We start from the raw sequence: 57,671 nt of genomic DNA on the forward strand, positions 1-57,671 counted from the left end.
CTCTCCTCATTACTCGCGAAAATTAATTTTAATCCAGTTCAAAATCAACATACTAGCTAATCTATCCCTTTTACTGTTTTATAAGGTCAGTTCCTTGAATGCATGCTTCCGGAAAACAAAGTTTTCTGGAAGATACTCGTCTTTTTTAGAATCTTTCAAGGTTGTTTCACTGTTCAATTATCAAGGTTCTTTACTGTTTCGAACTTCTGTATGTTATCATAAGTTCGGATTTTTGTCAACTACTTTTTTCATTGACTAACGGAGAAGGAGGGATTTGAACCCTCGCGCCGCTATTAACGACCTGCACCCTTTCCAGGGGTGTCCCTTCAGCCTCTTGGGTACTTCTCCAGACTGATCTTCAACTTCTATTCAGTTGACGGAGAGAGTGGGATTCGAACCCACGCGCCCTTGCGGACAAACGGTTTTCAAGACCGCCTCGTTATGACCACTTCGATATCTCTCCATTTGCCTTTTTGCTTTTCTGCACTTCAAAAGGCAAGAATTATTCTATCATCGACTTTTTCATTTGTCAACAACTTTTTTTATTTTTTTCGACTTTTTATCTTTCGCCTAATTTCAGGTTTGGGATAGCGTTCAGGTCTAGTCCATGGCGTGTTCCGGCCAGATATTCATAATAAGCAGCAGCACCAATCATCGCCGCATTATCGGTGCACAGTATCGGGGATGGATGATAAAATTTCACATTATTTTTCTCACAGGCAAGTTCCATTTCTCTTCGAAGCGTAGAATTAGATGCTACTCCTCCTGCAATTGCCAGTTTATCGAATCCGTATTCTTTCACTGCCATCATAGCATGTTCTACCAGCACATCAGTAACTGCTTTTTGGAAAGACGCTGCCACATCAGCTGCTACAATCTCCTCGCCTTTCATTTTTGCACCATTCAGGTAATTTAACACTGCCGATTTCAGTCCACTGAAGCTAAAGTCATAGACTGATTCCGCAATATGTGCTCTTGGGAAGGTAATTGCCTCTGGATTTCCTTCTTTTGAAAGCTTATCAATCTTCGGTCCGCCTGGATATCCCAGTCCAATTGCTCTTGCAACTTTATCAAACGCTTCTCCTGCCGCATCATCTCTTGTACGACCAAGGATTTTATATTTTCCATAATCTTCTACTACCACCAGATGTGTATGTCCGCCTGATACTACCAGACATGCAAACGGTGGCTCCAGATCTTTATTTTCTATATAGTTGGCTGATATATGGCCTTCAATATGATGTACACCTATCAACGGTTTCTTCGCAGCATAAGCAATCGCTTTTGCCTCAGCCACACCGACAAGAAGTGCACCTACCAGTCCTGGTCCATAGGTCACACCAATAGCATCGATCTCATCCAATGTCATATTCGCCTGTTTTAACGCTTCTTCAATTACCTGATTAATCTTTTCGATATGTTTTCTGGATGCAATTTCAGGCACAACACCCCCATACAACGTATGAAGTGCAATCTGGGAAGAAATAATGTTGGATAATACCTCTCTTCCGTTTTTTACAACTGCCGCTGCTGTTTCATCGCAGGAACTTTCTATTGCAAGTATTACTATATCCTTTTCGTTTTTCATGATGCTTCTTTTGCTTCCCCTTCAAACATTAATTCTGTTGTTTTTCCGTCTTTTCCCGGATATGCGTTCGGGAAAATATCTGTTACTGTCTTCATATACTCTTCCGGACGATTCAGAGACGGACTATAATGAGTCAGCCACATTTCACTGACCTGTGCTTTCCTCGCCACTTCCGCTGCTTCCGTAAATGTCATATGCTTATGTTCCACTGCTTTTTCTTCTTTCCCCGGTTCTCCATACATTCCCTCGCATATAAGAAGATCTGCATGCATGGCATTTTCCACCAGTGACTGTGTCGGTCTGGTATCCGTACAATACGTCAGTTTAATTCCTTTTCGTGGCGCCCCTAACACCATATCCGGAGTATAGCATATTCCATTTTCCTCAATTTGCTCGCCTTTTTGCAAACGACTCCAATATTTTAAAGGGATCTCCTGCTCCTTTGCTCTCACTGCATCAAACTTTCCAGCCCGGTCTATTTCAATAGAATATCCATAGCAAAGCACATTGTGATTTACCCTATATGCGATCAGACGATACCCGTCCATTTCAAATACCTGCTGTGCCCCCTGAATTTCCTGAAAATGAATCTCAAAAGGCAGTTCCGGTGCAATCACACGGAGTGCATTTACCACACGTTCCAGCCCCTTGGGTCCAATAAGGGTCAGTGGTTCTGTTCGCATAGCATTCCCCATAGTCAGCAGAAGCCCTGGGAGCCCGCTGATATGGTCTCCATGATAGTGAGTAAAGCAAATCACATCAATTGGTTTAAAACTCCATCCCTTTTCTTTGATTGCGATCTGTGTTCCCTCCCCACAGTCAATTAAAATACTGCTGCCATTATAACGCATCATCAGCGAAGTCAGCCAGCGATAGGGCAGCGGCATCATACCTCCGCACCCCAGCAAACATACATCTAACATATTTCACCATTACTTTCTTTATTTCATTGCAACTCTTTTATAACATTTCTGTCTGTTCCCAGCATTCTGCCGGAATTCTGAATTCACTGAGCATTTTTGCAAAACATTCCTCGCAGATATGAAACCGGTAAACTTTCTGATCCACACCAGAAAAATACCCCCACTGCTTCTTTATCGTCAGATATTCTTCCTGATTCTGTAAAAGTTCTCTTCCACATTTGTTGCAGCAAATCTTCTTTTCCATATCTTATCCTCCTGTTCATCAATTCAGCTCGATTATACAGGATTTTTTTTATTTATCCCAGTGGAAATGATTAGAGATATTTCCACATGATGACTGCATTTTCTTTCGGTGCATCATAGAAATTTTTACGAATTCCCGCTGAGACAAACCCCAGCTTCTGATAAAGAGAAATAGCAGCCAGATTACTTTCCCTTACTTCCAGTGTAAAGGCTTTTATCCCTTTTTGTTCTCCCCGTCTCATCAGTTCCTGAAGCATACTTTCACCAACTCCGTATCTTCTGCTGGATGCATCCACCGACACATTCGTAATATCCGCTTCATCCAATACCTGCAAATAGCCACAATACCCTACTATGGATCCATTTTTGTATGCCGAAAGAAAGCAGGTGTTCTCCTGCTCCATAGAATCTGCAAATCCCTGCTCCGACCATGGAAGACTGAAATTTTCTTTTTCGATTCTTGCCACTTCCGGCAAATCCGCTTTTTTCATTTCGCAGATCTCCAGCCTGCCATTTTGTTCAGACATTTTCTTTTCGCGCCTGTTTCTGGGCGCGTTCTCTTTCAGCCTGAGACAGTCTGAGATAATCTGGCTGATGTTCCATAGCACTTTCCAGCTTTCCTTCTTTTGCATACTGTATGCCCAACACTGCAACTGCACCTGCCCGCTGCCGATTCAGGTGTGCAGGTGCAAGCAAATATGGCACTTTTAGATTTTTTTTAATCAATTCCAGATAAACTGGCACTCCATCCCCTGCCAAAATTACTTCACGACCTGTTTGATTCAATTTTTCCAGGACTTCCTCTACCGGCACTGCCATCTGATCTTCCATTACTTTTAAAGTGTTTTCCTGAAATTCATAAATTCCGGTATATACCTGACTGCGTCTCGCATCCATCATCGGACAGATTACCTTCTCAGAGCCACAGAAATTATATGCTATTCCTTCCAGCGTCGGTACCGAAACCAATGGTTTTTTCAATGCCAGTCCCAGGCCTTTTGCTGTTGCTGATCCAATACGCAGTCCGGTAAATGATCCCGGCCCTGCTGCCACTGCGATCGCATCTATGGTATTCAGATCCAGTTCAATCATTTTTGCAACTTCATCCAGCATCGGAAGCAGTGTCTGTGAATGTGTTTTTTTGTAATTAATGGTATATTCTGCCAACATCTGTGTATCTTCCACAACAGCAACTGTGGCCACCATACCTGAGCTGTCAATTCCCAGAACTTTCATCTTATTTCACCTCTATTCTGCGATAGTCAAAGCCTTTTTCCAGATCTTTTTCTATCGTAATCCAAATTGTATTCTCCGGCATGATCTCCTCAATCAGATTCGCCCATTCTACCAGACAGACCCCTTCTCCATAGAAGCAATCTTCATACCCAATCTCATCCATTTCTTCTATATCTCCGATCCGGTATACATCAAAATGATAAAACGGCATTCTGCCCTCTTCATAAACCTGAACAATGGTAAAAGTCGGACTGCTGACTGGCTCTGTAACACCAATCCCCTCTGCAAATCCTTTGGTCAATATGGTTTTTCCCACACCCAGATCTCCCAAAAGTGCATAGACCTGCCCCGGTTTTGCTTCTGCTCCCAGCTTTTTTCCTAATTCAAATGTCTCTTTTTCACTAAATGTCTCTATCTTCATCACATTTTAAAAAATAAAACGGATCTTCACTTGCTATAAAATGCATCAGCATATAGGCGCACATCATTGCAACTTTTTCTTCTTTTAAAATCCGTTTTGCTTCCTTCCTGTCCACTAAGACCACTTCTATTTCTTCGCTATCTTCTTCTCCATCTGTACAGATGGTTCCTGATGCATATCCATAAACCATGGCACAACATTCATCCGTCATTCCAATCGTGGTGTATAACGGTTTTTCCATGTATCCCGGTACGTTCAAAAGTTCCAGCTTCAGTCCAGTCTCTTCTCTCAGTTCCCTGACCGCTGCATCGTGATAGTCTTCCTTTTTTTCTACCAGGCCTGCCGGGAATTCATAAATGTAATCATCAATGGCATAGCGGTACTGATGCACTAGTACAATCCGATCTCTTTTTTCTCCATACAGACTGTAAATCGCTACTCCATCTGGTGTATCATCCTTTTTCACCAGCTTCATCTGTGCAGCTTCAGACGCCCGGGATGCCACATAATAATTTACATCGCCTCCCAGACGATTTTCTGCATCCAGATGATACATATTCAGGAAACGATTATCTGTCATTTTTGTGACACTTCTGATTTTTCCCATTATTTGATACCTTTCATCGTCAACTGGATTCTCTTTTTATTCAGATCCACACTCATGACTTTTACTTCCACAATATCGCCTACGCTTACTACTTCCAACGGATGCTTTACAAACTTCTTATCTGTCAGCTGTGAAATGTGCACCAGTCCGTCCTGATGTACACCGATATCAACAAACACCCCAAAATCAATTACATTACGTACCGTACCTTTTAATATCATGCCTGGGGTCAGATCTTTCATTTCCAGTACATCCGTACGAAGAATCGGTTTTGGCATCTCGTCACGTGGATCTCGGGCCGGTTTTTCCAGTTCTTTCACAATATCACGTAACGTAATCTCTCCTACCTCCAGTTCCCCGGCAAGCTTTTTATAGTCTCTGATTTTTTCTGATAAACCATCCAGTTTCTTATCTGTGATATCTGCGGTAGAATATCCCAGCTTTTTCAAAAGAAGTTCTGCCGCATGATAACTCTCCGGATGTACACTGGTCTGATCCAGAGGATTGGCACCACCCTGGATCCGCATAAATCCTGCGCACTGTTCATAAGCCTTCGGTCCCAGCTTTGCTACTTTCAGCAGCTGTTTTCGATCTGAAAATCTGCCATTTTCTTCCCGGTACGCAACAATGTTTTTAGCAATTGTTTTGCTTACCCCGGAAATGTATTCCAGGAGAGATGCAGATGCTGTATTCAAATCTACGCCTACCTTATTTACACAATCTTCCACTACACCACTTAAAGTTTCTCCCAGCTTTTTCTGATTCATATCATGCTGATACTGTCCTACTCCGATGGATTTCGGATCAATCTTAACCAGTTCCGCAAGAGGATCCTGTACTCTTCTGGCTATCGAAGCTGCACTTCTCTGACCCACATCGAAATTCGGAAACTCTTCTGTCGCCAGTTTACTTGCCGAATAAACAGATGCTCCAGCTTCATTTGTGATGACATACTGTATCGGTGTGGATATCTCTTTCAGCATTTCTACGATCACCTGCTCCGACTCCCTTGAAGCGGTTCCATTTCCTACTGAAATCAGAGTAATATGATACTTATCAATAAATTCTTTTACTTTATCCTTTGCTGCACGGATTTTCTTCTCATTGGTCGGTGCTGTCGGATAGACAACTGCGGTATCCAGTACTTTTCCAGTCGGATCTACTACTGCCAGCTTGCATCCGGTACGAAATGCAGGATCCCATCCCAGCACCACCTTACCGGAGATTGGCGGCTGCATCAGCAGCTGCTGAAGGTTTTTGCCAAATACATTCATGGCTCCTTCTTCTGCCTTTTCTGTCTGTGCATTGCGAATCTCTCTCTCTATAGCAGGCGCAATGAGACGCTTATAACTGTCCTCGATCACTTCTTTTAATGCATCTGTTGTATTCGGATTTTCTTTCTTAATGATCTGTTTTTCCAGATACCGTAAAATCCGATCTTCCGGTGCTTCCACCCTCACAGTCAGGAACTTTTCCTTTTCTCCACGATTTAATGCCAATACACGATGTCCCGCCAGCTTTGTAACCGGCTCCTGGAAATGATAATACATTTCATAGACAGATTCTGCTTTTTCATCCTTAGCCTCTGCAGTCAGAACTCCTTCTTTTTCTGTCATCTCGCGAATTCTGGTACGATACGCAGCCTCATCTGAGATGCTTTCTGCTATGATGTCTTTTGCACCATTAATCGCATCTGCCACAGTCAGGACTTCTTTTTCTTCACTCAGAAAATCTTTTGCTTCTTCTTCCAGAGACTTTTTGGTCATCTGAAGAAGAATGATATTTGCCAGACCTTCCAGACCTTTTTCCTTTGCAATCGTTGCACGGGTACGGCGTTTCGGCCGATACGGACGATACAGATCTTCTACCAGTACCTGCGTCTGTGCCTCCAGAATCTGCTTCTTTAATTCTTCTGTCAGCTTTCCCTGTTCTTCAATACTGGACAGGACCTGCTGTTTTTTTTCTTCCAGATTGCGCAGATAAACCAGTCTCTCATGCAGCTTTCTCAGCTGTTCATCGTTCAATGTTCCAGTTGCCTCTTTCCGGTATCTGGCAATAAATGGTATGGTATTGCCCTCATCTATTAATTTTACAGCAGCTTCTACCTGCCATGCCTGCACTTCCAGTTCAGAAGCAATTTTTTTTATCATGTCCATTCTTTTCCACCTATTCGTTATCGTTCCTTTATTCGCTCGCTAATATCTTCATATAATGCACCCCTTCAAGATTCTCAATATCCGTAAACAGCGACATAGAATTTCCCGTTGTTGGAAGGATATCGATGCAGAGGGTCAGCGATGCGACTCCATTGACCGGTATGGTCTGATGAATGGTCAGAATATTGGCCTGATATTCTGCAATCACTTTCAAAACATCTGACAGCAATCCTGGCTGATCATTCATCTGTATCACAAATGTGATCTTTTTTCCCTTTGTATTTTCATGAAAAAGGGAAATATCGTCCTTATATTTGTAAAAAGAGCTTCGACTAATACCAGTCAGATCCGCTGCTTCCTGCACGGTCGCTGCTTTTCCGGTCTCTAGCAGTTTTTTTGCCTCTACTACTTTCAAAAGGACCTCTGGCACCGCCTTTTCTTTTACTACATAGAACTGCTCTTTTCCTTTCATATGCTCTCCTTTATACAGCAGTACTGTCAGAATCCCCGTCCTTTACCGCCGCCATATGTATGACCTCCAGAAGAATGATGCGTGGATGTTCTTCCACTGTCACCGCCACCGGATGGAGGATCTTTCTCAATTCTCCGATGTGTTACAAACTGATTCACCAGTATATCTCTCTGCGCTGTAATCTTAAGTCTTGCATTCTTTTCCGTAGAATACCGATATTTTTTTACCACAGTGTAGCTTCTGTAAAGAATGGCCGAAACGATTGCAGCTACCATAAGTCCTGCGAAAAAAGCAAGCAAAATATCTCCTGAAGCAAGACTGTGATAACGCACAATCCGCCCGGTCTCCGTATCATACGTATATTGATTATTCGGGATTCCTTCGTTCAGATATTGCTGTACCTTTTTCAACATGGCTATCATTGCATTTCCATATTCCCCATCTGAAGCATAGGACTGTGCAGCATCATAGATCTTTTCTTCCCGGTAATCGGTAATATAATAGATCATATCTCGTTCTGTGACAAGATTCAGTTCCCGGTTGTCCATATCGATCAGCAATGCGATTCCACCTTTGGCCTCATTACTCTCCAGTCCGTATTCCTCATAGGTATCTTCCAAAACTTCGTGGGATTCTTTTCCGCCGGCATCTTCGCAGGTCATGACCAGCACATTCATCTGATACTGATCCTGAATCTCTTCCGATAAATTTTCTATCTTCTTTGTTTCTTCGGTTGTAAAGAGCCGCGCATCATCCTGGATCTGACACTGTGCAAATACCGTCGCTCCTGACAGCCAAAGGCAGATAGTTATCCATAATACTATCATACCCGCTGCCTTTCTTTTTGGCATTTTTTTCTCTACCATACCAAGTATCCTCCCAGCAGCATAAACAGAAAAACAGCCACAAACACACCCAAAAACAGTTGCAGAACCTTCTTTTTATCAACAGGGAGTTCCCCGCTGATTTTTCTGGTCTGTCCATTCATTGCATAATAATAGATCTTGTCATTTTTTCCACGATAAGTAAGCACCCAGACAGGAACCAGCAGATATTTCCAGTTTTCACCCAGTAAATGGAACTGATCAGATACTGATGTTACAGTATCATATCCCTGTATACTGGATCTTACCATATCGGATGAGTGCTTCTTCACTTCCTGATGTAGTTCTTCTACCAGATCTTTTTTTTCAATATCTCTTTTTTCTGCCTGAAAACCAGAAAGATATTCCATGGAAAAATCCTTCGTCTCCTCCAATCGGAATGGCTGCACAGCTTCTACCAGCTGTCTGTTTTCTTTGTTCAGTGCATTCCTGGTCAGTTCTTCAAACCCTACTTCTGCCGATCTTTCCAGACGATAAATCTTTGTCTCTGTATGCTCCATATCACCAGTTCGATAGATACGGATCCTTTTGGCTTCTCCCTGCCAGTCCCCTTCTGTTTTGCAGTCATATTCCCAGAACGGGAAATAAACTCCACTTATCTTTTCTATCTGCTCCTTGCAGAAGAAATCCCTGGGAATGAATCTCTTTTTCTTTACAAACTTCAGGAATTCATCTACAGCTTCTTTTTTACTAACCGCAAAGGGAATGATTTTTTCCGGTCGATATTCTCCTGACAGCTTTCCCTGAAGAATCACTGGATTATGACAATAAAAGCAAAATGTCGCAGCTGTTGTGGCATCTGTTACAATCTCCGCTCCGCAGCTTGGGCACTGATACAGGGACGCTTCGCTCCCTGCATCAGTCTCTGCTTTGTACTGTGCTGTCTCCCCTGAGCCATCTTCTCCTTCTTTTTCTGGATTTGCTGCCTCTACCTCTTCCCTTGAAAATACGGAAGAACAGTATTCGCACTTAAACTTCTGAGTGCCTGGATCAAACTGCAGATCTCCGCCACAATTCGGGCACTTATAACTGACTGCTGCCATTTTTCACCTCTTATGCCCGTGGCTTTCCGCAATTGCAGCAGAAATTGCCTTTATTGACCGTTCCGCAGGAACAGGTCCAGTCTGAGGATGGTTTTGGTTTACCGCAATTCGAACAGAAATTACCAGTATTAGAAGCTCCGCAGGAACAGGTCCATCCTGACGGCTGTGCCTGATTCATCTGCTGTTGCATATTCGCCTGCTGCTGCGCCATCTGATTCATCTGCATCTGCTGCATATTGGTCTGAGATGCCTGATTCATAAATCCTCCGGTTGCTCCCATGCCCATTCCCATGCCCATAAAGCCAGTTGCTGCTCCATTGGCATTCGAACCTGCTGCTTCCATTCCCCGTGCAATAGAAGACTGTACAAATCCTTCTCTTACTGATGGATCCGACATCATAGCCCCCTGATTTCTCATATTAATCAGTTTCTGCGATTCTTCATCGTAGGAAATGCTGGCAATTCCCACTGCCTGAATCTCCATGCCACGCTGTTGTGTCCACTGTGTATCCAGCACATCCGCCATGTAACGTCCCAGTTCCATAGCCTTGGATGTCACAAAAGAAATACGCATACCTTCAGCAGACATCCGATTGATCGCTGACTGAAGAGCTTCCAGGAACTCACTGCGGTACTGATCATTGATCTCTTCTATCTCCACACGCTGCGCATTTTTTGGTACCACTTCAGCATAAAACTTCAGCGGATCTGTTATCTTGATAGAATAGGTACCATGTGCACGCAGAAACAGTTCTGCATTATAGAAACTATCGAAATAGTTCACCGCATTGCGAGTTCCAAACTTAATTCCCTTAATCTCCTGCAGATTGATATAAAATACCTTCTGGGACATTGGTGTCGTTCCGCCAAATTTAAATCTGGAAAAAGTCTCCTTCAGTGCTTCATCAAACTGCCCATTGAACATAGACGGGGCTGAAGAATTGCTGACTGTGTAGTATCCCGGTTCTGCTGTATAATCGATGATCTTTCCACCATCTACCAGTATCATAAACTGATTGTCATATACATGGATCACAGAACCGTCGGAAATCACATCTGTGGTCGGTCTGTTTGATCCTTTTCTGACCATCACTCCTCTGGTGAATACGGTCTGGGCATCCATTTCTTCTGGCTCAATTGCTTCCAAAAACTGATCCTGAAATCCTGATTTTACGGTTCCTGCTGCCGCTCCAATCGCTGTTCTGATAATTCCCATCTTTATCCTCCTTTACTGCTGCTCCTCTTCTTCATTTCCGAGGGCAATCCATTTTAAATATGCATTGATAAAAAGATCAATGTTTCCATCCATAACACTGTCCACATTACCGGTTTCTGCATTCGTTCTGTGATCTTTTACCATGGTGTACGGCTGCATCACATAAGAACGAATCTGATTTCCCCAGCCCATTTCTTTCTTTTCACCTCGAATACCGGATACCTTCTCTGCATTTTCCTGCTGCTTCAACAGGTACAGTTTTGCTTTCAGCATCTGCATTGCTTTGTCTTTATTCTGAAACTGTGAACGTTCATTCTGACACTGTACCACAATCCCGGTTGGTATATGCGTAATACGGATTGCGGAAGAAGTCTTGTTGATATGCTGTCCACCAGCTCCACTGGAGCGGTAAGTATCAATACGAATATCATCGTCCCTGATCTCCACATCCAGATCTTCCTCAATATCTGGCATCACATCACACTGTACGAAAGAAGTCTGACGTTTTCCTGCCGCATTAAACGGAGAAATACGCACCAGACGATGCACGCCTTTTTCGGACTTCAGATATCCGTAAGCATTTTCCCCACGTACTTCAAAAGTCACAGACTTGATTCCGGCCTCATCTCCATCCAGATAATCAATCACTTCTACTTCATAGCCCTTTTTATCCGCCCATCTGGTATACATACGATACAACATACCTGCCCAGTCGCAGGATTCGGTACCACCAGCTCCCGCATGGAGAGATACAATCGCATTCGCATTATCGTATTCACCAGAAAGTAATGTCTTGATTCTAATGTTGTCAAACGAAGCCATAAACTCATCCAGTGTTGTCTGAATCTCCTCAATCAGAGAGGCATCATTTTCCTCTTCTGCCATCTCAATGAGCGTCTCAATCTCCTCATACTGTTCCTGAAGAGTATGATAAGTTGCAATATCATCCTTCATGGATTTTAGTTTTTTCATCATCTCCTGGGACTGTTCAGGATCATCCCAAAAGCCAGGCTCTTCCATTTTTCGTTCTAATTCTTCGATTCGCTTTTCCTTATTAGCCAGGTCAAAGTGAATCCCTCACTTCCAGTAATGGTTTTTCATATGTGCCAAGCGTATACTTGAACTGATCTAATTCGACCACTCTGTCACCTTCTTTCCTTAAACTGAAAGCAGACTGCAACAGGCAGTTTCTGTCTGCGGCAGTCTGCATCACTTTTATTTTTTTCGTCCGCAGCACTGTTTGTATTTCTTTCCGCTGCCGCATGGGCACGGATCATTCGGATAAATCTTTTCCTCCGCACGCTTCTTTGGTGCGTTGGCAACTGTATCATCCTTGTTGGTTCCGGTTACTTTCGCTACTTCCTCACGTTCTACCTTTTCTTCCACACGTACATGGAAGATCAGTCTTAAGGTATCCTCCTGAATACCGGACAGCATCTCATCAAACATCTCAAATCCACTCATCTTGTATTCTACCAGTGGATCCTTCTGGCCATATGCCTGGAGTCCGATTCCCTGACGGAGCTGATCCATATCATCAATGTGATCCATCCATTTACGGTCAATGACTTTCAGAATAACCACACGTTCGAATTCACGCATTTCATCCAATGTCGGGAAGATCTTCTCTTTTTCTTCGTAAAGTGCAACTGCTTCTTTTTCCAGCTTAGCTTTCAAATCAGATACGCTCATCTTCGCATCTTCTTCCGTCAAAGGCTGAACCGGGATAATCGGAAGCAGGATACGGTTCAGTTCGTTGATGTTCATGCCATTCTCTACTTCATTGCACATATCCACGTACTTCTCTGATACATCGCGGATCATCTTCAGCACGGAATCTCTCATGCTTTCACCGTCCAGTACACGGCGTCTCTCTTTGTAAATGATCTCACGCTGTTCGTTGTTCACCTGGTCGTATTCCAGCAGATTCTTACGAATTCCGTAGTTATTGGTCTCAATCTTCTCCTGTGCCTTCTCAATAGCAGAAGAAAGCATCTTATGTTCGATCTGTTCATTCTCTGCTACGCCAAGAGAACGGAACATATTCATCAGACGTTCAGAACCAAACAGTCTCATCAGATCATCTTCCAGCGAAATGTAGAATCTGGATTCTCCAGGATCTCCCTGTCGGCCGGAACGTCCACGCAGCTGATTATCAATACGTCTGGATTCATGACGTTCCGTACCAATGATCTTCAATCCACCCAGTTCCTTTGAAATATCATCCAGCTTGATATCGGTACCACGGCCGGCCATGTTAGTTGCAATGGTAACAGCTCCATGTACACCGGCATCTGCTACGATCTCTGCTTCCAGTTCATGGAACTTGGCATTCAGAACTTTATGTGGAATGCCCCTCTTTTTCAGCATACCACTCAGAAGCTCAGAAATATCAATGGTAATCGTACCAACCAGAACCGGCTGTCCCTTTGCATGGGCCTTTTCAATCTCATCTACAACAGCACGGTATTTCTCTTTCTTGGTCATGTAAACCGCATCATCCAGGTCGATTCGGGCTACTGGTCTGTTCGTCGGAATCACAACAACGTCCATACCGTAAATATCACGGAACTCTTTTTCCTCGGTAAGTGCGGTACCTGTCATACCAGACTTCTTATCGTATTTATTGAAAAAGTTCTGGAAAGTGATGGTAGCCAGGGTCTTACTTTCCCGTTTTACCTTAACATGCTCTTTTGCCTCAATCGCCTGATGCAGGCCATCCGAATAACGTCTTCCCGGCATGATACGTCCGGTAAACTCATCAACGATCATAACCTGATCGTCTTTTACCACGTAATCCTGATCACGGAACATCAGATAATTGGCACGCAGAGCCAGATCCACGTTGTGCTGAATCTCCAGATTCTCTGCATCTGCCAGGTTCTCGATATTGAAAAACTTCTCTACTTTTTCTACACCCTGCTGTGTCAGGGTTACGACTTTATCCTTCTCATTGACAATAAAGTCACCGGTCTCTGTGATCTCTTCACCCATGATGGCTGTCATCTTGGTCACTTCTCCACTGGCTTCACCCTTCTGGAGCTGGCGGGCCAGGATATCTGCCACTTCATACAGTCTGGTAGACTTGCCACTCTGACCGGAAATAATCAGAGGTGTTCTGGCTTCATCGATCAATACCGAGTCCACCTCATCAATGATGGCATAATGAAGATCTCTCTGTACCAGCTGCTCTTTATAAATTACCATGTTGTCACGAAGGTAATCAAATCCCAGTTCGTTGTTGGTGATATAGGTAATATCACAGGCGTACTGCTTCCGACGCTCATCGTTGTCCATATCATTCAATACCACACCTACGGTCAGGCCGAGGAATTCATGGACTTTTCCCATCCATTCTGCATCTCGCTTTGCCAGATAGTCATTGACGGTAACGATGTGAACTCCCTTTCCTTCCAGTGCATTCAGATAAGCCGGAAGTGTAGAAACAAGGGTCTTACCTTCACCGGTTCTCATCTCTGCGATACGTCCCTGGTGAAGAATGATACCACCGATGATCTGTACACGGTAGTGCTCCAGTCCAATGGCACGCTTTGCACCCTCACGGACAGTGGCATATGCTTCCGGAAGCAGATCATCCAGTGTCTCTCCATTTGCCAGTCTGTCCTTATATTCCTGCGTCTTTGCGCGAAGCTGTTCGTCAGTCAGAGCCTGCATGGTCGGACGAAGTGCTTCTACTTTATCAACCAGCGGCATGATTCTCTTAAGCTCACGATCGCTGTGTGTACCAAACACTTTTTCAATAAAATTCATTCTTACTCTCCTAAGTCATTTTGCATTAATTGCAGGGTCGATAATCTCCTGCACATACTACCCATTATCTTAACACTATTCCTGTTTTTACACAATAAATATTTTATAAAGTGTTCTTTTTTTGACACTCCCATGAAAGTATGTTAAAATAGAGTTACCAAAAAACTATCGTTTTAAAGGGGGCTGAACATATGAAGTTTATCATCAGCGGAAGAAATCTGGAGGTTTCAGAGGGACTAAAAAACAGCGTAATTGACAAGCTGGGAAGACTGGAACGGTATTTTACACCGGACACAGAAGTGAATGTGACCATGAGCATAGAAAAGGAGCGTCAGAAGATTGAAGTTACCATCCCGGTAAAGGGGCATATCATCCGTTCTGAACAGGTCAGCAATGATATGTATGTTTCCATTGATCTGGTAGAAGAAGTCATTGAACGTCAGCTTCGCAAATATAAAAATAAACTGGTAGCCAAACAGCAGGATGGCGGCAATTTCCGCAGAGAGTTCCTGGAAAAAGAAGATACCATCGAACCGGAAGAGATCAGGATCATCCGTACCAAGGAGATCGAGATGAAGCCGATGTATCCAGAAGACGCCTGCATCCAGATGGAACTTTTAGGTCACAATTTTTACATGTTCCATAATGCAGAAACCGACGAAGTAAATGTGGTGTACAAGCGTAAAGGCGGCACCTATGGAATGATTGTTCCGGAGAATTAATTATGCAAAAGCAATCCCGTGGGATTCGTCCCACGGGATTTTTGTTCATGACAATCGTATGTTCGCACAGCGTGTATTCTATTGTTTATTTCTACATAGTTCCAGTACTTTCCGGTATGCCATTTGCCCCCCAAAAAGATCCAGCGCACTTCCAACAGTCACATTGACATGATTCTGCCCCAGTTCTTTCAGTATATGAATATCTTCATAGGAGCCCACGCCTCCTGCATAAGTAACAGGAATCTGCTTCCACTCTCCCAACATCCTGACCAATGGTTTTTCTATGCCAGATGCCTTTCCTTCCACATCTACTGCATGGATCAGGAATTCACTGCAGCTGTCTGCCAGTTCATCCAGCACTTCTTTTGTCAGCACCACATTCGTAAACTTCTGCCAACGATCAGTTACAATATAATACGCATCCATCTTTTTTCTGCAGCTCAGATCCAGAACCAGATGTTCTTTTCCAACTGTGTGTTTTAATTTTTCCAGATTCTCATAATTGATCTGTCCATCTTTGAATACATAGCTGGTGACGATTACATGAGATGCTCCTGCTTTTAAAAACTCTGCCGCATTTTCTGCGCAGATTCCGCCACCGATCTGAAGCCCGCCCGGATATGCTTTCAACGCCTGCATAGCCTGTTCTTTCGTCTTTTCATAATATTCAGAATCTCTGGAATTTAACAAAATCACATGGCCTCCCTGAATACAGTCTTTTTTATAGAACTCTGCATAAAAAGACGCATCCTGTTCTGCCACGAAGTTCTCTTTTGCCCGATCTCCCTGATCCTGCAGCGAGCCTCCTACGATCTGTTTAACTTTTCCATTATGTATATCAATGCATGGTCTGAATTCCATCCTGCTCACCTCATATCTTTCCATAGCCACTCTTATTTTCTTTTATCTTATCATAGCCCATTTTAATTCTCCATGTTCTTTTTATATTATGGTAAAATTTTGTGATCTCATCTGTGAATATCTCAAAGAAATATTCTGTTTTACATAATAAGACAGGATGCAAAGAGTTCTCAGATTTTGCTCCGCTTCCGCATCCTGTCTCATTATTTCCTGCTACTGTACACCGGTATTGGTATTTTCCGTATTCTCACTATCGATGCCGTCATCTGCCAGTCGGTCTACCGCATCTGCTGCCCCATCGATGATATCATCTCCAGCTTCCCCGATGCCTGCCCCCACATCTTCCAGCACACCACCATCGGCATTGTTATTTCCCTCATTCGAAGCATCATTATTTATTCGGTTGTTTTCTGCTCCATCATTTCGTATGGTATTATTTTCTGTTGTTTCATTCTTGATGGTATTATTATCCTTGACGCCTGTCGTGGTTTCTGTTCCGGCTGTATTATTATCATTATTTCCGCAGCCCACCATCAGTGTACTGACTGCTATAGCCAGCAAACATCCTGTCAGAATCTTTTTTCCGTTTCTCATAGCATTTCTCCTTTTCTTTTTAAGACTTGCCTGTCCTTCTTAATATCTCACTTTTTCCTGATTTTATACCTGTTTCTCTCTACTTTGTTCTCCGTTTCTTTCGTCTGTTCTTTCAATATTCTGCGCTTTAACTGTTTCCCGGAAAATGGAAGAAGTGGGTATAAATAACTTTTTCCAGATACTGTCTTATTCGTCCCGATAAAAAGACATACCAAAATGCTGCCCACCAAAAAACCTGGCAAAGCAAAAAATTCTGTCAAAATCAGCAACATCAACCGCATGAATTTTAATGCATAACCCAATTCAAAATTGGACTGGGTATAGTTGGCTATCGCTACAAATGCCATATACAACATAGCTTCTGAATTAAACCATCCAGACTGTACAGCAAATTCTCCCACCACAATACCTGCAATGACACTTAACGGTGTAGATAAGGTATTTGGTGTGTTGATTGCTGCCAGCTTTAATCCATCAATCGCAAATTCCAGGAATAATAACTGCCAGATCACCGGGATGTGTATCGTTCCTTCTACCTGAATAAACTCCATTCCCGGCGGAATCCACTGGGGATGTTCCAGCAGCAGCAGCCACAACGGTGTCAGGAACAGCGTAAGTATGGCAATCACAAGACGGCTGATCCGCAGATAACTGCCGGTTACCGGTGGAAAATAATAATCATCTGCTTCCTCCATAATATCCAGCAACGTCGCCGGAAGGATCATGGCAGTTGGAGCATTATCTATCAGTATCAGAACTTTTCCATCCAGCAGCGATGCTGCCGCTGCATCAGGTCGTTCTGTATATTTGAACTTCGGAAACGGGTTTATCCATTTTCCTTTATAGAGTACCTCAGCCAGACTTTCCTGGTTCATAGGCAGGGCATCTATCTTCATATTCTGAATTCTTTCTTTTAATTGATCTACCAGATCAGGATCTGCCCTGCCTGCCATATAACAAATGGCTATATCTGTCTTAGAAGCTTCCCCTGCCTGGAGCAGTTCCATTACCAGATCTTTACTGCGGATTCGCCTTCGAATCAGCGCTGTATTATACACCAATGTTTCTACAAACCCATCCCTGGAACCTCGCAGTGCCTTATCTTTATCTGGTTCACTGATACTTCGCATAGGATAGCTGCGACAGTCTATGGTAAAACAGGCATCATACCCGTCAATCAGGAGGCAGGCCATGCCTGCCAGCACGGACTGCATCACCTCCGACAAGTCTGTCAGGAGCCGGACGTCTGCGTAAGGGATCTGATTCTTTGTCAAATCTTCGCTGTCCTGAGGCAGATCCTCCGGTGTCAGAGAATAGAAAAATTCCAGCAGCTTTTCCAACACTTCATCTTTCACAAATCCATTGATAAAATACAGACACGCCTGTTGATCTCCCACTCGAATCGGACGGAAAATCATATCATAGTTCTGATCTGCCCGTAGCAATTCGTACAATAATCTGGTATTTTCATATAAATCTGTAGAAATTTTTGTTTCCATTAAAAAACTCCTTTGGGTTATTCACTTTCTTAAGTGTTCCCCCAAAGGAGCTGTTTTATTCTGCATAAATAGTGCATAAGATATAAAAACAAGATTTCTGTTTTCAAAGGAGATCCGTTATGAGTTCCAAAACCAAAATCCTGCTGCTAAAAAAACGCGAACTGATCTATACCCTGCTTTTTGCTGCACTTGCTGTTATCCTGATTGTCCTGATGATATGGATGTTTCTCCCTGCTGTCAGAAAAAGTTCTCAAGCCTCCGCTTCTTTTTCTCCAGGCATCTACACCTCACAGGTAACTCTGCAGAACAATACCATGGATGTGGAAGTCCGGGCTGATCATTCCGGCATACGAAGTATCGAATTGCGCAATCTCAGCGACGCTGTATCTGCCATGTATCCTGCCATACAGCCTTCTCTGGATAAGCTGGCCCGCCAGATCTGTGACAGCCAGTCTCTGGAAAATATCTATTATGAAAAAAGCAGTCAGTATACTTCCCAGATGCTGCTGGATGCCATCCGTTCAGCACTGGAACTGGCCAGAGAAATTTAATCCGTTATCCCAGGCGATCCAGCTGTTCTTTCCAGATCTGTATGCTGGCATCACTCGGCATACGTAAATCGCCTCTTGGAGAGACTGCAACACTTCCTACCTTCGGGCCGTCCGGGAGACAGGATCGTTTAAACTGCTGGGAGAAAAATCTCCAGTAAAAGGTACGCAGCCATTTCAGAATGACCTCATCTGTGTAGGTTCCCTGAAACGCATATTTTGCCAGGCGGTATACTTTTTCCGGTTCTTCTCCATAACGCATCATATGATATAAGAAGAAATCATGGAGCTCATAAGGGCCCACCAGATCTTCTGTTTTCTGGGAAATCGTTCCATTTTCCGGAGGCAGAAGTTCCGGGCTCACCGGTGTATCCAGCACATCCAGCAGAACTTTCTCCAGCTGTTTATCTCCGCAGGTATCCGCATAATATTTTACCAGGTGACGTACCAGAGTCTTCGGAATCGATGTATTTACCGCATACATAGACATATGGTCTCCATTATAAGTTGCCCATCCAAGTGCCAGCTCTGACAGATCTCCGGTACCGATTACCATGCCACCTGACTGGTTGGCCAGATCCATCAACACCTGGGTCCGTTCTCTTGCCTGACAGTTCTCGTAAGTTACATCATGTTTTGCCGGATCCTGACCGATATCCACAAAATGCTTTCTTACTGCCTCCTGAATGTTGACTTCTTTTAAGGTTGCGCCTAATTTTCTGGTCAGCTCGCAGGCATTATTGTAAGTACGATCGGTCGTTCCAAAACAAGGCATGGTCACAGAAAGGATACTGGTTCTCGGAAGCCCCAGCATATCCACTGCTTTTGCCATCACCAGGAGAGCCAGTGTGGAATCCAGTCCTCCTGAAATTCCTACTACTACCGACTTACATCCCGTATGTGACATTCTCTTTTTCAGTCCCAATGCCTGAATCGTGAGAATCTCCTCACATCTGCACTCTCTGTCTGACTTATCGGAAGGCACAAATGGATTTGGATCCACATACCGTGTCAGGTTCGTATCACTCTTCTTCAGATGAAATTCTATATCACAGTAATCTCCGGCGCCTTCTACCTGATAAGTTGTCATACGGCGACGCTCACTGCGCAACTTATGGATATCCAGTTCACTGTATATGATTTCGTTTTGAAAGCGCTGCGACTGTTTTAAAATCGTTCCATTTTCGGCAATCAGATTATGTCCGGAAAATACAAGATCGGTTGTGGATTCTCCCTCTCCTGCACTTGCATAGAGATAGCCACAGATCAGTCTGGCTGACTGGTTCTGTACCAGAGCCGTACGATACAGACTCTTTCCGGTATTCTCATTGCTTGCGGACAAATTCACAATCACAGTGGCACCTGCCATAGCTGCCGCCACACTTGGCGGGTTCGGTACCCAGAGGTCTTCACAGATCTCTGCTGCCACAGTCAGCCCCGGCATATCAGCACAGTGAAACAGCTGATTCATTCCAAACGGAACTTCATGCCCGTCAAAAGTCACCCACTCTACATCCTTCCGGCCGGGTGTAAAATGGCGGGCCTCATAAAATTCTGCATAATTTGGAAGGTATCTCTTGGGAACGAGTCCCAGAAGTTCTCCCTGGCTAACTGCCGCAGCCACATTATAAAGCTTCTGATCCACTTCCCATGGCAGCCCCACAAAGAACAATCCGTCCATCGCCAGAGATGTTTTTATGATCTTCTTCAGCCCTTCTTTTGCCGCATCCAAAAGATGCTCCTGCCAGAACAGATCACTGCAGGTATATCCAGTCAGACACAGTTCTGGAAATACTACAATCTTTGCTCCCTGTCCGGCAGCTTTTTTCATATCTCTGCAGACAGATTCTGCATTATATGTACAGTCTGCCACCTTAATGTCTGGCGTCGCTGCCGCCACTTTTACAAACCCGTGTTTCATATCAGTCTCCTATCTGCCTATCTTGTTGCTTCTTTTTTCAATGCTTCCAGTTCTTCTACCGAGAACTTATAATTGGTATTACAAAAATGACAGTTTACTTCAATCTCTTCTCCGTCATCAATCATGTTCTGTAATTCTTTTTTCCCAATGCTGATGATTGCCCTGGAAACCCGTTTTTTAGAACAGTTACAGTGAAATCTTGTCTCCATTGTATCTGTAAATTCCACACCAAGATCTCCCAGCAGATTTTCCAGAATCTGTTCCGGCGTATTACCGGCATCCAGCATGGCGGTTACTGATGTTACATTCTGAATTTTCTGTTCCAGCGCAGCGATGACTTTCTCTTCTGCAAACGGCATCAGCTGAATAATAAATCCACCAGCCTGACGTACTGTATTTTCTTTGTTCATCAGCACGCCCAGTCCCACTGCGGAAGGTACCTGCTCCGATGTGGCAAAATAGTAAGTCAGATCCTCTGCAATCTCACAGGTCTGCAGCATGGTCTGACTGGAATACGGTTTTTTCATTCCCATATCTTTGATCACATTTAAGAATCCAGGGCCTACTGCACATGCCACATCCAGCTTACCTTTTGCATTAGCCGGAATCACAACATTTGGATTTCCCACATATCCTTTTACATTTCCATGAGAATCTGCTGTTACTGTAATGCCCTTTAACGGACCTCCTGCTTTGATCTGAAGGGTAAGTACATCTTCGTCCCCCTTCATCATACTGCCCATCATGGCTCCGGCTGTCAAAAGACGTCCAAGAGCTGCTGTTGCCACCGGACTGGTATTGTGCGCATTTCTGGCATACTCTACCAGGTCTCTTGTTGTTGCAGCAAACGCTCTGATCTGGCTGTCTGCTGCCGTTGCTCTTACAATATAATCAGACATTTCTGTCATCCTTTCTGTTTTCTATTTTATTTTTCTTACCTTTTTCTCTGGCCATGATATAGATTCGTTCACTGCTCTCTGTCGCTTCTTTCATCGTATCCGCATCCAAAGCGGATACCCATTCCATTCCGGCCTGCATCAATATCTGACGAACGGTATCGATTTTATATCCTCTCTGATCATGGAGTTCCTGTTCTCTTCGATAGAGTCCGGATTTCTCTCTGATGAACAATGTCAGATCATATTCGTTGATCTGTTCTTCTTCAAACCAGCTGTTCTCCCAGATAAAGCTGCCCTCTTCTCTGCTGTCTGCCAGAACGCAGTCTCCACAGACATCACGAAAATAATGTATGGTCTTCAAATCAAAAAGAAAGAGTCCACCAGGATCCAGATAATTGTTCACACAGGCAAATACCTGTTCCAGATCCTTTTCAGTCAGAATATAATTCATAGAATCACAGACACTGACTACGGCTTTTACTGTGCCGTACAATTCAAACTCCCGCATATCCTGCTGCAGGTATAGAATATCATAGCCTGACTCTGCCTTTTTCTCTAACGCCTGCTCCAGCATTTCCATGCTGGAATCCACTCCAATCATATCATACCCGGATCCTGCCATCAGTTCTGTAAAGGTGCCTGTTCCACATCCCAGTTCCAGTACCAGACCGTTGTGGACTCCTTCTTTTTGTAGTATCTGTGTAATATTGGCAAGCCACTTTTTATATGGAATTTCTTCCATGAACATATCGTATACAGAAGCAAACTCTTCGTATGCTGCACGTTCTTCTTTCATTTTGTGTGGTATCCTCTCCTGTGCATATATTCCGGTATCTTACAGATACTGTTCCAGGAATGCGATCAGCTTTTTCATCTGCTCCTCTGTTCCAATCGTAATACGTAAGTAATTATCAATACCTGGCTTATTGAAGTAACGCACAAAAATATGCTGCTTCTTCAGTGCTTCAAATAATTCTTTTGCCGGCACATGCTCATGTGTGGCAAAAATAAAATTTGTCTTTGAATCCGGGAAAGAAAATCCCAGTCTCTTCAGTTCTTTCTTTGTCCACTCCCTGACAGTCACAATCTTTGCAGTGGTCTCCCGAAAATATGCTTCATCCTGAATTGCTGCGCTTCCCAGGATCAGACTTGGCCGGTTCATGGTATAGGAATTAAAGGAATATTTGGCGTCATTCAGATAATGTATCATTTTCTCACTTCCGAATGCAAACCCAATACGCATACCAGCCATGGATCTGGACTTGGATGTGGTCTGGACCACCAGAAGATTCTCATATTTTTCTATTAACGGCAACACAGATGCTGCTCCAAAATCCACATAGGCCTCATCGATGATCACAACAGACTCTGGATTGTGTGCTATAATTCTTTCCACCTCTTCAAAAGGCATTTCCACACCGGTCGGTGCATTGGGGTTTGGAAAAATAATGCCACCATTTTCTTTCATATAATCTTCCGGCACAATGGCAAATTCTTCGTTTAAAGGAATCTGCTCATACGGAATTCGAAAGAGATCTGCCCACACATCATAAAACGAATACGTAATATTCGGGAATAAAATCGGTTTATCCGAATTAAAAAATGTCAGGAAAGCCATAGCCAGTACATCATCTGATCCCACTCCCACAAATACCTGTTCCTTTTTCACATGATAGACTGCTGCCAGCCCTTCTACCAGAGCATCGGCTGCCGGCGCCGGATACAGGCGCAGAGCATCTGCATCCATTTCCTTCAGTGCCTTTTCTACCAATGGAGATGGCGGATATGGATTTTCATTAGTGTTTAACTTTATCATGTCCGGAAAATCCGGCTGTTCTCCCGGTGTATACGGAACTACTTTTCTTACGTTTTCTTCCCAGATACTCATTGCTCTTCTCCTCATTTTTGCATATTTTTCTATTTCAGTCCATATTCTTCTGCCAGTTTTTCAAACTGTCCAAGAGAATTGCAGATAGTTTCATAAGATACACAATAGGCCAGCCGTACATACCCCGGTCCTGCAAAAGAAGAACCTGGTACAATCAGCAAATGATATTTTTTAGCCGCTTCGCAAAATACCTTATCATCTTCAACCGGCGATTTCATCCAGAGATAAAAGGCTCCTTCTGGTTTGACACAGGTAAATCCCATTTTTGTCAATCCTTCATACAGTTCCTTTCGATTGCGGTCATAATATTCCAGATCAACTTTTGCATCCAGACATCTGGCAATCACCCGTTGAAACAGGGATGGTGCATTCACGTAGCCCAATATACGATTTGCCACATTGGCAGCCCCAATGATGGTCTCGCTGTCGTCCGCTTCATCAGGAATTACCAGATAACCAATACGCTCTCCCGGAAGGGACAGAGATTTGCTGTAGGAATAACCTACAATCGTATTGTGATAATACCTGGTCAGATAAGGTACTTCCACTCCATCATAGGCCAGTTCCCGGTATGGTTCATCTGAAACCAGATAAATACTGATACCGTATTCGGCTTCTTTCTTTCTAAGAATCTCTGCCATCTTCTGGATAGTTTCTTCAGAATATACCACACCGGTTGGATTATTTGGAGAATTCACGATCACTGCCTTTGTCTTTTCACAGATCATTTCTTCGAATTTTTCCAGATTTGGCTGAAAATCTGTAGTATTGGCCGGTACTGCTTTTAGAATTCCCTCATAATTCGATACATACGAACGGTACTCCCCAAAATATGGTGCAAAAGTCAGCACTTCTTCTCCCGGATTCAGCAACGTCTTCATCACTACGTTTAATCCTCCTGCTGCCCCTACTGTCATCAGGATATTTTCCAGATGGAAACTGGTTCCAAAACGCTGATTCAGAGAATCTGCAATCGCCGCACGTACATCTTCATAGCCAGAATTGCTCATATATCCATGTACCATCAGTGGATCTTCTTCCTGAAGAATCTCTTCAACTGCCCGCTTTACTTCCTTTGGTGCAGGAACATTGGGATTGCCAAGGCTAAAATCATATACATTTTCGGCACCATATTTGGCTGCCATGATCTTTCCTTCTTCAAACATGGCCCGGATCGCCGAGCTGTTTTTTACCATTGCTGTCATTTTCTCTGAAATCATTTCCAGTTCCTCCTCTTGTTATTTCTTAAATCGAACCGTACCTTTTTCTACCATAAATACTGGATGGTACGATAACTTTGCCTTGCGAAGCCCTTCTTCTCCTACATCATCTTCTCGATTGATATAGGTATACCCTTCTGTCTCATGAATGACAAACTGCTGATTGATCATGGAATAAGCCCCTTCGATATCCGTGCGGGCCTTTTCAATATGAACTACAATGGTATCATCACATACCGGTTCGCCCATGGTAAATGCAACTACTTCCTGATTCACCCGAAGAAGCCCTCCACGCAATCCCAGTTCCTTATACAGACGCAGTGAATTCATTGCCACTGTCATCTCTGCATTTTTTTCATCATCTTCATCCACATCATTGGCATTTCTCCACTTCAGTGCCATCTGGAAACAGTCTTCCACGTTCTCATCCGAAATGCTCTCATACTTCCAGTCAGGATAGGTTTTCTGAAATTTGTTCACATGGTTCTTTTTTCCATGATACTTTTTTCCTGAGAGATTGGCAAGCTTTTCTCGCTCATAAACATAATCCGCAATATTTCTGTCATAAAAAATCTCAAACGTGTCCGGATAAAGTCGTTCCAGAATAGCATACTGTTCCGGTGTCACCTGCCCCAGACAGAAATCAAGATTCTCTTTTTCGCAATACATACGAATGGCTTCTATCGTTGCTTTTACATTCTTTTCTTCTCCGTACGGGAAATCAAAAAATATATCTTCTTTTCCGCATTTAAACACCATCATATCTTCTATAATAGCATATTCCACATGATAAAATCTGGACCAGAGGTACACACAGGAAAAGGTACATTCACAGGCTCTGCTTTTCTGTTTGGCAAAATACCGCATAATAATATCCCGATCTTCCAGTTCCGGTCTTTTAAACTCTATATTCATTTTTTTCTGTTACCTCGTTGTTTTTCCATTTTTAAAAAGGAATGGACGCACTTCTGTATCAATCGAAACACGCCCATCCCTTTCCACACATCCATATACGGCAGGTTCGGCTATTCTACTACCAGCCCCTGTCTTGTCATCACATCAATTACCTGATTTACATACTTTTCACAAAGCGCTTCTTCGGATGCTTCCACCATAACACGAATCACAGGTTCTGTTCCACTTTCTCTTACCAGAATGCGGCCGTCTTCACCAAGTTCCTGCTCTACTTTCTGAATTGCTTCTACCACTGCCGGATTCTCACGGGCTTCCTGTTTGTCAGCAACCCGTACATTTTTCAGAAGCTGTGGATAGATTCTTACATCAGCAGTCAGCGCTGCCAGACTCATCTTCTTCTCTGTCAGTACTTCCATGATCATCAGTGAAGTCAGAATACCATCCCCAGTTGTCGCATGTTTGCTGAAGATAATATGTCCTGACTGCTCACCACCGAGGCAGTGACCATTTTTCATCATATTCTCATATACATATTTATCTCCAACCGCAGTCTTTTCATACTCAATTCCGGCACGGTCAAACGCTTTATATAATCCCAAATTAGACATTACGGTTGTCACCACCGTATCATTTTTCAGACGACCATTTTCTTTTAAATACTTTCCACATACATAAAGAATCAGATCTCCGTTTACCACTTCTCCATTCTCATCTACAGCGATGCAGCGGTCTGCATCTCCATCATAGGCAAATCCCACATCCAGTTTTTTTTCTCTTACCAGATTCTGAAGTACCTCAATATGAGTGGATCCGCAGTTCGTATTAATATTCGTTCCATCTGGATCATTATTGATCACATAAGTCTTCGCTCCCAGTGCATCAAATACACTCTTTGCAATAGAAGATGCACTTCCGTTAGCACAGTCCAGACCAATACGGTACCGCTTAAAGGATCGGGTAGCCAGGGAGATCAGATAACCGATATAACGGTTTCTTCCTGCTACATAGTCTATGGTACGTCCCACATTTTCTCTGGTAGCCAGCGGAAGTTCCTCAGTTTCTCCATCGATGTACTTTTCGATAAGTTCTTCCACACTTGCTTCCATCTTGTGGCCATGTCCGTTGATAATTTTTATTCCATTATCATAAAATGGATTGTGACTCGCTGAAATCATAATACCACAGTCAAAATCTTCTGTACGAACCACATACGATACACTCGGTGTTGTCGTTACGTGGAGCAGGTAAGCATCTGCACCGGATGCTGTCAGTCCAGCTACCAGTGAATATTCAAACATATAACTGCTTCTTCTGGTATCTTTCCCAATCACAATATTTGCTTTATGATTTCTTCCAAAATACCAGCCCAGAAATCTTCCTACTTTAAATGCATGTTCTACCGTAAGATTTACATTTGCTTCCCCACGGAAACCATCTGTTCCAAAATATTTTCCCATACTGTCCGCTCCTTAGCTTTGCGTTTCACGCTATTTATTCTTCATTCAGATTGGCCAGCTTTGCTGCCTGATCCGCAGCAATCAGACTGTCAATCAGCTCATCAATATCACCATTCATAATAGAATCCAGCTTATACAGTGTCAGCTTGATTCTGTGATCTGTCACACGTCCCTGCGGGAAGTTGTAAGTACGAATCTTCTCAGAACGATCTCCTGTACCGATCTGGCTTCTTCTCAGTTCTGCTTCTGCATCGTGTGCCTTCTGCTGCTCAATATCATACAGCTTTGCACGTAACAGTGCAAATGCTTTTGCCTTATTTTGCAGCTGAGACTTCTCTGTCTGACTGTATACCACAATACCGGTCGGGTAATGGGTCAGTCGTACAGCCGAGTCAGTCGTATTGACACACTGTCCACCATTTCCTGATGCACGCATAACATCAATACGAATATCTTTTTCGTCAATCACTACATCTACCTCTTCTACTTCCGGCATAACCGCAACCGTAATCGTAGAAGTGTGAATTCTTCCGCCTGACTCTGTCTCAGGGACACGCTGTACACGATGTACACCACTTTCATACTTCAGTTTGGAATAGGCACCCTTTCCGGTAATCATGAAGTTTACTTCCTTCATTCCGCCAATTCCGATCTCATCGCAGTTCATCAGTTCCACTTTCCAACGATTCTTCTCTGCGTATTTTACATAAAGACGATACATCTCTGCTGCAAAAAGCGCTGCTTCATCTCCACCTGCACCGGCACGAATCTCTACGATAACGTTCTTATCATCATTAGGATCCTTTGGCAGAAGCAGAATCTTCAGTTCTCTTTCCAGTTCTTCAATACGCTTCTTTGCATCAGACAGTTCTTCTTTTAACATTTCACGCATTTCTTCATCTGATTCTTCTTCCAGCATGGCTACAGAATCTTCTACTGTCTGTTTGCAGTCTTTATATTCTTTATAAGCATCCACAATTGGCTGCAGATCGCTTTGTTCTTTCATCAGTTTCTGAAAACGAGCCTGATTGTTGGCAACTGTTGGTTCGTTCAGTTCATTTAATACTTCTTCAAAACGGATCAGCAGATCCTCCAGTTTATCAAACATAGTTCCTCCTTTATCTGTCAGGGCCGATATTGTCCCAGTACGATCCGGTCCAGTCCGGCCAGATCCTTTTTCACAGTCACTTCCCGGTATCCGCTCTGAATCATCAGTGTACTCACTGCCTCTCCCTGCAGATATCCAATCTCAAATAACAGCCATCCCTCTGGCTCCAGATAATGCAATGCCTCTTTTATGATCTTCCGGTAAAAAAAGAGTCCGTCTTCCTTTCCATCCAGTGCCAGCATCGGCTCATGATCCCGCACTTCCGGTTCCAGTCCTCTGATCACTTCACTCTCAATGTAAGGTGGATTAGAAACAATACAATGATAGCGTCCTGCCACATTTTCCATAAGGTCGCCCTGTACAAACCTTACTTTTGCTTCCAGATGCATTGCATTTTTTTCAGCCATTTTCAGAGCCTCTTTGGAAATATCTGTTGCGCAGCAGACACACTGATCCCTCATCAGCTTCTGGATACTGATAATAATACAGCCCGAGCCGGTACATACATCCAGCACATGGTCTCCCGGTTTCACCTTTTTCATTGCTTCCTCTACCAGGCATTCTGTATCCTGTCTGGGAATCAGTACGTGTTCATTCACCTGAAACTCCAGTCCACAAAACTCCTGCTTTCCGGTTATCTGCTGTACCGGAATTCGCTGTGCTCTTTTTGCAATGGCACATTCATAACTATGCCATGCTTCTTCAGGCATCTCTTCCATCTGTCGCAGAAAATAATGTGCCCGATCTGTTTTTCCATATTCTTCCATCAGAATCCAGGCATCTGCACCTGCTTCTTTCACACCGCATTGCTGCAGCCTGGCTGTGCCCCTTTTATATGCTTCCTGCCAGGTCATGCAGTGACCTCTTCTGTCTTCTTCAGCTGGGCAGCAGATTTTTTTTCTGTTCCCGGCACAATCGTCTCTCCAACTACATACTCTTTCTCTGTCAGTTCGTAGTTTGCTCCAAAGTTCTCATTCAGGAACTTCTTCCAGTCAAATACCGCTTCCACAGAAGCAATCGCTACTTCCACCATATCCGGACCAGGCTCTCTTGTTGTCATATGCTGCAGTGCCATTCCTGGTTTACTGAGCAATGCTACAAGCCTGTTATCACTTGTTCCTGCCAGGCGGATAAACTCATAGGAAATACCTGCCACAACCGGAAGCAAAAGAATCCGAATCACGAATCCCAGTGTTTTGGAATCTACGCGAATAAACATATGGAGAATAATACTGACTACCATAACAATCAGCAGGAAACTGGTTCCACAACGCTTATGCTCTCTGGAGCTTTTCATGACGTTTTCCACATTCAGCTCCATTCCATGTTCAATACAGTTGATACACTTATGTTCAGCGCCATGATACATAAACACTCTCTGAATATCTTTCATTCTGGAGATCAGAGTTATATATCCCATAAATATAGCGATCTTCAGCACACCTTCACAGGCTGCAATCAATGACTGGGAATCTGTCACTTTTCTCAGTAAAAGTGACAGCAGATATGGCAGAATCATAAATACTGCAACCGCCAGCACCATGGAAAAAGCAACCGTTACTCCCATCAACAGATCCATTCCTTTTTTCGTTCCAAGGAAATCATCGATCTTCTTTTCCAGCTTTGATGGTTCCTTTTCCGGTTCTTCCTCTTCTTCATCGTCAAAAAATCCGGCCGAATACGTGAGTGTCTTCATACCAAGTACCAGAGAATCCACAAAATTAAACACACCTCTGACAAATGGCAGCCCCAAAAACTTCTTTCCTTTTACAAATCCTGGAGACTCAGCAGTCTTTACAATAATTTCTTTATCTGGCTTTCGAACAGCTACCGCATAGCGGTCTCCATTCTTCATCATAACGCCTTCCATGACTGCCTGGCCGCCAATGCCTGAACCCTTCACGCCCATGTTTTCCTCCTAGCAAAAAGGTTGAGATTTTCCAACCTCAACCTTACCTTACGCTTCTTATTATTTAATACCGTATTTCTTATTGAACTTATCAATACGTCCACGTGCAGCAGCGGATTTCTGCTGACCTGTATAGAATGAGTGGCATTTGGAGCAGATTTCTACGTGGATATCTTTCTTTGTAGATCCTGTCACGAATGTATTGCCACAGTTGCAAGTTACTGTTGCCTGATAATACTCAGGATGGATTCCTTCTCTCATGTCTTTCACCTCTTATATTATATTCGTGAACTGCCTATGGGATACTCCCAATCCTTCCCGGCCAATGCTGCTCCTGATGTATCCACAGCAAGATATCCCGGGCTAACCCTGTAAGTCCCTACAGTTAAACTTATGGCATACTTATGCCAATAACAACCGAATTATAGCATACCGTTTTCATATTTGCAATACTACTTTAAATAAATTTTTGTTTTTTTACTAATTGAACAAACTCTTTATTATCACGCGTCCGGACAAACATATTCAGAATATTCTCTACTGCTTCATCTGACTTCATTCCATTGAGAGCTTTACGCATAATATAAACTGCTTCCTGTTCTTCTTTATCCAGCAGCAGGTCTTCTCTGCGGGTACCGGATTTCGGGATGTCAATAGCCGGGAAGACTCTCTTTTCAGATAACTTACGATCCAGAACCAGTTCCATATTACCGGTTCCCTTAAATTCTTCGTATACTACATCATCCATTTTACTTCCTGTATCCACCAGTGCTGTGGCAAGAATTGTCAGACTGCCGCCTTCTCTCATATTTCGTGCTGCACCAAAAAATCTTTTCGGCATATGAAGTGCTGCAGGATCCAACCCACCTGAAAGGGTTCGGCCACTTGGCGGTACTACCAGGTTGTAAGCACGGGCCAGTCTGGTAATGCTGTCGAGAAGTATCACCACATCCTCCTGATGTTCCACCAGTCTCTTAGCACGCTCAATTACCATCTCCGAAACACGTTTATGATGTTCTGCCTGTTCATCAAACGTAGAATATACTACTTCAACATTTTTTCCTACAATCGCCTCTTTGATATCAGTTACTTCTTCTGGGCGTTCGTCAATCAGGAGTACAATCAGATGCAGATCCGGATTATGCTCCAGCAGAGACTGGGCAATGCTCTTCAACAAGGTTGTCTTACCAGCCTTTGGCGGAGATACGATCATTCCTCGCTGTCCTTTTCCAATCGGGGATATGAGATCTACAATTCGCATAGATACCTCTTTGCTTCCCCGTTCTACCCGAAGACGCTGATTGGGGAATATTGGTGTCATATCTTCGAAATTATATCTTTTTACTACTTCAGATGGTGCCATACCGTTGATGCCTGTCAGATATAATAATGCACTGAATTTTTCCTGTGCTGTCTTGATACGGGTATTTCCCTCAATAATATCGCCGGTCTTTAAACTAAATTTTCGAATCTGGGATGGTGATACATAAACATCATTTTCTCCCGGAAGATAATGATTGCTTCTGATAAAACCATATCCATCTGGCATAACTTCCAGGATTCCGCTGACACGAATTCCACTATCCAGCTGTGCCATATCAATGTATGGCTTGTCATCCTCTTTTTCTTTTTTTTCAGCCGTTCCTTCCTGATAAGTACTATTTTCTGCCACTTTATCTGCCTGTTTCTCTGATGTCTCATCTTTCTGCACGGTTTTCTCTGTCTGAGCGGTTTTCTCATCTTCTTCCAGCATCAGATTCACAACCTCACTTTTACGCATTCCGCTGCTCACTTTTAAGCCTCTTGTTTTTGCAATACTTTTCAGTTGGGCAGCAGAAAGAGATTCATATTGTTCTCTTGTCATATTATCGTCCTTTCTACTTTCCGTCTCAACTTATCTACGCTTTGTGTGATATTGTTCTGTAGTTCCTTACTTGTGTCTATCATGGGTTTCTGTCGAATCGACTTGAAAAATCAGATACATGAATAGCCATAATATAACATAATTTTTTTCAAATTGCAAGACTCACTGTCTCAGGACAAGATTCCTCCCAGCATTCCACCACCAAGACACAGTGCACAGGTTGTCAGGAGCTGAACCCATGATGCTGTCATATCACCTATGCATACAGAAGCCAGCAGAAGAAACAGATAATAGAAAATTCCTGCCGATATTCCCCACAAAAGTCTTTTCTTACGGATTCCTTTTCCGGCTGCGAAGCCACAGATTCCACTTCCCAGCACATAGATTACCTGAATTCCGGCCAGAACCATACTTTCCTCCGGTTCCATCTGATACAATAAAAATGCCACCAGTAAAAGAGCTGCTCCCGTCACCAGATAGGAAAGCAGCAGGGCTTTGATCATGATTCTAAGTTCTGTCTGTACTTTCATATCGCACTCCTCTTTTTATGATTTTTATGATAAATATATATGCCACTCTTTCTGATATATGTTTCGTATCTGTTTATTTTCTTCACAGATACGAATCCAAAATTCCTCGCAGAATAATGGATTCTAAGTGTGGTATTATTTATTATATTGAAATTTTGTCAGAAATAGGTTATGATGTCGGATAAGAAACTATAGATTGGAGATGATGAATTGAATTCCAGTGACCCCGCCATATTAGGCGTCATTATTGTATTGATTCTGCTCTCTGCATTTTTTTCATCCGCAGAGACAGCACTGACTACGGTAAACAAGATTAAGATTATGACTTTGGCTGAAGAAGGCAACAAGCGAGCCAGTACCTTATTAAAGGTAATTGATAACCCGGGAAAAATGCTGGGAGCAATCCTGATCGGCAACAATATTGTCAATCTGTTCGCTTCCTCACTGACCACCACCCTTGCACTTCATATCTTTAACAGTATTGGTGTAAGTGTCTGTACCGGTATTCTAACTCTGGTCATTCTGATATTTGGTGAGATTTCGCCAAAGACCCTGGCTGCTTCCTATGCAGAGAAACTGGCACTGGCCTATGCAGGCGTGATCTATGGTCTCATGACTATCATGACACCTTTTATTTTTGTAACAAACAAACTGTCCCACCTGTTTTTGAAATTGTTCCATATAGATCCAAATAAACGCAACGATGTCATTACAGAAAATGAATTACGTACCTATGTGAATGTCAGTCACGAAGATGGTGAAATCGAGCAGGATGAAAAACAGATGATCTATAATGTATTTGATCTGGATGATACCCAGGCGAAAGACATTATGGTTCCACGTGTAGATATGGTATCCATTGATATCAATGCCTCTTTTCAGGATATCCTGGAAATCTACCGGAAAGAAAAATTCACACGCTATCCGGTATATGAAGATAGCAATGATAACGTGATTGGTGTTCTGAATATCAAAGATCTGCTTCTTTGTGGTACTTCTGGTTTTCGTCTGAAAGAACATATTCGTGAGCCGTTCTTCACCTATGAGTTTAAAAATACTGCTGAACTTCTGGATGAAATGCGAAAAGACTCTATTAACTTTACTATTGTTCTGGATGAATATGGTGCGACAGTAGGGTTGATCACGCTGGAAGATCTTCTGGAAGAGATTGTTGGAGAAATCCGTGATGAATACGATAACGATGAGGCGGATCTCATTAAAGAAATATCTGATCATGAATATATTATTGAGGGCTCTATGAAGCTTGACGATATCAATGATGCCCTGCATCTGCCTGACAAAGATCTGGCTCTGGTCTCCGAGGATTATGACTCAATCGGCGGTTACATCATCGAGCAGCTGGATCATCTTCCAGAACTTCATGAGGGAATCACTACTGAATCCGGCATACGTCTGGTTGTGGATAAAATGGATAAAAACCGTATTGATAAAGTACATATGTACTTACCAAAAGTAGAACAAAAGAGCGAATCCTGATGGATCCGCTCTTTTTCATACTCACACTTCTATCGTAAGACTTATTCTTTAAAGTTCTCGCATGCGGATTACCTTTGCAGGACACTTCTCCGCACATTTTCCACATTTTACACACTTGGACTGATCAATCACAGCTACATTGCCGTTCATGGTAATTGCTTCGTGTTCACACTGCTTTACACATGCTGTACATCCAAGACAGCCAGCACTGCAGGCTTCTTTCACGGCCTTACCTTTTTCCTGAGAACTACACTGTACTACATATACAGAACTGTCTGGAATCAGGCAAATCAGTCCATTAGGACATACCTTGGTACATGCTCCACAGCCCACACATTTGGAACGGTCAACTTTTGCCACACCGTTCACTACATGAATTGCATCAAACTGACATGCTTTCACGCAGGAACCAAATCCCATACATCCATGTGTACATTTCTTTGTTCCTCGTCCCGGAACAACAGCCGCTGTACGGCAGTCTTTGATTCCAAAGTAGTTGCATTTTTCCTGTGCAGCATCACAGTCACCCGCACATTTCACAAATGCAACCTGCTTCTCGGTAGCAGTCATCTCTACTCCAAGAATCGCACTGATCTTTTCTGCAACCGGTGCACCGCCTACCGGGCACTGATTAACCGGAGCCTCACCTTTTGCAATGGCTGCTGCCAGGCCGTCACAACCTGGGAATCCACAGCCTCCACAGTTGTTTCCCGGCAGTTCAGCACGAATCGCCACTTCTTTTTCATCTACTTCTACTTTGAATTTTTCACCGGCTGTCACCAGGAGAAATCCAACGATAATACCTACTACTCCAATTACCAGAGCAGCCATGATGATTGCTGTTACGCTCATCTTTCTTCCTCCTTAGATCAAACCTGCAAAACCATTGAAGGCAATCGCCATCAGTGCTGCTGTAAACAGTACGATTGGCATACCCTGTAATGGTTTGATAATTGTGTTGTCTGCATTTCTTTCACGAATACCTGCCATAATTACAATGGCAATAGTAAATCCAACAGATGTACCGATACCATTTACCACACTGGTTACAAAATCATATTCTTTCTGTACATTCGTCAGAGCAACGCCAAGAACTGCACAGTTTGTGGTGATCAGTGGCAGATACACACCCAGAGCACTGTACAGCGCCGGGCTGGATTTTTTCAGAAACATTTCTACGAACTGTACCAGGCCGGCAATAACCAGAATAAATACGATCGTCTGTAAATATTCCAGATTGAATGGTACCAGTACCAGACTGTAGATCAGACTGGCAACTGCCGATGCAATCGTAATAACAAAGATAACTGCAAGTCCCATACTTGCTGCGGTCTTGACCTGCTTGGAAACTCCAAGGAACGGACACAGACCGTAGAACTGGCTGAGCACTACGTTGTTTACCAGTGCCGCACCAACTAAAACCAAAATCATTTCTGACATGTCTCTTCCTCCTAGCTTTCCTTACTTTCTTCTTTTCTGTCTGCACAGGATGAGCCGCAACCACAGCAGTCGCCATCGCATCCTTCTACTTTCTTGTTTGCTGCATTCTTAATATTCAGACCATTTAAGATTGCAATCAGAGTTCCCAGTACAATAAACGCACCTGGGGCTCTTACGAAAATTGCGATTGGCTGATATGCGGATGGCATAACCTGGAATCCCAGAATTGTTCCTGCTCCGATCAGCTCACGGAACAATGCAATCAGAGTCAGGGCAATGGTAAAACCAAGGCCCATTCCAATACCATCGCAGGCTGCCAGAAGAGGAGTTGCTTTGGAAGCATATGCTTCTGCACGTCCCAGAATAATACAGTTCACTACAATCAGCGGAATATACAGTCCCAGTGAATCATACAGGGATGGGATATAGGCCTGAAGGAGCAGCTGCACTACTGTTACCAGTGAAGCAATTACTACGATATAGGCCGGAATTCTTACTTTGTCCGGGATCACATTTCTCAGTGCTGAAATCAGCAGGTTCGAAAGGATCAAAACCGCCATAGTAGATAATCCCATGCCAAGACCGTTGTTCACAGATGTGGTAACTGCCAGTGTCGGACACATACCCAGCACGAGGATAAATGTTGGATTTTCTTTTATAATACCATTTAAAATTCGCTCTTTATATGGATTCATCACTCGCACCTCCTTTACTCAGCTGCACTGTCAATTAAGTACAGTGCGGCATTCATTGCATTTGTTACAGCGGTGGAAGTAATGGTAGCACCACTGAGCGCCTGAATATCATTTTCTCCGGAAGCTCCGTCTTTTACAAGATTGAAGGTTCCTTCTTTACCGATAAACTGATTCATGAAATCAGGATTCTGGGCATTCATTCCCAGACCTGCCGTCTCATTAATAGTCAGGAATTCCATACCAGTTACTTTCTTATCTTCTGAAATACCAACGGTAATCGTAATATCGCCACCAAATCCATCTTTAGATGTTACATTTACTACATAACCTGCTGTATTTCCAGATGCATCCAGTCCCTGATATACACTTTCAAAGACGATATTACCATAAGTACCATTGGAAATATCACTGTCAGATGTCGTAAGCTCTTCTGCTTTTGCCTCCAGATCATCAGATTCCTGGAAATCTTCTGCATCTGGGCATACAGCTACATAAGCTGCTACTGCTGCTGCTTCTTCAGCCTTCTGGATCGGTCCCTTTGTCATTTCATAAGCTGCACCAAGTGCCAGACCTGCAACCAGTGTAATCACCAGCAGAGAAATAGCAGGCTTGTATGTCTTAAGGGAAATACCAGATCCTTCGCCATCCAGTGCATTCTTCTCATATCCAAATGCGGTTGGCATTGTGATACGCTCGATCAGTGGAACCAGAAGGTTACTGATGATGATCGCATAAGAAACACCCTCTGCAGATGCACCATATGTACGGAAGATACCGGTCAGCACACCAAGTAATACGGCATACAGTACTTTTCCTTTTTCTGTCATCGGGCTGGTTACATAATCAGTTGCCATAAAGATGGCACCAAGAAGCAGACCACCGGAACAGATCTCAGATGCCACAAAGACCGGTGAAAATCCATGTCCACCAAAAATAAATTCAAACACTGCAAATGCAGCTACGTAAATCACCGGGATTTCCCAGGTAATTACTTTTCTGATCAGAAGATATGCTCCACCGATCAGCAGTGCCAGTGCGGAGATCTCGCCGATCGTTCCGCTGGTAAATCCTAAAAATGCTGACATCAGATTGGTGCTGCCTTCGGAAGAAAGCTGTACCAGAGGCGTTGCTCCAGATACACCATCCACAGTGAAATCACTCATCAGCTGGGTGAAGGAAATCAGAAGGAAACATCTTGCACCCAATGCCGGGTTCATAAAGTTCTGTCCAATTCCTCCAAAGAACTGTTTTACAAAAATAATTGCAAAAATACTGCCAAGTGCCGGAATCCAGAGTGGAATCTCTGGCGGCATATTCAAACCGATCAGAAGACCTGTTACCAGTGCACTTCCGTCTCCGATCGTTACTTTCTGTCCTGTAATCTTCTGGAATGCATATTCGGACAGCACTGCAACTGCGATAGAAATCAACAGAACCAGAAGTGCATGAAGTCCAAAACGATATACACCAAATGCTGATGCCGGAATCAGGGCAATGGCCACATCCAGCATGATACTTCTTGTCGTCTCTCCACTGCGGACATGCGGTGAGGAAGACACATTAAAAAAACCGTTCACAATTCTTCCTCCTATTTCTTCTTTCTTCTTTCAGCTGCAACTGCCTGACGCATCTGTTTAAATGCCTGTGTCAGTGGACGTTTTGCCGGACAGATAAATGTACAGCAGCCACATTCACAGCATTCCATACCATTTAATGCTGTAAAACGCTCCATATCATAATGCTGCGCAGCTTCCATAAGCTTCTGTGGAATTACATGAGATGGACAGACCTGAGCGCACTTTCCACAACGAATACAGGCTGTCTCTTCATATTTCTCCACTTCATCTTCCATGAAACAGGTTAATGCGGATGAAGTCTTCATAATCGGTATATCTACAGTAGATAATGCCATACCCATCATTGGGCCACCGGAGATGACCTTCTTCACACCATCCTTAAATCCACCGGATGCTTCTACCAATTCAGCATAAGATGTTCCAATCTTTACATTGTAGTTGCCTGGCTGATTGATACCATTTCCGGTTAAGGTAAAGATTCGGCGCATCAGTGGTGTGCTTTCACATACTGCCATATGAATAGCAATCACTGTATCTACGTTATCTACAATACATCCTGCATCTGCCGGAAGCTTGGTGGAATTGATCTTTCTTCCTGTTACAGCATAGATCAGATTACGCTCTGCACCCTGTGGGTACTTGGTCTGCAGTGTGCGCACCTCGATACGATCCTCATTTTTTACCAGTTCTTCCAGATTCTTGATACCTGCAGGCTTGTTTGCTTCTACTGCAATTACTCCCTTTGCATGATCAAACAACTGAAGCATCACTTTCAGACCACTGACAATATGCTGTGGACATTCCATCATCATACGATAATCACTGGTCAGATACGGTTCACACTCTGCACCATTGACAATGATGTAATCAATTGCATCTGGATTCTTTGGCATCAGCTTTACATGGGTCGGGAATCCCGCTCCACCCAGTCCGACGATTCCGGCATCCTTCACCGCATCAATGATCTCTTCTTTGGACATCTTCGTGTAATCCCGGTACTGTCCCATTCCTTCTATTGGGGTGTAATTTCCATCGTTCTCAATCACAATGGATTCTACCTTTGCACCGGAAACGGTAAGTCTAGGCTCTATCGCCTTTACTTTTCCGGAAACAGAACTTACGATATTCGCTGATACAAAGCCACCAGCCTCCGCGATTCTCTGACCCATCAGAACGGTATCATTTTTCTTAACAAGTGGCTTTGCCGGCGCACCTATATGCTGCGACAGCGGGTATACCAAATCTCCTTTCGGGAGATAAGTCTGCACCGGACAGTCTTTTGTGAGCTTCTTTCCATCATCAGGATGGACTCCGCCCTTGAATGTTGGTAGTTTCATACTTTCCCTTCTCCTTATCTTTTCAAGCTATCTTATACAGCGCTTCTCTACATTATCATATACTTTTTTTTCATCATTTTCAACAATATATTTCCCATACTGGTTAATTTTTTGTCATATATTGGTATTTTTTTATCAGGCTCTTATGATTCTTTTCCGTATCTGTTCTCCCAAAAACCCGATAATTCCACCAGTTATGCACCCTGCCGCCAAAAGAACCGGGAAGTAAGTAAATACTGCTCCATTCTCCAAAATGACTGCTGCCATAAGCAATTGTCCTACATTATGTGCAATCCCACCGGCAATACTGACCCCTGCCGGGAGCAAAAAATCATTTTTCTGGAAGATCCACATCACCAGAAAGCTTAAAATTCCACCAGCCATACTATACAGAAATGCAGAACCATTTCCAAAAGTAATACTTACCAGCAGTATTCTCACCATAGAAATCAGTAAAGCCTCTCTGGCTGTCATCGTATACAGCGCAAGAAATACTACCAGATTGGCCAGACCCGGCTTCACTCCTGGTATCCCAACCGGAAGTGGAATCAACATTTCCACATAACTCAATACCATGGCAAGGGCAATCAGCACACCGTATAGCGCCACCTTCTGCGCAGAAGATTTCTTTTTCATATCTGTTGCCTCCTCTTAAAAACAGCGTAGTCTTTTAAAGACTACGCTGCAATCGTAACATACTTTCAATCAACGGGCAACTGCTGCCACAGGGATCCTATTCTGTTTTTCTTCTTGGATATCTTCTCTGAACATCTGTCCGTTCTAACAGATAATCTACACTGACATTATGATAATCTGCGATCTGAACTAAAATATCCAATGGCATCATACTGTCTGCATTTTCATATCTGCTATAGGTACGCTGATTAATGTTTAACTCTCTTGCCATCTGCGTTTGGTTCATATCTTTATCCTCACGCAGATTCCTTATTCTCTGGTACTTTCTCATATGACTGCCTCCTGTACCAATTATAAGGCAGCCATATTTTGACCCTTGTTTTTTAGTCAGATATTGACTAATTCGTTAATATATTCCAGTTGTATAAGAAATCTGATCACTGATCTCCTGCACCACATCCGACGGTGTATAACCCTCGCTTCCATATAAATAGGAATGAAGCTGACTGACATTTTCTGCCAGATTGATCGGTATCACGCAATCACTGCCATTCACTGTCATGGTTGTTTTCTCAAACGGGAATCCAACCGTCTCATTCATTGTATACTTTCCTGTTCCAGATACAAGCTTCAATATTTCAGTCACTGAAAGACTGGTGGATACCATCGGTAATACTGTATCTATAATATCATTCAGCATCAGCAGATCGCTGTTCTGCGCTTTTTTCATCACCTGCTCCAGTATCGTTCTCTGCCGCTCTGTTCTCTCATAATCTAATCCAATATAACGAATTCTGCTGTACGCCAGTGCCTGCATGCCATTCAGGTGCTGTAGTCCTGGTCCCGGCACATCCTCGCATTCCTTTCCCAGTACTTCCCGTTCTTCTACCAGATAGCCGTTCAGCCACACAACCTCTCCCTCTGACAGATTGATATCAACGCCCCCGAACAGATCTACCAGTTCGACCAGTGCCTGAAAATTCACAGTCACATAATCTGTAATATTCAAATCCAGATTCTTATTCAACATACTGACAGACTGCTGTGCACCCCCAATGGAATACACTTCCGTACACTTTCGGTACTCTCCATCCGTGGTATCCAGATAAGTATCTCTATACACCGAAGCAAGCTGCACTTTTTTCGTCTCATTATCGATACTGCAAACCATAATGGTGTCGCTGTTTGCACCCGATTCCAGTGCTCCCATACGGGAATCCACACCGAAAAATGCCACCGTAGTGTACTTCTTCATCCGGTTCCATTCATCTTCCGGAATACTGCTGTTCACCACCAGCTGATCCTCCTGTATATCTGTTCTGGTAATCTGGGTAAACTTGTAGGCTACAAACAATGCACAGGCCAGAGCTGCCAGCACAGCTATCTCAAACAGAAACTTTATCCAGCGAAGTCTTTTTTTCTTTCTTCTTTTCTTTTTGCTCATGCCTGATCCTTTCTTTATAAGAACCTGAATTTGTTACAAACACCTGCGGATACCGCAGGTGTACAGTTCTTTCAGTATAGCATAACTTTGCGGTTTCCTCAAGAAACACTTGCATTTTTCAGATTATCAGTTAAAATACACTATGAGACTTATTGGATAATTATTATAGGTTAAGGAGAATTTTATGATCAGTGCAAATAATGTGACACTGCGTATTGGTAAAAAAGCATTATTCGAAGATGTTAATATCAAATTTACCGAAGGCAACTGTTATGGTCTGATCGGTGCCAATGGTGCCGGAAAGTCCACATTTTTAAAAATTCTGTCTGGTGAACTGGATACCACAAACGGTGACATCGTGATCACACCTGGACAGCGTCTTTCCGTTCTGGAACAGAACCACTTTAAATACGATGACTATCCTGTTCTGGATACGGTAATTATGGGTAACCAGCGACTGTATGATATCATGAAGGAAAAGGAAGCTATCTATGCAAAACCAGATTTCACTGATGAAGACGGTATTCGTGCCAGTGAACTGGAAGGAGAATTTGCTGAAATGAACGGATGGGAAGCAGAATCTGACGCTGCCCAGCTGTTAAACGGACTCGGTATTGAGACAGATCTTCATTATGCTATTATGAAAGACTTAAGCGGCAGCGAAAAGGTGAAAGTTCTGCTGGCAAGAGCACTGTTTGGTAATCCTGACATTCTGCTTCTGGATGAGCCGACCAACCACCTGGATCTTGCTGCTATCGAATGGCTGGAAGAATTCCTGATCAACTTTGATAATACTGTTATTGTCGTATCCCATGACCGTTATTTCTTAAATAAAGTATGTACTCATATTGCCGATATCGACTATGGCAAGATCCAGCTTTACGCCGGCAACTATGACTTCTGGTATGAATCCAGTCAGCTGATGATCAAACAGATGAAAGAAGCCAACAAAAAGAAGGAAGAAAAAATCAAGGAGCTGCAGGAGTTTATTTCCCGGTTCAGTGCCAATGCTTCCAAATCCAAGCAGGCCACTTCCAGAAAACGTGCTCTGGAAAAAATTGAACTGGATACCATCAAACCATCCAGCAGAAAGTATCCATACATTGATTTTCGTCCAAACCGTGAGATCGGTAACGAAGTACTGGCCGTTGATGGGCTCACTAAAACGATTGATGGTGTAAAAGTTCTGGATAATCTGACTTTTACCGTTGGTCACGATGATAAGATTGCTCTGGTTGGCGGTAACGAACTGGCTAAGACTGTACTCCTTCAGATTCTCTCCGGAGAAATGGAACCTGATTCCGGAAGCTTTAAATGGGGTGTTACTACCAGTCAGTCCTACTTTCCAAAAGACTATACCAAAGAGTTCGACAATGACCTGATTATCGTAGATTGGCTGACACAGTATTCCGAAATCAAAGATGCCACTTATGTACGTGGTTTCCTCGGTCGTATGCTGTTTGCCGGTGATGACGGAGTAAAGAAAGTAAACGTTCTTTCCGGTGGTGAAAAAGTACGCTGCCTGCTTTCAAAAATGATGATCAGTGGTGCAAACGTTCTGCTCTTTGATGAACCGACAAACCATCTGGATATGGAATCGATCACTGCTTTAAATAATGGTATGATTAAATTCCCTGGTGTTATCATTTTCACATCCCGTGACCACCAGATTGTTCAGACTACTGCCAACCGTATTATGGAAATCCTTCCAAATGGTTCCATGATCGACAAGATCACTACTTATGATGAATATCTGGCCAGTGATGAAATGGCAAGAAAACGTCAGGTATATACTGCTGATACTTCTGAAGATGACAACTAGAAAGTTCCTTTTCACAGCTGATATTCTTTAACAGATAATACCACATTACAAAGACCATGCTTTCGTTTTTTTATATACGAAAACATGGTCTTTCACATTTACATTTTTAGATTGTTGCAATATCTATCAGTGACAGCTTCGTCACATCTGCATTTTCCAGACTGGAAACCAGTGCTCCTGCGGTATCGATCGCAGTTAGTACATTCACCCCTGTCTCAATGGCATTTCTTCGAATAACGAATCCATCTCGGCTCTTTTCCACACCCTGAGATGGGATGTCGATAACCAGATCAATCTTATGTCCAAGAATCAGGTCGAGGATGTTCGGTGATTCCTGTTCGATTTTTCTGGTCATACGAACCTGCACATCTGCATCCATCAGTGCTTTGGCGGTTCCCTTTGTCGCAAAAATATTGTAGCCCAGTGCTTCAAATCGTTTACCGATCTTCACAGCTTCTTCTTTATCTTCATCACGCACAGTCATAATCATATTATGATACTTCGGCAGACGGATTCCGGCGCCCAAAAATGCTTTGTAAAGCGCTTCATTAAAGGTCTTTGCAATACCAAGGCATTCACCGGTAGACTTCATCTCCGGTCCCAGGCTGATGTCTGCACCACGGATCTTCTCAAAGGAGAATACTGGCATCTTTATTGCAAAATAATCTGCTTCTGGCTGAAGTCCCGGTTCATAACCCAGATCTTTGATCTTGGCTCCAAGAATCACCTTTGTTGCCAGAGGTACAATCGGAATACCGGTCACTTTACTGATATACGGTACTGTTCGACTGGAACGAGGATTTACCTCAATCACATATACTTCTTCTCCGCACACAATAAACTGAATATTGATCAGACCGATAACATGCAGGGACTGGGCAAGTCTTCTGGTATATTCTTCAATTGTTTTCTTCACACTTGCACTGATACTCTGTGCCGGATATACAGAGATACTGTCTCCGGAATGGATACCCGCTCTCTCGATATGCTCCATGATACCTGGAATCAGAATGTCGTTTCCATCGCATACCGCATCTACTTCGATCTCTTTTCCCATCAGGTATTTATCCACCAAAATCGGGTGATCCTGTGCAATACGGTTGATAATGCCGATGAATTCATCTACGTCTTCATCGTTAATGGCAATCTGCATACCCTGACCACCCAGTACATAGGATGGCCTTACCAGTACCGGGTAACCCAGTTCATTTGCTGCTTTCTTTGCCTCTTCTGCCGTAAATACCGTATGTCCCTGTGGTCTTGGAATCTGACATTTTTCCAGAATTTCATCAAACAGTTCTCTGTCTTCTGCCGCATCTACATTCTCTGCAGAGGTTCCCAGAATCGGTACCCCCATCTTCATGAGACTTTCAGTCAGCTTAATCGCAGTCTGTCCACCGAACTGTACTACCGCTCCGTCCGGTTTTTCAATGTTTACAATATTTTCCACATCTTCCGGTGTCAACGGTTCGAAATACAGCTTATCTGCAATGTCAAAGTCGGTACTGACCGTTTCCGGATTGTTGTTGATAATGATAGTCTCATAATTTTCCTTTGCAAAGGCCCATGTACAGTGAACAGAACAGAAGTCAAATTCAATACCCTGTCCGATACGAATTGGTCCGGAACCAAGTACCAGCACTTTTTTACGGTCTCTTGTTTCCACTACTTCATTCTCACTGCCAAATACAGAATAGTAATATGGTGTGGATGCTGCAAACTCTGCTGCACAGGTATCTACCATCTTATAAGCAGCGACAATACCATTCGCATAACGCATCTCTTTGATCTCTTCTTCTGTCTTGCCAGTCAGTCTGGCAATCACATTGTCCGGGAACTCAATTCTCTTCGCTTCTTTTAACAGTTCTGGCGTCAGTTTCTGATTCTTCAATGCATCTTCCATCTCTACAAGAATTGCCAGTTTATCAATAAACCAGATATCAATCTTTGTAATATCATGAATCACTTCGTAAGAAAAACCCCGGCGCAGTGCTTCTGCGATCACCCAGATCCTGCGATCATCTACTTTACGAAGCTGCTTCATCAGTCCGTCTTCATCAAGATCTGAGAAATCATAAGATAACAGACAGTCCACATGCTGTTCCAGCGAACGGATAGCCTTCATCAGTGCACCTTCAAAATTGTTGCAGATACTCATAACCTCTCCAGTTGCCTTCATCTGAGTGGTCAGCGTATGTTCTGCACTAATAAATTTATCAAACGGCAGTCTTGGGATCTTAACCACACAGTAATCCAGCATCGGCTCAAAGCTGGCATAGGTCTTGCCTGTAATGGCATTTTTGATCTCATCCAAGGTATAACCAAGGGCAATCTTGGCAGCTACCTTTGCAATTGGGTAACCAGTAGCCTTGGACGCCAGTGCAGAAGAACGGCTTACACGAGGATTTACTTCGATTACACAGTATTCAAAACTGTCTGGATTCAGCGCATACTGTACATTACATCCACCGGTAATATTCAGTTCACTGATAATGTTCAATGCAGATGTACGAAGCATCTGGTATTCTTTATCTCCCAGGGTCTGGGACGGTGCTACTACGATACTGTCACCGGTATGCACGCCTACCGGATCGATATTTTCCATATTACAAACAGTAATACAGTTGCCTGCACTGTCACGCATTACTTCATATTCGATCTCTTTCCATCCAGCGATGCATCGCTCTACCAGAACCTGTCCCACACGGGAAAGACGGAGACCATTCTCCAGAATCTCAGTCAGTTCTTCGTAATTGTGAGCAATTCCGCCGCCGCTTCCTCCTAATGTATAAGCTGGACGAAGTACTACCGGATATCCGATAGTCTGGGTGAATTCCACACCTTCTTCTACAGATTCTACTACCTTGGATGCTGCAATCGGCTCATGGATCTTCTCCATAGTCAGCTTGAATTCCAGACGGTCTTCTGCCTTCTTAATGGTCTCTGCTGTAGTACCGATCAGACGGACCCCTTGCTCTTTTAAAAAGCCTCTTTCTTCCAGTTCCATAGCCAGATTCAGTCCGGCCTGCCCTCCAAGGGTCGGCAGCACACTGTCCGGTCTCTCTTTTAAAATCAGCTGTTCCACCACTTCTACCGTAAGTGGTTCAATGTATACATGATCTGCAATATCCTTATCTGTCATAATGGTGGCAGGGTTGGAATTCAGCAGTACGACTTCAATTCCTTCTTCTTTCAGTGAACGGCATGCCTGTGTTCCTGCATAGTCAAACTCTGCTGCCTGGCCGATGACAATCGGACCAGAACCAATCACAAGTACTTTTTTAATATCTGGATTCTTTGGCATTACTTATTCACCTCCATCATATTCATAAAACGATCAAACAAATAGCCGGAATCCTGTGGTCCAGGGCACGCTTCCGGATGGAACTGTACGGTAAAGATGTTCTTTCCTGTATAAGCCAGTCCTTCATTTGTTCCATCATTAACATTCGTAAAAGCCGGAACTGCAATGGATGGATCCAATGTATCGGTATTTACCACATATCCATGATTCTGTGAGGAAATATAGACTCTTCCGGTCTTCAGATCCTTCACCGGATGATTGCCTCCACGATGTCCGTATTTCATCTTATAAGTATCTGCACCATTAGCCAGTGCCATCAGCTGATGTCCCAGGCAGATCGCAAAAATCGGTACCTCACTGTCATACAGCTTTTTGATCTCTTTTATAATAGAAGTACATTCCTTCGGGTCTCCAGGGCCATTGGAAAGCATAATGCCGTCCGGATGATCTGCCAAAATCTCTTCTGCTGTAGTCAGTGCCGGATATACGGTCACCTGACATCCACGTTTGTTCAGATTTCTTGCAATATTTCTCTTGGCGCCGAAATCCATCAGTGCTACCTTTGGGCCATTGCCCTCCAGCACATATTTTTCCTTGCAGGTTACTTTCTCTACCACCTTTCCCGTGGTATAAGCCTTCAGCTTTGGAAGCACTTCATCGAGATTATAATTCTCATTCGTGGTAATCATACCGTTCATAGTACCTTTCTCACGAAGGATCTTGGTCAGTGCTCTGGTATCGATGCCTGCTATCCCAGGTATATCATGCTTAGCCAGAAACTCCTGAATCGTTCCCTGTGAACGGAAATTACTTGGAATTCTGGAAAGTTCCCGCACAATGTATCCATCCGGCCATGGTCTCTCTGACTCCATATCTTCATAACAGATACCATAGTTACCAATCAGTGGATAGGTCATCACAACAGCCTGTCCTGCATAAGATGGATCTGTCAGAACCTCCAGATATCCTGTCATGGAAGTATTAAATACGATCTCACTGATCACTTCCCTTGTTGAACCGATGCTCTGACCGCAAAATACAGTGCCGTCCTCCAGTATAAGGAATGCTTTCATTTGTAAACCTGCCTTTCTTATTTATATACTAGAAAAGGGAACAGAACGCCTGCAAGAATACATGTGTTCTCTTCCCTCCTTCATCCCAAATTGTCAATATGATAGCATACTCATTTCCCTTTTTCAACCCATTTTCTATTAATTTTTTGTCTGAAAATCACTGGTTTACCGGTTTTTAATTTGCCTTTTTTCAGGCTTTTTTCTGTGTTTTCAAGGGTTGAGTTCCGCTATTCTGGTAACGCCGACATAAATCTCCTGAATTTTATACCAGGTTCTTTTTCCCACGATTCCATCCTGGGTCAGGCCGAAGATCCCCTGAAAGATCCGAACAGCTTCTGCTGTCGCCGGTCCATAGATTCCGTCTACAGCCACTCTGGGAATCAATGGATAATTATTGGAAATGGCATTGAGCTGTTCCTGAATCTGCAACACGGCATCTCCTGTAGAGCCAAGTGCCAGTACATATCCCGGCCAGGATGCCGGAATTCCTGCCACCTGTTCAGCCTGATTGATATACATAGAGTCTCCGTAATAATACCGAAGTATCTCAATTGCGGAATATCCCTGATCTCCCAGTGCTTTGGAACCCCACTGACTCATCCACTGGGGACAGGTCACTCTGCTGCCATCACAATATTGGGTCAGAATCGGCTGTTTCACATTCGGCCTGGACAGATAATTTTCAAAAATCTCATCTACAGTCTCGGAAATACTTTCAAAGATATTTCTTCCATAGATCCACTTATGATCAAATGCAGTGGACGACGTAATCGTAAAGTCAAAGCCTTTATTTCTGTACCATTCTGTGTAAACGCGATTCAGTGTAAAAGACATAATCGCCAGTACATTGGCTATGATCGTCTCTTTCGGCCAGGTTGAATAAATCTCACTGGATGCCACATTTTTAATATAATCTTTATATCGGACATAATAATCTCCTGCCGTAGTATCCCTTGGACTTCCATCATGTACTACCACATATTCCGGGATAACTACACGGCGCAGTACGATTTCTCCAGACTGATTCACCGGTTTGATCTCAGCTTCCGCTATTTTCGGCGGATAGTTTCCATACAGTGTATGCGGCGGTATGGCAGTGACTTCCGGTGGCCGTCCCTGTTCCAGTGGACGAAGCCGGATATTCTGCAATGACAGTTCCCCTGACATTACCTCTGAGCCGCTGATCGTCACCGGTTCATATCCTTCTGCCGATACTTTTATCGTATATTCTGAATAAGGCTGAGTTTCTCCCGGTTGCATACTGTATTCCAGCGGCGGGGCCTTCAATTCCAGCGTACCCGTATTGCCGTTTTGATCCGTGCGCACCTCTTCCAGAATCTGATCCGGCTCCCCGGTATAAGAAATATCCACTGTTGCATTTTCAACAGGAACGGTACGAAGTGCCGATTCCACATTAATCTTCAGTGCCCCTCTGTCTGTCTTCTCTGCCTGCAATACATGGATACCTGATTTTCTCATAATAACCTCACATACCTTCTCCTGGTATGCTATGCAGCTTTTTCTGAAAAAGTTCCTGCCAGTAAAAAAAGAGACACTATATCTGAATCTATAGTGTCCTCTTTTGTTTGTCTCTCTTATTTATTAGTAACCTGCACCATTGTCTGTCTGTTTCATAATCTTCACCAGACGGCTGGTTCCCAGTCTGTCTGCGCCCAGACGCATAAATTCTTCTGCATCATCAAAAGAAGAAATTCCTCCTGCCGCTTTTACCTTTACGCCTTCTCCTACATGTTCTTTCATTAGCTTCACATCTGCAAACGTAGCTCCGGCTGTGGAGAATCCTGTGGAGGTCTTGATAAATTCTGCACCTGCTTTGGTCACCAGTTCACACATCTTGATCTTCTCATCCTCTGTCAGAAGACAGGTCTCAATGATGACTTTCAGAATCTTTCCGTCGCATGCTTCGTGAATTTTGCGGATCTCTTCTTCCACTTCCTCATATCTTCCGTCTTTTAAAAATCCAACATTAATCACCATATCGATCTCATTGGCACCATTTTCGATGGCATTTTTCGCCTCAAATACCTTAGTCTCTGTCGTACTGTAACCATTCGGGAATCCAATCACTGTACAGATCGGCAATCTGCCCTGTACATATTCTGCGGCCTGCTTTACGTATGCTGCCGGAATACATGCAGATGCAGTATGATATTTCATGGCATCATCTAGGATCTCTCTGATCTGTGCCCAGGTTGCTGTCTGCGCCAGCAGAGTATGGTCTACAATTTTTAATACATCACTTGTGTTCATCTTTTTATCCTCTCCTATTTTGTAATCTTGTCAAGTATGGAAGTTCCAATGGTTCCTTCTGGCATCTTCAGGCCAAAGTTGTCGGTAATCGTTGCACCTATCACTGCAAACGTATCTGCTTCATCCAGATGCATACCCTCCTTCATAGATGGAGAATAGGCCAGAAATGGTACCTTTTCTCTGGTATGATCTGTTCCGGTATGGGTTGGGTCATTTCCATGGTCTGCAGTAATGATCAGTAAATCATCTTCTTTTAACTCTTTCAGGAATTCACCAAGTTTCGCATCAAACCGTTCCAGTTCTTCTGCGTATCCCTTTACATTTCTGCGGTGTCCCCAGAGTGCATCAAAATCTACCAGATTCACGAAACACAGACCATGAAAGTCTCGCTTTGCAATCTCGATAGTCTGCTCCATCCCATGAACAGAACTCTTAGACTTATTCGACTCCGTCAGTCCTTCCCCATCAAAAATATCATAGATTTTTCCAACCGAGATCACATCCAGCCCTGCATCCTTTAATACATTCAGTGCTGTTCTGCCAAATGGTTTCAAAGCATAATCATGACGGTTGCTGGTACGTTTGAACTCACCCTTTTTCCTGCCCACGTATGGCCTTGCAATGACACGGCCTACTTTCCATTCATCTTTCATAGTCAGTTCTCTGGCAATCTCACAGCAGCGATATAACTCGTCAAGTCCGAAGGTCTCTTCATTTCCACAGATCTGTAAGACAGAATCCGCTGATGTATACACGATCATATGACCGGTAGCAATCTCTTCTTCTGCCAGTTCATCCAGAATGGCAGTTCCACTGGCGCTTTTATTACCGATCACTTTGTGTCCGGTACGTTTTTCCAGTTCTGCGATCAGTTCCGGTGGGAAACCATGTTCGGTAAATGTCTGAAATGGTGTAGTAATCTGAAGTCCCATCATTTCCCAGTGACCGGTCATAGTATCCTTTCCTTTACTGGCTTCTCTCAGCTTGCCATGGCAGGCAAGCGGTTTTTCTTCCGGTGCCACGCCCTGAAGGGTATGAAGATTCGCCATTCCCAGCTTCTGCAGATTCGGAATCTGAAAATTCTCTGTACGTTCTGTAATATGTCCCAGTGTGTCACATCCGGCATCTCCATACTGCGCAGCATCCGGCATTGCTCCCACACCAAGAGAATCAATGACAATTGTAAAAATCCGGTTATACTTCTTCATCTTTTCACCATCCTTCTGATCAGTTTTCCCTGTCCATTTTACCACAAATCCCAGAACACTTCTATCTCTTCTCGCGGTCTGCTTTGATCAGTTTGCGGATTGCTTCTACACCAACTGTAATAGCTGCTTCTGTATCATGTACGATTGGATTTTCCATGCCAAGTGCATTTCTTTCCTGATTTCCCACTACCAGGAAGTTGGAACCACAACGTACTCTTAAGTGCTGCGCTACAATAAACAGTGCTGCAGATTCCATCTCAGATGCCTTGCATCCCATCCGTTTCCATGCTTCCCATTTATTGAGCAGTTCATAGCTGACCGGCATTCTCTCCGGCTCATGCTGTCCATAAAAAGCATCCTTACACTGTACTACACCAGTATGATAGGTATAACCCAGATCTTTGCAGGCTACTACCAGCGCATTGGCCACGTCCAGATCTGCCACTGCCGGATATTCAATCGGTGCATATTCTCTGCTGGTGCCTTCCATTCTCACTGCACCGGTTGCTACAACAATGTCACCGCCCTTTACATCCAGTTCAATGCCCCCACAGGTACCTACGCGAATAAACGTATCTGCACCGCAAAGTACCAGTTCTTCCATAGCAATGGATGCAGAAGGTCCGCCGATACCAGTAGAAGTCACACTGACTTTTTCACCATCCAGATAACCGGTATAGGTCACAAATTCTCTGCTGTCTGCAATCAGCTTCGCATCCTCAAAATGCTTTGCAATCTTTTCACATCTCTTTGGATCTCCCGGCAAGATCACATAACGCCCTACATCTCCCGGTCTGATCTGTAAATGATACTGTAATCCAACTTCTCCTGAATAATTCTGCATGACTTCGTTCTCACTTCCATTTTTATACATGTATATTTTTTTCATTTGTATTGTCTATTTTATACCTGCGCCTGTATATTTTCAATACTCAATAGCGTACAAATAACCACACCTGTTTTGTGCAGAATATACAATGTTTTCCGGATTGACATTTCTGTTTTTTCCTCTTATGATAAAAGAAGAATTACAGACAAGAGGAACTGCTATGTCAGAAAAAACAGACAAGTCTAAAACAAAAAAACTAAAACATGTAAAAATATACGATCAGCTTTACGAACAGATCAAGGACGGCACTTATCAGCCCGAATCACAGCTTCCTCCGGAGACCACTCTTGCAGCTTCTATGAATGTCAGCCGCATGACCCTGCGTAAGGCATTGATGCTTCTGATCGAAGACGGACTGGTAAAAAATGTACCTGGTGTCGGAAACTTTATCCGCGCCACTCGTTCCTCCCTCCCATCTTCCATGGCCATTGCTTCAAAAGCCAATCATACGCTGCATCCGGTACACGCCTATTGTACCGAATCTCTGGATGATGTAGAGGTAGATTCCCGAATCGAGATACCATCCAAATCGATATTGGACAGTCTCGGGCAGTATACGGCTGCTGTGGTGATTACAGACCGCTGGTATCGACATGCACAGCAAACCATTGCCTATTCTTTGAGTTTCATTCCAATCGAAGTAATTGGAAAGCTGAAAATTGACCTGAAGGATCAGGCTCAGCTTCTGGAATTTCTGGAACATACCAGCTACAATGAAGACCACCATTTTTACCGTAGCTGCACTTATTCCACTTCCGGAAACTTTACTGCAAAAAACTATACATTGTCCAGCCAGGACTCCTTTCTGCTGGTTCTGGAAAACATCTACGACAAAGAGCACCAGCTTCTGATGACTAACAAACACTATATCCCATGGGATCTGTTTCGCATCGAATTATACATATAAGATAGATATATGACAGGGTGATACCGTCTTAGGATTTGTACCGCCCTGTTTTCTTTTAGTGCTTGTTTTTTTCGAACATTCCTTTCAAATTATCATATAATTCTTCAAATATCTGTAATCCTTCTTTATATCTTACATGATTCTCCCAAATCGGTTCTACTGGTTTTTCTTTTATTTTTACCATTTTTTTACACGCTTCTTCTATGTTACCATAAATTCCCGTTCCTACTGCAGCCAACACAGCAGCTCCCATGCATGCTTCTTCTACAGTTTCAGTGGTATATACTGGCATAGCAAACATATCTGCCTGAATTTGTTTCCATGACATTCCTCGCGCACCACCACCTGATGCAATCAGCATCTCCTGTGGAAGATTCTGTGCATCAAATATTTTTTTACATTCCATTAAATTATACAAAACGCCTTCCACTGTTGCTCGAAGCATATCATATTTTCCCTGTTTCAAATTTAATCCGTAGTAAACGCCTCTGGCTTTCGGATTATTAAATGGAGTTCTTTCACCTGCCAGATATGGTAAAAATGTAATTCCATTACTTCCTGCAGGTACTTTTTGTATTTCTCTGTCTAATTCTTCAAAAGATGTACCATCACACAACATTTTATTTTTTGCCCAGCTCAGAGTTCCTCCTCCATTCAATGCTCCACCCTGATATGCCCAAACTCCTGGTACTGCATGACACCACAATTGACACTGCATATCCGAATCACAGATCGGTTTATCTGTTACAACTGCAATCTGTGAAGATGTTCCTATATTGCAGGTCATAATCCCTGTTTTTATAATGCCATTTCCTACCATAGCTGCAAAACAATCTCCAGCGCCTGCTACTACCTTTGTATTCTCTGGTAACCCTGTTTCATGATGCACTTCTTTCGTAATTGTCCCTGCAATTTCTTGTGAATTCAAAACCTTTGGCCATATATCCTCCTTCAAATCTAGTCTTTTGAACAAGGCTTTACACCAAGATCTGTTTTTTACTGAAAAAGCAAGCGTTGCAGACGCATCACTGACTTCCGAACTTATTTCTCCTGTCAATTGGAAACGGATATAGTCTTTAGGTGAAAGTACATAACGAATTTTTTCATATTGTTGTTCCATATGATTTTTTATCCATAATAAGGAACAAATCATCATTCCTGTACTTGGCTGATTCATTAGTTCGGACTGAATCAAATCAGCTGCTATTTCCTGAATTATTTTTCTTTCTTCTGTCGACCGTGCATCTAAATGAATGATGGCTGGATAAAGAACTTTCTTATTTTCATCCAATGCAACCATACCATGCATTTGACCTGATAATCCAATTCCTTGTATCTTTTCCGTCGTAAAATCAACGCATTTTATTGCTTGACGTACAGCTTCTTTTGTTGCTGTCCACCACTTCAACGGATCTTGCTGTACGTAGCCAATCTCTGGCGTATGAATCTCATATCCAACCTGTCCTAGCCCATGTATTACACCATTCTCATCCGTAATCATAGCTTTCACACTCGATGTTCCCAGGTCAATTCCCATCAAATATCTCATATCACATTTTCCTGTCACTATTTTTCTTTTCGTTGATAACCTGTTTTACTCTCTCCACTATATCTTTTGCAGTAAGTCCAAATTTCTCAGCAAGATATTTTCTGCTTCCAACTTCGCCGAAACAATCTGGAACGCCTATTCTTCTAAATGGCACCCTTGCTTCTTCTGCAAGCACTTCTGCAACTGCAGAACCAAGCCCGCCCTGCTTATTATGATTCTCAGCAGTTACAATAGCACCTGTTTCTCTTGCACATTTTAAAACTAGTTCTTTGTCCAATGGTTTTATCGTAAACATATCAACTACTCTAACAGATATATTTTCTTTTTCCAATTCTTCTGCTGCTTCTAAAGCTGCTTTTACTTCTATGCCCGATGCAATAATCGTTGCTTCCGTTCCTTCTTTTAAAGTATTTCCTTTTCCAATTTTTATCTCTTCCGTTCCGGTATAATATGTTTCTTTGTCCTTTCTAGGAAATCGAATATACATAGTTCCATAATTGTTCTTCATCTGATGCAATACCTGTTCCAATAAATAAGGTTCTGCAACATCCAATATCGTCATTTCCGGATAGGAACGATAAATTCCAATATCCTCAAATGGCATATGGGTTCCACCATTTGCTTCTGCTGAAATTCCCGGATCTGATCCTACGATTTTGATATTTGCTTTATTGTAGCATCCAGCCATAAATGTCTGATCCGCACATCTTCTTGATGCAAATGTACCAAAACTATGGACAAAGGGAATTTTTCCCTTTAATGACATGCCTGCTCCAACTCCTACCATATTAGCTTCCATTATTCCCAAATCAAATGCTTGGTTGGGAAACTGTTCCAATAACTGCACCGTGCCTATTGCTCCAGCCAGATCTGCTTCAAGATAAACAACTTCTGAATCATCTGTCATCATTTTGTTCATAGTATTGGCAAATACTTTTCTCAACTCAGTCATGTTCTTCACCTATCTTTCTTCAAGTTCTTTATAAAACATTGGCAAATCTTCTTTTTTCACTGTAGTCGAATGACAATTTTCCATTCTTTCATATGTTGTAACTCCCGCCCCTTTTACTGTATGAAGAATGACTACCGGAGGTTTGCCTTTCTCCTGTACAGCTTCTTGCAAAGCCATATATACTTTTTCTGTATCATTTCCATTCGCTACTGAAATAACATGGTAACCAAAAGCTTCAAACTTTTTTTCTATATTTCCAAGACTACATACTTTATCCGTTGTCCCATCCAATTGTTTTCCATTTACATCTACAATTGTAACAAGATTTACCAAATTTTGATGTGCTGTAAATAACATAGATTCCCATACTTGTCCTTCATCAAGTTCCCCATCTCCTAATATAAGAAATGTATGAGCAGAATTTCCATTTATTTTATCCGCAAATGCTACTCCTGATGCCAAGGACGCCCCCTGCCCCAGAGACCCGGTCGTTACATCTACCCCTGGTGTTTTATTTCTATCTGTATGACTCGGTAATATCGTATTATTCTGATTTAGTGTATCAAGTACTTCTTCCTTAAAAAATCCTTTTGCAGCTAAGACTGCATACATTGCAGGCCCACAATGTCCTTTCGACATTACTATATAATCTCTATCTTCTTTTTTAGGATCAGAAGGATCAATATTCATAATATTTTGGTATAGCACAGCCAACGTATCTGCTATTGAAAGTGATCCCCCAACATGTCCACTTCCTTTAGATGCTATCGCTCTAAGAATATTTTTTCTAATCTGAACTGCCAACTGATCTGTTTCTTTTTTGTTAAATTTCATATGGTGCCCCCCAAAAGAATCAATTCTTTTTACCGTATTCGCTCTTTTTATTTCTCCCATAAGTATCTGCCACAGTAATTGCTGCACAAATACTTTCTTTGTTCACATCAAATGGCATATTTTCCCAGCAACTATGCATCGAAGCTTCTGCAATCTTACATATATTCTCTTCTGTATTTTCTACATAAAGATCTTCCAGGCAAACCGGTAATCCAACTCTTAAACAAAAATCAATTACCTCCTCTAGTTGTTCCTCTGGTGCATTTTCTGCCACTAGCTGCACAATACATCCAAAGACGACCTTTTCCCCATGCATTGTTCTATTTCCCTCTGTAAGTGAAGTAATCCCATCATTTATAGAATGCGCTCCCGCTGTAGCGTTATTCTCAAATCCCAGACCACTTAATAAAATATTAGTCTCTATAATATTTTCCAATGCCTCTGTCACTACATGCTTTTCACATGCTTCTTTCGCCATTACTCCATTTTTCATCAGTGATTTGTAACATGCTCTGGCAATTGCGCGTCCTGCCAGAGTCTGTCTATATCCACCCATTTTGTGATAAACAAGATTAGGAACATTTGCCTTTTGTGTTGCCTCAGCCTCAATCAATGTTGCCAGCGCATCGCCCATTCCTGATACCAGAAATCTTACTGGTGCATCTGCAATGATTTTACTATCTACAATCAATAAGCTTGGACTATGATTATAAAAAATCTCTCCTTCATGTCCACCATCTTCACGGTATATAACCGATAAAGAACTCGACGGTGCGTCAGTCGCCGCAATTGTAGGAATAATAATAAATGGTTTTCCAAGACCAACTCCAACTGCTTTTGCAACATCTATCGTTTTTCCCCCACCTATTCCAATTACCATGTCTGGAAGAAATGCTGCTTCACATTCCACATGCTTTTGAATTTTTTGTCTGGTAACTTCTCCTTTAAATTTTAATATTCGTAAATTGTACTTTTCGCTCTTATATATCTCATTTAGTTTTCTTTCATATTTATCATAAAGGAAATCATCTATAAAAAATATAATCTTTGTACCAAATAAATCTGTATAATTTTTGATATTATTAAACTCTCCAGGCCCCTGTATGTATCTTTCTGGTGAACACCACCCTCTTGTAAACTTTCCACTTTCCTGCATATTTTTATCCTCCTAATCACATTTAATCAGAACTTTTCCATCTTTTGCATATAATCGTTCTTCAAATACTCTTTGAATATCACCTAAAGGAATGATATCTGAAATAATTTTGTCTGCTTTTATTGCACCTGTTCCAAGAAGCCTTCCTGCTCTTTCAAAAGTATCCGGATTAACAAAAGATCCTTTTATAGTCAATTCTTTCTGAAATACCTCAAATGGTTTTAAATTCATTGCATCATCTGGTCCGGTTAAACCAAAAAGCATAACTATTGCACCTTTTCCTGCATAGCGTACTGCATATTCTGCCGTTGATATACGCCCTGCGCAATCTATTACCTTGTCAATATTCACAATTTTATGTTCCTTTAATATCTCCTCGGTATTATCATGAAGCGGATCAATCCCAAAACTTGCCCCTAATTCAAGAGCTTTTTTTCTTCTTGTTTCATTTGGTTCTACTGCAATAATTTTATCCGCTCCGGCATTTCTGGCCAACTGTACCATTATGAGACCTATGTTACCAGTTCCCACCACCATGACAGTGTCTCCCATTTTCACATCGGTCAGATCAAACCCATGCAAACA

At 42.9% G+C, this 57,671-nt stretch carries 54 protein-coding genes, 2 tRNA genes and 1 pseudogene (1 of these 57 running past the window's edge); 5 read left to right on the forward strand and 52 right to left on the reverse strand.

Annotation, left to right across the window (positions count from 1 at the left end):
- Positions 1-259 precede the first annotated feature (259 nt).
- The 16 genes from OCV47_RS07050 to secA all read right to left on the reverse strand — a co-directional run bounded on the left by OCV47_RS07050 (position 260) and on the right by secA (position 14,560).
- Positions 260-348, reverse strand: a tRNA-Ser gene (locus OCV47_RS07050).
- A gap of 29 nt (positions 349-377) precedes the next feature.
- Positions 378-463, reverse strand: a tRNA-Ser gene (locus OCV47_RS07055).
- 96 nt (positions 464-559) lie between these two features.
- Complete coding sequence (gene tsaD, locus OCV47_RS07060) at positions 560-1,588, reverse strand: tRNA (adenosine(37)-N6)-threonylcarbamoyltransferase complex transferase subunit TsaD (RefSeq protein ID WP_117448223.1); 1,029 nt, start codon at positions 1,586-1,588, stop codon at positions 560-562.
- Positions 1,585-2,511 (reverse strand): ribonuclease Z, encoded by a 927-nt coding sequence (locus OCV47_RS07065; RefSeq protein ID WP_117448222.1) that lies wholly within the window; start codon positions 2,509-2,511, stop codon positions 1,585-1,587. The genes tsaD and OCV47_RS07065 overlap by 4 nt, the downstream gene beginning before the upstream one ends.
- 37 nt (positions 2,512-2,548) lie before the next feature.
- Positions 2,549-2,755, reverse strand: a complete 207-nt coding sequence (locus tag OCV47_RS07070; protein ID WP_262654498.1) for a hypothetical protein — start codon at positions 2,753-2,755, stop codon at positions 2,549-2,551.
- A 70-nt stretch (positions 2,756-2,825) separates the two neighbouring features.
- Positions 2,826-3,245 carry a ribosomal protein S18-alanine N-acetyltransferase gene (gene rimI, locus OCV47_RS07075; RefSeq protein WP_262654499.1) on the reverse strand — a complete coding sequence of 140 codons (420 nt, stop codon included), beginning with the start codon at positions 3,243-3,245 and terminating at the stop codon, positions 2,826-2,828.
- A 28-nt stretch (positions 3,246-3,273) separates the two neighbouring features.
- A complete protein-coding gene (tsaB, locus tag OCV47_RS07080; RefSeq protein ID WP_256300948.1) occupies positions 3,274-3,990 on the reverse strand; it encodes a tRNA (adenosine(37)-N6)-threonylcarbamoyltransferase complex dimerization subunit type 1 TsaB in 717 nt (238 codons plus the stop codon).
- Position 3,991: 1 nt separating this feature from the next.
- Positions 3,992-4,411 carry a tRNA (adenosine(37)-N6)-threonylcarbamoyltransferase complex ATPase subunit type 1 TsaE gene (gene tsaE, locus OCV47_RS07085; RefSeq protein WP_262654500.1) on the reverse strand — a complete coding sequence of 140 codons (420 nt, stop codon included), beginning with the start codon at positions 4,409-4,411 and terminating at the stop codon, positions 3,992-3,994.
- Complete coding sequence (locus tag OCV47_RS07090; protein ID WP_256300946.1) at positions 4,392-5,018, reverse strand: NUDIX hydrolase; 627 nt, start codon at positions 5,016-5,018, stop codon at positions 4,392-4,394. The genes tsaE and OCV47_RS07090 overlap by 20 nt, the downstream gene beginning before the upstream one ends.
- The gene (locus tag OCV47_RS07095; RefSeq protein ID WP_262654501.1) at positions 5,018-7,174 is read right to left on the reverse strand and encodes a Tex family protein; all 2,157 of its coding nucleotides are present in this window, start codon (positions 7,172-7,174) and stop codon (positions 5,018-5,020) included. The genes OCV47_RS07090 and OCV47_RS07095 overlap by 1 nt, the downstream gene beginning before the upstream one ends.
- Before the next feature lie 28 nt (positions 7,175-7,202).
- Positions 7,203-7,646, reverse strand: a complete 444-nt coding sequence (locus OCV47_RS07100; RefSeq protein ID WP_117448216.1) for an ACT domain-containing protein — start codon at positions 7,644-7,646, stop codon at positions 7,203-7,205.
- A gap of 26 nt (positions 7,647-7,672) precedes the next feature.
- A complete protein-coding gene (locus OCV47_RS07105; protein WP_262654502.1) occupies positions 7,673-8,512 on the reverse strand; it encodes a TPM domain-containing protein in 840 nt (279 codons plus the stop codon).
- Positions 8,506-9,573: a TFIIB-type zinc ribbon-containing protein gene (locus OCV47_RS07110; RefSeq protein ID WP_262654503.1), complete on the reverse strand. Its 1,068-nt coding sequence runs from the start codon at positions 9,571-9,573 to the stop codon at positions 8,506-8,508. The genes OCV47_RS07105 and OCV47_RS07110 overlap by 7 nt, the downstream gene beginning before the upstream one ends.
- A 10-nt stretch (positions 9,574-9,583) precedes the next feature.
- Positions 9,584-10,789, reverse strand: coding sequence for an SPFH domain-containing protein (locus tag OCV47_RS07115; RefSeq protein WP_262654504.1), 1,206 nt, complete (start codon positions 10,787-10,789; stop codon positions 9,584-9,586).
- Positions 10,790-10,801: 12 nt separating this feature from the next.
- A protein-coding gene (prfB, locus tag OCV47_RS07120; protein WP_416888007.1) for a peptide chain release factor 2 occupies positions 10,802-11,930 on the reverse strand; the annotation gives its coding sequence in 2 pieces (ribosomal slippage) (positions 10,802-11,866 and positions 11,868-11,930; 1,128 coding nt in all).
- 74 nt (positions 11,931-12,004) lie between these two features.
- Positions 12,005-14,560, reverse strand: coding sequence for a preprotein translocase subunit SecA (gene secA, locus OCV47_RS07125; protein WP_117448212.1), 2,556 nt, complete (start codon positions 14,558-14,560; stop codon positions 12,005-12,007).
- A gap of 191 nt (positions 14,561-14,751) precedes the next feature.
- Here secA and hpf point away from each other — a divergent pair, with 191 nt between their 5' ends.
- Complete coding sequence (gene hpf / locus OCV47_RS07130; RefSeq protein WP_117448211.1) at positions 14,752-15,282, forward strand: ribosome hibernation-promoting factor, HPF/YfiA family; 531 nt, start codon at positions 14,752-14,754, stop codon at positions 15,280-15,282.
- Positions 15,283-15,360: 78 nt separating this feature from the next.
- Here the strand turns inward: hpf and hisA are convergent, their stop codons facing one another.
- From hisA to OCV47_RS07145, 3 genes are all read right to left on the reverse strand, one after another.
- Positions 15,361-16,143 (reverse strand): phosphoribosylformimino-5-aminoimidazole carboxamide ribotide isomerase, encoded by a 783-nt coding sequence (gene hisA / locus OCV47_RS07135; RefSeq protein WP_262654506.1) that lies wholly within the window; start codon positions 16,141-16,143, stop codon positions 15,361-15,363.
- 213 nt (positions 16,144-16,356) lie between these two features.
- The gene (locus OCV47_RS07140) at positions 16,357-16,737 is read right to left on the reverse strand and encodes a hypothetical protein (protein WP_262654507.1); all 381 of its coding nucleotides are present in this window, start codon (positions 16,735-16,737) and stop codon (positions 16,357-16,359) included.
- Between the two features lie 47 nt (positions 16,738-16,784).
- The gene (locus tag OCV47_RS07145; protein ID WP_262654508.1) at positions 16,785-18,236 is read right to left on the reverse strand and encodes a spore germination protein; all 1,452 of its coding nucleotides are present in this window, start codon (positions 18,234-18,236) and stop codon (positions 16,785-16,787) included.
- Between the two features lie 119 nt (positions 18,237-18,355).
- Here OCV47_RS07145 and OCV47_RS07150 point away from each other — a divergent pair, with 119 nt between their 5' ends.
- Positions 18,356-18,787, forward strand: a complete 432-nt coding sequence (locus OCV47_RS07150) for a hypothetical protein (RefSeq protein ID WP_262654509.1) — start codon at positions 18,356-18,358, stop codon at positions 18,785-18,787.
- Positions 18,788-18,791: 4 nt separating this feature from the next.
- Here OCV47_RS07150 and OCV47_RS07155 read toward each other — a convergent pair whose 3' ends face one another.
- The 13 genes from OCV47_RS07155 to OCV47_RS07215 all read right to left on the reverse strand — a co-directional run bounded on the left by OCV47_RS07155 (position 18,792) and on the right by OCV47_RS07215 (position 32,495).
- Entirely contained in the window at positions 18,792-20,705 is a 1,914-nt protein-coding gene (locus OCV47_RS07155; RefSeq protein WP_262654510.1) for an NAD(+) synthase, read from the reverse strand.
- Between the two features lie 17 nt (positions 20,706-20,722).
- Complete coding sequence (gene hslO / locus OCV47_RS07160) at positions 20,723-21,604, reverse strand: Hsp33 family molecular chaperone HslO (protein ID WP_262654511.1); 882 nt, start codon at positions 21,602-21,604, stop codon at positions 20,723-20,725.
- Positions 21,597-22,400, reverse strand: coding sequence for a class I SAM-dependent DNA methyltransferase (locus tag OCV47_RS07165; protein ID WP_262654512.1), 804 nt, complete (start codon positions 22,398-22,400; stop codon positions 21,597-21,599). The genes hslO and OCV47_RS07165 overlap by 8 nt, the downstream gene beginning before the upstream one ends.
- Positions 22,401-22,439: 39 nt before the next feature.
- Positions 22,440-23,492, reverse strand: coding sequence for a histidinol-phosphate transaminase (hisC, locus tag OCV47_RS07170; RefSeq protein WP_262654513.1), 1,053 nt, complete (start codon positions 23,490-23,492; stop codon positions 22,440-22,442).
- A 29-nt stretch (positions 23,493-23,521) separates the two neighbouring features.
- Positions 23,522-24,712 (reverse strand): pyridoxal phosphate-dependent aminotransferase, encoded by a 1,191-nt coding sequence (locus OCV47_RS07175; RefSeq protein WP_256300919.1) that lies wholly within the window; start codon positions 24,710-24,712, stop codon positions 23,522-23,524.
- A gap of 18 nt (positions 24,713-24,730) precedes the next feature.
- Positions 24,731-25,627, reverse strand: a complete 897-nt coding sequence (locus OCV47_RS07180; RefSeq protein ID WP_262654514.1) for a DUF2156 domain-containing protein — start codon at positions 25,625-25,627, stop codon at positions 24,731-24,733.
- A gap of 110 nt (positions 25,628-25,737) precedes the next feature.
- Positions 25,738-27,084 carry a phosphoglucosamine mutase gene (gene glmM, locus OCV47_RS07185; protein ID WP_262654515.1) on the reverse strand — a complete coding sequence of 449 codons (1,347 nt, stop codon included), beginning with the start codon at positions 27,082-27,084 and terminating at the stop codon, positions 25,738-25,740.
- 34 nt (positions 27,085-27,118) lie between these two features.
- Positions 27,119-28,192: a peptide chain release factor 1 gene (gene prfA / locus OCV47_RS07190; RefSeq protein ID WP_117448199.1), complete on the reverse strand. Its 1,074-nt coding sequence runs from the start codon at positions 28,190-28,192 to the stop codon at positions 27,119-27,121.
- 17 nt (positions 28,193-28,209) lie between these two features.
- Positions 28,210-29,046: a peptide chain release factor N(5)-glutamine methyltransferase gene (gene prmC, locus OCV47_RS07195; RefSeq protein ID WP_262654516.1), complete on the reverse strand. Its 837-nt coding sequence runs from the start codon at positions 29,044-29,046 to the stop codon at positions 28,210-28,212.
- Positions 29,043-30,095 carry a DUF1385 domain-containing protein gene (locus tag OCV47_RS07200; protein ID WP_256300955.1) on the reverse strand — a complete coding sequence of 351 codons (1,053 nt, stop codon included), beginning with the start codon at positions 30,093-30,095 and terminating at the stop codon, positions 29,043-29,045. Before OCV47_RS07200 ends, prmC begins: the two co-directional genes overlap by 4 nt.
- Before the next feature lie 66 nt (positions 30,096-30,161).
- Positions 30,162-30,362: a 50S ribosomal protein L31 gene (gene rpmE / locus OCV47_RS07205; protein ID WP_117448197.1), complete on the reverse strand. Its 201-nt coding sequence runs from the start codon at positions 30,360-30,362 to the stop codon at positions 30,162-30,164.
- 196 nt (positions 30,363-30,558) lie between these two features.
- The gene (rho, locus tag OCV47_RS07210; protein WP_262654517.1) at positions 30,559-31,965 is read right to left on the reverse strand and encodes a transcription termination factor Rho; all 1,407 of its coding nucleotides are present in this window, start codon (positions 31,963-31,965) and stop codon (positions 30,559-30,561) included.
- Positions 31,966-32,135: 170 nt separating this feature from the next.
- A complete protein-coding gene (locus OCV47_RS07215) occupies positions 32,136-32,495 on the reverse strand; it encodes a TIGR04086 family membrane protein (RefSeq protein ID WP_117448195.1) in 360 nt (119 codons plus the stop codon).
- A gap of 210 nt (positions 32,496-32,705) precedes the next feature.
- On the opposite strand from OCV47_RS07215, the gene OCV47_RS07220 reads away from it, so the two are divergent.
- Complete coding sequence (locus tag OCV47_RS07220) at positions 32,706-33,992, forward strand: HlyC/CorC family transporter (RefSeq protein WP_117448194.1); 1,287 nt, start codon at positions 32,706-32,708, stop codon at positions 33,990-33,992.
- Positions 33,993-34,040: 48 nt separating this feature from the next.
- Here the strand turns inward: OCV47_RS07220 and OCV47_RS07225 are convergent, their stop codons facing one another.
- The 9 genes and pseudogenes from OCV47_RS07225 to OCV47_RS07265 all read right to left on the reverse strand — a co-directional run bounded on the left by OCV47_RS07225 (position 34,041) and on the right by OCV47_RS07265 (position 41,121).
- Positions 34,041-34,844 (reverse strand): RnfABCDGE type electron transport complex subunit B, encoded by an 804-nt coding sequence (locus OCV47_RS07225; protein WP_262654518.1) that lies wholly within the window; start codon positions 34,842-34,844, stop codon positions 34,041-34,043.
- A 12-nt stretch (positions 34,845-34,856) separates the two neighbouring features.
- On the reverse strand, positions 34,857-35,432 hold the full coding sequence (locus OCV47_RS07230; RefSeq protein ID WP_117448192.1) for an electron transport complex protein RnfA: 576 nt from the start codon (positions 35,430-35,432) through the stop codon (positions 34,857-34,859).
- An 11-nt stretch (positions 35,433-35,443) separates the two neighbouring features.
- Positions 35,444-36,127, reverse strand: coding sequence for an electron transport complex subunit RsxE (gene rsxE, locus OCV47_RS07235; protein ID WP_117448191.1), 684 nt, complete (start codon positions 36,125-36,127; stop codon positions 35,444-35,446).
- 14 nt (positions 36,128-36,141) lie between these two features.
- The gene (locus OCV47_RS16030; protein WP_416888008.1) at positions 36,142-36,717 is read right to left on the reverse strand and encodes an RnfABCDGE type electron transport complex subunit G; all 576 of its coding nucleotides are present in this window, start codon (positions 36,715-36,717) and stop codon (positions 36,142-36,144) included.
- Between the two features lie 63 nt (positions 36,718-36,780).
- Positions 36,781-37,704 (reverse strand): annotated as a pseudogene (locus tag OCV47_RS16035) (RnfABCDGE type electron transport complex subunit D); the annotation flags it as partial.
- A gap of 11 nt (positions 37,705-37,715) precedes the next feature.
- Positions 37,716-39,041 (reverse strand): electron transport complex subunit RsxC, encoded by a 1,326-nt coding sequence (rsxC, locus tag OCV47_RS07250; RefSeq protein WP_262654519.1) that lies wholly within the window; start codon positions 39,039-39,041, stop codon positions 37,716-37,718.
- 135 nt (positions 39,042-39,176) lie between these two features.
- A complete protein-coding gene (locus OCV47_RS07255; RefSeq protein ID WP_262654520.1) occupies positions 39,177-39,677 on the reverse strand; it encodes a Gx transporter family protein in 501 nt (166 codons plus the stop codon).
- Between the two features lie 97 nt (positions 39,678-39,774).
- Positions 39,775-40,008: a helix-turn-helix domain-containing protein gene (locus tag OCV47_RS07260; RefSeq protein WP_117448188.1), complete on the reverse strand. Its 234-nt coding sequence runs from the start codon at positions 40,006-40,008 to the stop codon at positions 39,775-39,777.
- Between the two features lie 75 nt (positions 40,009-40,083).
- Positions 40,084-41,121 carry an LCP family protein gene (locus OCV47_RS07265; protein ID WP_262654521.1) on the reverse strand — a complete coding sequence of 346 codons (1,038 nt, stop codon included), beginning with the start codon at positions 41,119-41,121 and terminating at the stop codon, positions 40,084-40,086.
- Between the two features lie 184 nt (positions 41,122-41,305).
- Here OCV47_RS07265 and OCV47_RS07270 point away from each other — a divergent pair, with 184 nt between their 5' ends.
- Positions 41,306-42,943 (forward strand): ABC-F family ATP-binding cassette domain-containing protein, encoded by a 1,638-nt coding sequence (locus OCV47_RS07270; protein WP_262654522.1) that lies wholly within the window; start codon positions 41,306-41,308, stop codon positions 42,941-42,943.
- Positions 42,944-43,049: 106 nt separating this feature from the next.
- On the opposite strand, the gene carB is transcribed toward OCV47_RS07270, so the two are convergent.
- The 6 genes from carB to udp form a co-directional block, all read right to left on the reverse strand.
- The gene (gene carB, locus OCV47_RS07275) at positions 43,050-46,247 is read right to left on the reverse strand and encodes a carbamoyl-phosphate synthase large subunit (protein ID WP_262654523.1); all 3,198 of its coding nucleotides are present in this window, start codon (positions 46,245-46,247) and stop codon (positions 43,050-43,052) included.
- Positions 46,247-47,320 carry a carbamoyl phosphate synthase small subunit gene (locus tag OCV47_RS07280; RefSeq protein WP_262654524.1) on the reverse strand — a complete coding sequence of 358 codons (1,074 nt, stop codon included), beginning with the start codon at positions 47,318-47,320 and terminating at the stop codon, positions 46,247-46,249. Before OCV47_RS07280 ends, carB begins: the two co-directional genes overlap by 1 nt.
- Positions 47,321-47,530: 210 nt before the next feature.
- Positions 47,531-48,799 carry a peptidoglycan-binding protein gene (locus OCV47_RS07285; protein WP_262654525.1) on the reverse strand — a complete coding sequence of 423 codons (1,269 nt, stop codon included), beginning with the start codon at positions 48,797-48,799 and terminating at the stop codon, positions 47,531-47,533.
- Positions 48,800-48,922: 123 nt separating this feature from the next.
- Positions 48,923-49,591 (reverse strand): deoxyribose-phosphate aldolase, encoded by a 669-nt coding sequence (deoC, locus tag OCV47_RS07290; protein ID WP_256300880.1) that lies wholly within the window; start codon positions 49,589-49,591, stop codon positions 48,923-48,925.
- A 14-nt stretch (positions 49,592-49,605) separates the two neighbouring features.
- Positions 49,606-50,799, reverse strand: a complete 1,194-nt coding sequence (locus tag OCV47_RS07295; protein WP_262654526.1) for a phosphopentomutase — start codon at positions 50,797-50,799, stop codon at positions 49,606-49,608.
- 61 nt (positions 50,800-50,860) lie between these two features.
- A complete protein-coding gene (udp, locus tag OCV47_RS07300; protein WP_262654567.1) occupies positions 50,861-51,643 on the reverse strand; it encodes a uridine phosphorylase in 783 nt (260 codons plus the stop codon).
- Between the two features lie 205 nt (positions 51,644-51,848).
- Between udp and OCV47_RS07305 the strand changes: the two genes are divergently transcribed.
- On the forward strand, positions 51,849-52,595 hold the full coding sequence (locus OCV47_RS07305; protein WP_262654527.1) for a GntR family transcriptional regulator: 747 nt from the start codon (positions 51,849-51,851) through the stop codon (positions 52,593-52,595).
- Between the two features lie 55 nt (positions 52,596-52,650).
- On the opposite strand, the gene xylB is transcribed toward OCV47_RS07305, so the two are convergent.
- The 5 genes in view from xylB to OCV47_RS07330 are tightly spaced (at most 12 nt apart) and all read right to left on the reverse strand, a layout consistent with a single transcriptional unit that may run on beyond the window.
- Positions 52,651-54,144 (reverse strand): xylulokinase, encoded by a 1,494-nt coding sequence (xylB, locus tag OCV47_RS07310; protein ID WP_262654528.1) that lies wholly within the window; start codon positions 54,142-54,144, stop codon positions 52,651-52,653.
- 1 nt (position 54,145) lies between these two features.
- On the reverse strand, positions 54,146-55,096 hold the full coding sequence (locus OCV47_RS07315) for a transketolase family protein (RefSeq protein WP_117448176.1): 951 nt from the start codon (positions 55,094-55,096) through the stop codon (positions 54,146-54,148).
- A 9-nt stretch (positions 55,097-55,105) separates the two neighbouring features.
- Positions 55,106-55,990, reverse strand: a complete 885-nt coding sequence (locus OCV47_RS07320; protein WP_262654529.1) for a transketolase — start codon at positions 55,988-55,990, stop codon at positions 55,106-55,108.
- Positions 55,950-57,086 (reverse strand): glycerol dehydrogenase, encoded by a 1,137-nt coding sequence (locus tag OCV47_RS07325; protein WP_262654530.1) that lies wholly within the window; start codon positions 57,084-57,086, stop codon positions 55,950-55,952. The genes OCV47_RS07320 and OCV47_RS07325 overlap by 41 nt, the downstream gene beginning before the upstream one ends.
- Before the next feature lie 12 nt (positions 57,087-57,098).
- Positions 57,099-57,671, reverse strand: the 3' portion of a protein-coding gene (locus OCV47_RS07330; RefSeq protein ID WP_262654531.1) for a zinc-dependent alcohol dehydrogenase family protein. 450 nt of this gene lie beyond the right edge of the window; only the last 573 of its 1,023 coding nucleotides appear in the window; its start codon lies beyond the right edge, outside the window — the gene reads right to left on this strand; the stop codon is at positions 57,099-57,101.

It is taken from the genome of Muricoprocola aceti (genome assembly GCF_025567005.1).
GTDB lineage: Bacteria > Bacillota > Clostridia > Lachnospirales > Lachnospiraceae > Marvinbryantia > Marvinbryantia aceti.

Coding starts and splice junctions, on each gene's coding strand:
- prfA (WP_117448199.1), bottom strand. CDS start 28,192: ATGTTTGATAAACTGGAGGATCTGCTGATCCGTTTTGAAGAAGTATTA.
- OCV47_RS07280 (WP_262654524.1), bottom strand. CDS start 47,320: ATGAAAGCATTCCTTATACTGGAGGACGGCACTGTATTTTGCGGTCAG.
- rsxC (WP_262654519.1), bottom strand. CDS start 39,041: ATGAAACTACCAACATTCAAGGGCGGAGTCCATCCTGATGATGGAAAG.
- OCV47_RS07095 (WP_262654501.1), bottom strand. CDS start 7,174: ATGGACATGATAAAAAAAATTGCTTCTGAACTGGAAGTGCAGGCATGG.
- udp (WP_262654567.1), bottom strand. CDS start 51,643: ATGCAGAATTATTCAGGAGAAGTTGGATTACAGTATCATTTACAGATC.
- hisC (WP_262654513.1), bottom strand. CDS start 23,492: ATGAGTATCTGGGAAGAAAACGTAAGAAAAGTAGTTCCGTATACACCG.
- hslO (WP_262654511.1), bottom strand. CDS start 21,604: ATGTCTGATTATATTGTAAGAGCAACGGCAGCAGACAGCCAGATCAGA.
- OCV47_RS07155 (WP_262654510.1), bottom strand. CDS start 20,705: ATGAAACACGGGTTTGTAAAAGTGGCGGCAGCGACGCCAGACATTAAG.
- OCV47_RS07115 (WP_262654504.1), bottom strand. CDS start 10,789: ATGGGAATTATCAGAACAGCGATTGGAGCGGCAGCAGGAACCGTAAAA.
- OCV47_RS07175 (WP_256300919.1), bottom strand. CDS start 24,712: ATGATTTCAGAGAAAATGACAGCAATGGTAAAAAACAGCTCGGCGATC.
- secA (WP_117448212.1), bottom strand. CDS start 14,560: ATGAATTTTATTGAAAAAGTGTTTGGTACACACAGCGATCGTGAGCTT.
- tsaD (WP_117448223.1), bottom strand. CDS start 1,588: ATGAAAAACGAAAAGGATATAGTAATACTTGCAATAGAAAGTTCCTGC.
- OCV47_RS07140 (WP_262654507.1), bottom strand. CDS start 16,737: ATGAGAAACGGAAAAAAGATTCTGACAGGATGTTTGCTGGCTATAGCA.
- hpf (WP_117448211.1), top strand. CDS start 14,752: ATGAAGTTTATCATCAGCGGAAGAAATCTGGAGGTTTCAGAGGGACTA.
- prmC (WP_262654516.1), bottom strand. CDS start 29,046: ATGACCTGGCAGGAAGCATATAAAAGGGGCACAGCCAGGCTGCAGCAA.
- xylB (WP_262654528.1), bottom strand. CDS start 54,144: ATGAGATATTTGATGGGAATTGACCTGGGAACATCGAGTGTGAAAGCT.
- carB (WP_262654523.1), bottom strand. CDS start 46,247: ATGCCAAAGAATCCAGATATTAAAAAAGTACTTGTGATTGGTTCTGGT.
- OCV47_RS07295 (WP_262654526.1), bottom strand. CDS start 50,799: ATGAAGAAGTATAACCGGATTTTTACAATTGTCATTGATTCTCTTGGT.
- OCV47_RS07325 (WP_262654530.1), bottom strand. CDS start 57,086: ATGCAGGAAAGTGGAAAGTTTACAAGAGGGTGGTGTTCACCAGAAAGA.
- tsaB (WP_256300948.1), bottom strand. CDS start 3,990: ATGAAAGTTCTGGGAATTGACAGCTCAGGTATGGTGGCCACAGTTGCT.
- OCV47_RS07100 (WP_117448216.1), bottom strand. CDS start 7,646: ATGAAAGGAAAAGAGCAGTTCTATGTAGTAAAAGAAAAGGCGGTGCCA.
- OCV47_RS07105 (WP_262654502.1), bottom strand. CDS start 8,512: ATGGTAGAGAAAAAAATGCCAAAAAGAAAGGCAGCGGGTATGATAGTA.
- OCV47_RS07150 (WP_262654509.1), top strand. CDS start 18,356: ATGAGTTCCAAAACCAAAATCCTGCTGCTAAAAAAACGCGAACTGATC.
- OCV47_RS07255 (WP_262654520.1), bottom strand. CDS start 39,677: ATGAAAAAGAAATCTTCTGCGCAGAAGGTGGCGCTATACGGTGTGCTG.
- OCV47_RS07070 (WP_262654498.1), bottom strand. CDS start 2,755: ATGGAAAAGAAGATTTGCTGCAACAAATGTGGAAGAGAACTTTTACAG.
- OCV47_RS07285 (WP_262654525.1), bottom strand. CDS start 48,799: ATGAGAAAATCAGGTATCCATGTATTGCAGGCAGAGAAGACAGACAGA.
- OCV47_RS07270 (WP_262654522.1), top strand. CDS start 41,306: ATGATCAGTGCAAATAATGTGACACTGCGTATTGGTAAAAAAGCATTA.
- OCV47_RS07065 (WP_117448222.1), bottom strand. CDS start 2,511: ATGTTAGATGTATGTTTGCTGGGGTGCGGAGGTATGATGCCGCTGCCC.
- OCV47_RS07315 (WP_117448176.1), bottom strand. CDS start 55,096: ATGACTGAGTTGAGAAAAGTATTTGCCAATACTATGAACAAAATGATG.
- OCV47_RS07165 (WP_262654512.1), bottom strand. CDS start 22,400: ATGAAAGAAGAACGTGCAGCATACGAAGAGTTTGCTTCTGTATACGAT.
- OCV47_RS07145 (WP_262654508.1), bottom strand. CDS start 18,236: ATGGAAACAAAAATTTCTACAGATTTATATGAAAATACCAGATTATTG.
- OCV47_RS07090 (WP_256300946.1), bottom strand. CDS start 5,018: ATGGGAAAAATCAGAAGTGTCACAAAAATGACAGATAATCGTTTCCTG.
- OCV47_RS07320 (WP_262654529.1), bottom strand. CDS start 55,990: ATGGGAGAAATAAAAAGAGCGAATACGGTAAAAAGAATTGATTCTTTT.
- OCV47_RS07305 (WP_262654527.1), top strand. CDS start 51,849: ATGTCAGAAAAAACAGACAAGTCTAAAACAAAAAAACTAAAACATGTA.
- rsxE (WP_117448191.1), bottom strand. CDS start 36,127: ATGAATCCATATAAAGAGCGAATTTTAAATGGTATTATAAAAGAAAAT.
- OCV47_RS07225 (WP_262654518.1), bottom strand. CDS start 34,844: ATGAGCGTAACAGCAATCATCATGGCTGCTCTGGTAATTGGAGTAGTA.
- OCV47_RS07230 (WP_117448192.1), bottom strand. CDS start 35,432: ATGTCAGAAATGATTTTGGTTTTAGTTGGTGCGGCACTGGTAAACAAC.
- deoC (WP_256300880.1), bottom strand. CDS start 49,591: ATGAACACAAGTGATGTATTAAAAATTGTAGACCATACTCTGCTGGCG.
- OCV47_RS07215 (WP_117448195.1), bottom strand. CDS start 32,495: ATGAAAGTACAGACAGAACTTAGAATCATGATCAAAGCCCTGCTGCTT.
- OCV47_RS07260 (WP_117448188.1), bottom strand. CDS start 40,008: ATGAGAAAGTACCAGAGAATAAGGAATCTGCGTGAGGATAAAGATATG.
- hisA (WP_262654506.1), bottom strand. CDS start 16,143: ATGGAATTCAGACCATGCATTGATATACATAATGGAAAAGTTAAACAG.
- OCV47_RS07265 (WP_262654521.1), bottom strand. CDS start 41,121: ATGAGCAAAAAGAAAAGAAGAAAGAAAAAAAGACTTCGCTGGATAAAG.
- rimI (WP_262654499.1), bottom strand. CDS start 3,245: ATGAAAAAAGCGGATTTGCCGGAAGTGGCAAGAATCGAAAAAGAAAAT.
- tsaE (WP_262654500.1), bottom strand. CDS start 4,411: ATGAAGATAGAGACATTTAGTGAAAAAGAGACATTTGAATTAGGAAAA.
- OCV47_RS07180 (WP_262654514.1), bottom strand. CDS start 25,627: ATGAATATAGAGTTTAAAAGACCGGAACTGGAAGATCGGGATATTATT.
- glmM (WP_262654515.1), bottom strand. CDS start 27,084: ATGGGAAAATATTTTGGAACAGATGGTTTCCGTGGGGAAGCAAATGTA.
- OCV47_RS07110 (WP_262654503.1), bottom strand. CDS start 9,573: ATGGCAGCAGTCAGTTATAAGTGCCCGAATTGTGGCGGAGATCTGCAG.
- rho (WP_262654517.1), bottom strand. CDS start 31,965: ATGACAAGAGAACAATATGAATCTCTTTCTGCTGCCCAACTGAAAAGT.
- rpmE (WP_117448197.1), bottom strand. CDS start 30,362: ATGAGAGAAGGAATCCATCCTGAGTATTATCAGGCAACAGTAACTTGC.